The organism is Sphaerisporangium sp. NPDC004334 (assembly GCF_053602655.1).
This window is the reverse complement of the sequence record NZ_JBSGDZ010000001.1, coordinates 57,090-114,079: the sequence shown is the minus strand read 5'-3', so window position 1 is coordinate 114,079 and position 56,990 is coordinate 57,090. Positions and strand designations below refer to the sequence as shown.

The window sequence follows — 56,990 nt, the reverse complement described above, 5'->3', positions numbered from 1 at the left end:
ACCTCCTCGGCGGAGGTGGAGGCCTTGAAGGTCACCCCGTCACCGCCGGAGGCCATCACCTCGGCCCGGACGAGCGCGGAGAGCCCCTGCTCCCCCTGGGCGCGTACCGGCAGCTCCGGCGGATCGGCGCTGAAGTACTCGTGCGCGACCAGGGGGGGACGGTACGGCATTGCGGCGCTCCTGGCGGTCCGGGTGAAGACGACGCGAATTAGTTTGCCGACTATACGAACAAACGTCAACGCCGTGCGCGCCGGTGGACGTCCCGTTGACAGCGCGGCGGACCCGTCCTTAGTTTGAGCACCGTACGAATTAACGGCGGCCGCGGCCGTAACCCGAGGAGAGGCCATCGACCGTCCGAGGGGCGTGCCCGGGCTCTGCCACGGCGGCGACCACAACCCCGAGCAGTGGCCCGAGGAGGTCTGGCACCAGGACGTCGCCCTCATGCGCGAGGCCGGGGTCAACCTGGTCACCTACATCCACCCGGGCGCCTCGCCGGGCGGGTGCAAGCGGGCGGCAACAGGATCGCAAGCGAGCGGAGGGATGGTTCTCCCAGACACTCGGCCTCCATCGGAGGGAGAACGCGATGAGACGCGTCAGGATCGCCCGGCCCCGCCCCGGACACCGTCCCGAGACGATGATCCCTCTCGATCTGCGCTCGCCTTCCGGGCGTCCGCTGCCATACTAGAGATCTTTACAATAGTCTTACGCCGACCTCTGTAGACATCTCATGTAACGAGATCATCACGCCGGGGGGCTCGATGAGAAGGCTGGCCGTGGTGCCCGCGTACGTTCCGCGGCACAAGGTGCGCGACATCGGTTCGGCGCACCGTCGAAAGCCCGCGAACGAGAGCAAGGTCGTCCACCTGCAGGCCTACACCGGCCGCAACGTGATCCGCTTCCCCCGCCCCGGCGGCGGCACCCCCGCCGCCTGACCGGCGCGCCCTCATCGTCCCGCATCGCCCCGCCGCGGGTATTCGCACGGGGTATTCGCACGAGGACGGAACGTGTCTATGCCGCGTGCCTAGAGCACAGGGGGCCAGGGATTCGCGGGGGCCCGCCCACCGAGGCATGACGCGACGAGTCGCGAAGCACCAGGGAGGGCACCGTGATCGAGAACGACGAGTCACCGCCGGCCGCCTCCGCGGCGAACGCCCGCCGGGAGCTGCCGTTCACCGAGGGCTCGGTCTGGTCCATCCAGTTCGCCCAGACCAAGCCGGGCATGACCGCGGAATGCCTGCGCAACCTGGGCGCCGGTTGGACACCGCTGATGGACGAGGCCAAGCGCGAGGGCCTGATCCTCGACTACCGCGTGCTGGTCGCTCCGCATGTCAATCGCGACGACTGGGATGTGATGCTCATGGTCGAGGTGCCGAACATGGCCGCCACGGATACCAGGAGAAGTTGACTACTCCCCGCCCGGTGAAATAGGCACCGTCGGCCGAGACCGGAGGAGTTCGCGTCATGGACGGACCGCGACCGCGCCCGCGTCCTCGACAGGCTGCGCGCGCTGTGCCTGCGGCCCGACGTGCGCGAAGCGCTCATGGTCGCGTCCCCGTCGCTGGAGCGGCGGCTGGACGACTGGGCCGGCGCCCCGGACGGCGCGCCCCGCGCCGGGCACAGCAGCCGCCCACCGGCCCGCCGCCCTACGCGGCACGGTCTCGCGCGCCGGCCTCCGTGGCCGGCGACCTGGCGGCGTGCGCGGAGGCCGGCCGCCTCACCCGCCCGCTCACCGCGCTCGCCGGCGGCTTCCTCCACATGCACGCCAACCGGATGCTGCCCTCCGCCGCCCGAGCCCAGGAGCTGGTCCTGTACGACTTCCTCGGTCGCTGGTACCGGTCGCGAGCGGGGCGGCGGCTCAACGGGGCCGGCGCAGCAACAGCGCGTCCGGCCGCCGATGCTCCACGATGAATCCGGCGCCAGCGAACGGGCCGGCGTGGCGCGGGTTCAGGTAGACGACATGGAATTCCCGGGGGGGCGCGGTCGAGTGATTCGCGTATGCGGTCGACGACCGCGCTCATGGTGTCGGCGTCGAACGGGTTGAACAAGTACGCCACGGTGACCTCCGCGGGCACCTCGAAGGACGCGGCGTCGGCGCACGTCACCGACAACGCGCCCGGACGGCGGCGGCCGTATCTCGCGATGTTCGCGGTGGCGATCGCGCACAGTTCGGGTGATGATTCGACCCCGATCGCCGTGCCGAAGCCGTGTTCGGCGGCGAGCATGAGCGCCCGGCCCTTTCCCGCGCCGAAATCCACCAGGGCGCGGCCGTCCGCGGCGAACCCGGCATGCCGCAGAATCTCCGCGAAGAGCAGCGGATCGGTGCCCTCGTGCGCGGTGGCGCGGCCGGGCGGCTCCATCGAGGTGTCCGTCCCGTGCCGCAGGTCGAACAGCACCTCGTGCAGGGCCAGCCGGGCCGTGCGGGCGACGCCGCGTCCGCGGCGCGCGGCCGCGAACGAACGCGCGATCATCCACGCCTGACCCGCGAGCCGGCGGAACATTGTGCGCCTTCCCATCGCCGTCCTGAATATCATTTCACCGTGCATTTCCACAAATCATCTCAATCCACCCAGAACGGATTGGCATGATCGACGCCGAAAAGACCCTGGACGGAAACAAAAGACGTCTCTAGACTCTGGGAATCTGCACTCTCAGCGGGGGTGCGCATGCGCATCGCGCTTGTGACCTGTTTCAATGCCGACTGGCACCACGGCAAGGTGCCCTCACCCTATGTTCCCCTCAATCTGCTCACTTTGGCGGCGCACGTGCGCGCGGCCGGGCACGAGCCCATCGTCGTGGACCAGACGCTCGCGCTTTTCGACGGCACGGCGACCGACGGCCCCGGTTTCCACCGGGACGTCGCCGGCTTCATCGCGGGCTTGAACCCGGACGTCGTCGGATTCACCACGATGTGCAATTCCTATCCGCAGACGCTGGCATTGGCCGGAGAATGCCATGATCTCCTGCCGGAAGCGAAGATCGTCCTCGGCGGCCCCCAGGCGAGCGTCGTGGACGTGGCCACGCTGACGGAGTTCACCTCGATCGACGCCGTCGTGCGCAACGAAGCCGACGTCTCCCTCGGCGCCATGCTCGGCGAGCTGTCCGGCGACGGCGACCTGGGCCGCGTCCCGGGGGTGACGTGGCGGCGGCCCGACGGCACGGTCGTGCGCAACCCCGGCGCGCCGCTGCTCCAGGACCTGGACGAGCTGCCCTACCCCGCGTACGACCTCTACCCTTTCGACCAGGTCAGAGTGGGTCTGGCGCCGGTCGAGGCGGGGCGGGGCTGTCCCTACGGTTGCACGTTCTGTTCCACCAACGTCTATTTCAACCGGCGTCACCGCATCAAGTCGCCCGAGCGGCTGGTCGCGGAGATGCGGTTCCTGCACCAGGCCCACGGGTTCTCCCGGTTCGATCTCGTGCACGACATGCTCACCGTCGACCGCCGCTGGGTGCGGCGGTTCTGTGAGGTGCTCCGCGAGGGCGGCGAGGGGTACTCCTGGGGGTGCAGCGCGCGCACCGACAGGGTGGACGACGCGCTGCTGGCGGAGATGGCGGACGCGGGGTGCATGGGGGTCTTCTTCGGCGTCGAGACCGGCGCCCAGCCGTTGCAGCCCTCCATCAAGAAGCGCCTGGACGTCTCCCGGGTCCTTCCCGTCATCTCTTCCTGCGTCGACAACGGCATCTCCCCCACCGCGTCGTTCATCACAGGGTTCCCCGACGAGACGGTGACCGACGCGCTCGACTCCTTCGAGCTCGCGCTGGACGTTCTGGAGCTGTCGCACAAGACCTCGGCGCAGATGCACCTGCTGGCCCCGCTCACCGGCAGTCCCTTGCACGCCCAGCACCAGGACGACCTGCGGTTCGACGGGCACAGCTCGGACATCTCGCTCTTCCTGCTGAACGAGGCCGAGATCACGCTCGTCCGCCGCCACCCCGGCATCTTCTCCAACTTCTACTTCATCCCCACCCCCCACCTCGACCGGGAGCTGGCCAAGGCGGTCTCCGCCGCCACCTACACCTGCCCGCTGCTGTTCATCGCCTTGCGGCACGCCGGCGCCGACCCGCGCCGCGTCCTGACCGGATGGACCGCCTGGCAGCGCCGCACCCTTTCCGGCGAGCAACGCGCGCAGGACTATTTCCTGTACCGTTTCGTGCTCGACCTGTGCGCCTACGTCAGGGCCGAAGTGCTGCCCGAGCTGATCGACCGGGCCCCGTATCTCCCCGACCTCGTCGAGTACTTCGAGGTGCGTTACGCCCTCCAGCGCGGGCTCATCCCGCAGCCCACGGTCTTCCGCCGGTTCGACTGGGACGTGCAAGCGCTCAGCGAGTCGTTGCGCGGCGCCGGCGGCCCGCCCGACGCCAGGCCCGGCGCGCACGACCTGTTGTTCGTCGACCTGAAACTCGTGCGGCAGCGCGGTTACGTCTTCCTGGAAGCGAGCGTGCCACGGACGCCGAACCCGCTCGTGCGGGCCGGCGACGTCCTGGAGATCCGCGACATCGCACGGCAGCTCGTCAGCCGGCCCCAGCTCGTCATCCGCAACCTCTCGCAGCGAACGGGCTTCACCACCAGACACCACCTGGAGGAACGGCATCTCAGGGCGATGGGGCTCATCCCGGCGCGGGCCCCGAGCCCCGTGTAGCCAGGCGCCGATCACGCGAAGCCGGGCCGCAGCGGAACACCAGACCGGAGGAAACGCGATGGACACCCCCGAGACGACCACGCCCTTCGACGAACTGCCCTTCGAGAAGCTGCCGTTCGACGAGCTGCCGCTCGAAGAACTGCCGATAGAGGACCTCGGGCTCGTGGAGCTCGAGTCGCGCATGGAGGCGGAAGGGGAAGCGGGCGGCGTCGTCACCGTGGTCACGCAGATCGTCACGGCGCAGTGGTGACCGGTCGCCGGCCCGGGAACCCGGGCGCGGCGCCCGTCAAGCAGGAGACGCACGTCGGCTGGCAGGGTGACAACGTCCTGGTGCACGACGCGCGCCGCCCGATCACGCGCCGGCTTCGGCGAGCGCTGAGCGTGGACGGCCTGCCCGCCGCCGGCGCCCCGCCCTCGGAACGTCGCATCGCGGCCGGCGTCGACACGCGCGGCTTCTCCACCTACCCGCTGCTGTTCTACGGCGCCTTCCCGAACGTCTCGCTGGCGGGGCTGCGCGCGCTGTGCACCTGCGGATCCCTCCTTTTCGATCACGTGCTGTGCCTGGACCAGTTGTGCGACCGCCCATCGCCGGACGATTCCGGGACGCTGCTGCTGAGCACCGCGCTGTACCGGGAGGCGCTCGGCATGCTGCACGAGCTGTTCCCCGCCGGCAGCCGCTTCTGGACCTGCTTCGACCGCAACTACGAGCACTTCAGCCGGGCCATGCTCGCCGAGGGGGCACGACATCGCGACCTGGTCACCCCCTACCCGCCGGACGACCTGGAGATGATCTACTCGGGGAAGTCGGCGGTCGCCAAGAGCTGCCTGGCCGCGCTTTCCGCGCTCGACGGGAACCAGCAGGTCATCGAGACCCTGGAGGCGTCGCACGACCTGTTCTACATCGGTTTCCAACTGGCCGACGACCTGGACGACTGGCGCGCGGACTACGAACGCCGCATGTACACCTATCCGCTGACGCGCGCCTTCCTGTCCGCCGGCTGGCGGGGCCGCGTCGAGTCGGGCGCCAGGCCGAGCGCGGAGGAGGTCGGCGACCTGCTCGCGCGCTCGGGCGCGGCCGAGGAGACGCGGGCGCTCGCCCTCCGCTATCTGGCGCGGGCGCAGGCCGCCGCGTCCGGTCTGGAGGTGGACGGCTGGTCGGGGGCGATCAGGAACGCCCACCGGCGGATCAGCGAGATGCGCTTCGACGGGACACGGCCCGCCGAAGCGGACGGCGAGCCCGCGGTCGAACCGGCGCCCGGGGCCGGGATCCGGATGCGCTGGAGCGGCGGGCGCGCGGCCGACGCCCCGATCGCCCGCACCTGGTATCCCTGGCTCGCCCCCGCGAGGGAGCCCCGTGTCACCGACCAGGACATCCTGCGCGAGCAGGCGGGAATCCTGGCCGAGGGCCAGGGCGTCCACTCGCTGAGCGAGGCGCTTTACGACGTCGGCCGTGCCGTCCACGCCTCACTGCGCGCCTTCCCCGGACGCGGCCTCGAAGCGCACCTCGGCGTGTCGGCGGCGGAACTGGCCTGGCTCCGGCGCCACGACGCCTGGCTCGACGGATTGCTGGCCGACGGCCTCGATGAGCCGCCAGAGCTGTGGACGCCCGCCGAGCGGAGCTCGGGATGGGCGCCCCCCGCCGTGGGCCGGTATCTCGGCTACCGGCTGATCTCCGACTGCGCCGGGGAACCGGCGGCGGCCGCGCCTCCCTCCATGGACGCCGTCTTCCGGCACCACCGCACCCGGTCGATCGCCTGAGGGGCCCGGGATGACGTTGCTCATGGTCGAGACGCGGCGCGCCGACGAGAGGTTCGGCGCGCTCTGGTCGGCCTGGCAGCGCGAGCAGGGCCGGCCCGGCGCCTTCGGGCGCCACGGCGCCGAGGCGCTGTTCGACCACTTCCCCTTCCTGCTGTGGGAGCACTTCCCGGCGGTCACGCTGGAGGCCGCGCGCCGCATCGGCCTGGCCGCCCGGGCGCACGGCATGGCCTCCGCGCTGCGGGACGCGTGCGCGCGCGGCGAAGACGAGACGTCCGGCGCCGGGAGCGCCCGCGCCTGGCTGCACGAACTCGCGCGGAGGCGGCTCGAGCCGCTCATCCCGCCGGGCGACCCGTACTGGCGGCTGCTCGCGGACGGCCCCGAACCCGCGGTGCTCCCTGCCTGGAGCCGCCTGCCGCACGCGACGGCAGCGGCCTTCGCCGCCTGCGGCGGCGACCCGGAGATCCTGCCACCGGTCCAGGAGTCACAGACGCACCTCTACGCCGGCCTGGTGCTCTACCGCGACTGCGTGCGGTGGAAGCGGGACTTCCTCAGCGGCCACCGCTCGGAGGTCGTCGCCCGCGTGCTGGACGCGCTCGGCACGCCCGCGTTCGGCCCGCTCCCCGGCGTGCCCGTAACCGGAGCGCTCCCGGCCACGCCCCAAGCCGAAGCGCATCCGGCCACGCCCCAAGCCGAAGCGCTTGCGGCCGCGCCCGGAGCCGGGGAACGCGAGGCGCGACTGACCGCCGCCGCCCGCGCCTTCCACTACGGCGGCATCGCCGAGAGCGCCCTGGACGCCGCGACCGAGCACCTCGCCCGTTCGATGGCCGCCGTCACCGACCTGCCCCCGGTCTCGTGGGCCGCCATGCTCGCCCGCCTGCACGGCGAGGTGCTCGGCTCCGCTCCGACCTGGCCGAGACGCGCGCCCGTCACCTCGCCGCGGCACGCGGCCACACCACCGGCCCCCCGCGCCCCCGGACCGCCGCGCGTCCGGCCGACCTGAGCGAGAAGGCGGTCCGCGCCGCCGTCGCCCACATGAGCGGGGAGCAGTACGCGGACGGCCACTGGGGCGACTTCCTGGTGCTGACCCAGCAGAGCACGTCCTGGGCGACCGGCTACGTCGGCTGGAACCTGGCCCGGGCCGGCGTCGGTGGACCCGTCCTGGACGCGGCCGCGCGATGGCTGGTCGAGAACCGCTCGCCCGGCGGAGCCTGGGGGTACAACGGCCACTGGCCCTGCGACATCGACTCCACCGCGAACGCCCTGCTGTTCCTGGTCGACCGCCCCGGCGTCGACCGGGCGCTGCTGGAACCGGCGCTGGACCACCTGCTCGCCTCCCAGGCCCCCGATGGCGGCTTCACCACGGTCGACGACCTGGACGCCTGGCTCGTCCGGTTCCGCGCGCCCACCGACGACGCCCCGGGGTGGACGGCGGCGCATCCCTGTGTCACCGCGATGGTGGCGCTGCTGCTGAGCCGCGTCGACGGCGACCGCGCGAAGGCGGCGGCGGACGCGGCGCTGACCTTCCTGCAGCGCGGCCAGCGTCCCGCGGGGTACTGGGACGCCTACTGGTGGGTGGGCGGGCTGTACACGACATGCCGCGCGGTCCAGGCGCTGTGCGCCGCCGGACGAGAGCTGCCGGGCACCGGCAGGACGCTGACCCGCGCGGCCGGATGGCTGCTGCGGAGCCGGCGGGCCGACGGCGGATGGTCCGGAGGCCACCGGGAGGGCAGCGGCGCGTTCCAGACCGCGCTCGCCGTGCAGGCCCTGTGCGCGCTGCGGGACGACCACCACGACCGCGACGCCCTCGAACGCGCCGTGGCGGGCGGCGTCCGGTGGCTCGCCGAGCACCAGCTTCCGGACGGGAGCTGGCCGGCCGAGCCCATCCTGCGCGTTCCCCGGCCGGCCGTCGTCGAACCGTGGCGCGGCGTCACCTGGACCGAGTCGATCCTCGGCCTCGACATCGTCGTGCCCGACTGGCGCCGCCTGTTCACCGGCGCGGCGGCCGTGCACGCGCTGCGTCAAGCCGCCGGCCCGGAGAGCGGCCCGGAGAGCCGGCCCACGCGAAAGCACGCGTTGAAAGGAGAAAGGTGATGTCAGAGCAAGCGACGCCGAAGAATCTCCCGGTGCGCATCCGCGCGACGGGCCCGGAGGAGGTGCGGCGGCTGACCGCCATGATCCGCGAGGCGCTCCCCGACGCCACGTTCTCCGTCCAGGAGCGGGTGGAGGACGACAAGGGGTCGGTCGCGGTCGTGGTGACGGCCCGCGGCACGCACACCGGCCGGGTGGGGAACTACGCGCCGACCGGCGAGCCGGCGACGGTCGTCATCGTCTCCAGCCTCGCGACCCGCCCGAGAGCCGAGTAGCGCCCGGGGCGCGGGTCAGGGCGCGAGGGGGCGGGCGAGGGCGTCGGAGGTGAAGGGCTCGGGGTACGGCGAGCGGGCCAGCGCCTCGGCGCGGGTCAGCTCGCCCGCGGCGACGGCCCGGCACAGCCGGGCGACCTCGGCGAGCTCGTCCCGCTGCCGGGCGACGAACGCCGCGTCCACCGGGTCACCGTGCCCGGGGACCACCGTGCGCGGGGCGAGCTCCAGCAGCCGGTCGAGCGCGGAGGGCCAGGTCTGCGGGAAGGCGTCCTCGAAGGCCGGGGGCGCGCCCTGCTCGACCAGGTCGCCGGCGAACACCACGCCGCTGTCGGGCACGTGGACCACCAGGTCGTGACCGGTGTGCCCGGGGCCGGGACCCGCCAGCCGCACCACCCGGCCGCCCAGGTCGAGCTCGGTCGCCGTCCCGGCCGCGCGATCGGGAAGGACGATGCGCGCGGCGGCAAGACGTCCGGCCGCCTCGGGGTCGCCTTCCTTGCGGTAGTGCTCCACCCAGGCCGAGCGCTGCCTCTCGCCGGTCGCGACCAGCTCGGCGCGGCAACCGGGGTGCGCCCAGACCGCGCACTCTCCGAAGGCCGCCGTGCCGAAGCAGTGGTCGAAGTGGGCGTGGGTGAGCGCGACCGACCACGGCAGGCCGGTCAGCTCGCGCACGGCCGCCGCGAAGGCCGCTCCCTGCGCCTCGTCGGCGCCGGTGTCGACCACCAGGCAGGCGCGGTCGCCCGCCACCAGGCCGAGGGTGAGGTCGAGCTCGTCATGGCGCCGCGCCCAGGCCCGGTCACCGACCTCGACCCACCGCCCCATCCGCGCCCTCCGCCCTCGACGACCGGCCCAGTCTAACGAGCGGGACACGGGGTCGACGGCGGCGAGTCCACGGCCGGACGCGGGACCACGAGGGGGTCCCGCCCGCGGCACGACCCGCGCCCACGCGGCGGCGCAGGTTCGGGCGTCCTGGCATTCCACGTGCTCGCGGGCACGGCGTGGGTACGGCGGGCACGGTCCCCAGGCGTTCGGGGGTGCCCGGCCGCGGAACCGGCGGGGTCAGGGAAGGGGGGTGAGCATGCGGTGGGGGGTGCGCATCGCCACGGTGACGGGGTCTTCCCGGTCGTTCGGCAGGCCGGGGCCGGGGCGCACTTCGACCTGGTCGGGCTCGGTGTGCGCGTCGCACGCGGTGCACGCGGCGTACCGGTCGAGAGGCGCGTCACAGGGCAGGTGGAAGAACAGCCGCCACGGCTCGTTGGTGACGGCGTGCCGCTCGCCCCATCGTCCCAGCATGTAGACCGGCGGCCACAGCTCGCGGCCCGCGGCGGTGATCACGTACTCCTCGCGCGCGGGCGAGTCCTGGTAGCGCTGTTTGGTCAGCACCCCCGCCTCCACCAGCGTGTGCAGCCGCTGCGACAGCACGGCGCGGGGAATGTCGAGGTGGGCGAGGAAGTCGCCGTAGCGGCGCACGCCGTAGAGCGCGTCGCGCACGACCAGGAGGGTCCAGCGTTCGCCGAGCAGTTCCAGCGCCTTGGCCAGCGCGCAGTTCTGCCCGTCGTAGTTCTTGCCCAGTGCCATGCCACCATCTTAGTTCATTGAACGAACCGAGCCGTGTTATTGTCGGTTCATTCAATGAACTAATGGGAAGGCCCCCGCCGTGTCCCTCACTGCCGTCACCGTGCCTCCGCGGTCAGGCAAGACGCCGCGTACGACGCTCGCCGTGGCGTGCGCCGCTCCCCTGCTGGCGCTGCTGAACTACACCGTGCCGATGGTCACGCTGCCCGAGACCGCCCAGGCCCTCGGCGCCGGGCCCACCGGCCCGGCCTGGATCCTCAACGCCGTCTCCCTGGGCCTCGCCGCGCTGCTGCTCGTGGCCGGGGCCATCGCCGACGACCACGGACGCAGACGGACCTTCGTCGCCGGCACGGCCACGCTCGCCGCCGCGGGCGTCGCCGCCGCGCTCGCCCCCACCACGCTGGTCTTCGTCCTGGCCCGCCTGGTCCAGGGAGGCGCGAGCGCGGCCCTGCTCGCCGCCAGCCTCGGCATCATCGGGCACGCCTTCCCCGCCGGGCACGACCGCGTCCGTGCCACCGGCCTCTACGGGGCGATGCTCGGGCTCGGCGTCGCGCTCGGCCCACTGGTGTCCGGGGTGCTCGCCACCGCGGCGAGCTGGCGCGGCGTCTACTGGACGGTCGCGCTGTCCGCCGCCGTGCTGGCGGTGGTGGCCCACCGGTCGCTGCCGGAGTCGCGCGCCGCCGAGCCGCGGCGGGTCGACATCCCGGGTGTCGTCACGCTGAGCCTCGGCCTGGCCGCGCTGATCGCCGGGGTCGTCGAAGGACGGCTCGGCTGGGGCAGGCCCGTCGTGCTGTGGGCCTTCGCCGCGGCCGTCGTGCTGCTGGCCGCCTTCGCCGTCATCGAGACCCGCCGCCGCGAGCCGATGCTCGACATGGGCCTGTTCCGCCGGCCGCCGTTCCTGGTGGCCACCGGCGGCGCGCTCGTCACCGGTTTCGCGCTGATCGGGCTGATGAGCTACCTGCCCACCGTGCTCCAGGTCACCCGGGGCATGACGCCGCTCGGCAGCGCCGCGCTGTTCAGCATCTGGTCGGGCCTGTCCTTCGTCGCCGCCCTGCAGGCCCGCAGGTTCCTCCCGCACGCCAGGGCCAGGCTCGCGCTCGGCCTGGCTCTGTCGGGCGTGGGCACGCCGGTGCTGCTCGGACTGGTCACCGGCTGGTCCTGGTGGAAGGTCGTGCTCGGCCTGGCCGTGTCGGGCGTCGGCAGCGGCCTGGTCAACGCCGCTCTCACCCACCTGGCGATCGAGAGCGTGCCGCAGCACCGGGTGAGCATGGGCTCGGGCGCCAACAACACCGCCCGCTACGTCGGGTCGTCGCTGGGCGTGGCGATGATCGCGGCCATCGTCGGCGGCCACGGGCCGGCCGGGGGCATCGACATCGGCATCGCCGTCTGCTCCGCCCTGATGCTGCTCACCGCCCTCGCCGTGGCGCTGGTGCGCACCCACCGGGCGTGAGGTGCCCCGCCGGGGGGCTCAGTCGAGCGCCGTCGGGTCGGGAAGCCTGCTCAGGACCGTGTTGTGCAGGCGCTGGAAGACCATCGAGGTGCGAAAGCTCACGATCTCCTTGCGCTTGCTCAGCCGGTCGAGCAGGAACGCGTGCAAATGGTCCAGATCTTGGGCCGTGACGTGCAGCAGGAAGTCGTCGCCCCCGGAGAGCACGAAGACGCTGAGCACCTCGGGCAGCCTGCCGACCGACTCCTTGAACGCCGTGATGACCGTGCGGCTCAGCGGGCGCACCTGCACCGACACCATCGCCTGGACGCCCCGGTTGAGCGCCCCGAGCTCGATGTCGGCGTGGTAGCCGCGGATCACCCCGCGCCGGGTGAGCGAGCGCACCCGTTCGAGGCAGGTCGAGGGGGCGACGCCGAGCTGACGGGCCAGCTCACGGTTGGACTGCCGAGCGTCCGCCTGGAGCAGGCGGACTATCTCCGAATCAAGTTCGTCCACGAGCGGCATTCTGCCACCACTTCCGGCCGCACGTTCGATCGAGGGGATATCTGAACGGTCGTATGGCTAGCTTCGACGGTGTTCACCGACCGTCTGAAGGGATCCGCCATGCGACCTCCGACGAAGGCACCCCGTGGGACGTGTGACGGTCCCACCGCCTTTCGCCAGCCGGCCTGTGACCTCACCGGCCCTCCCCGGGTGGCTTCCGGCGATTCCGCCGGCTCCCGCCCTGGGACGCGCGAAAACCCCGCCGGCTCTCCCCCGGCTCCGGCCGTGCCGCCCCGTACCGCCGCGCCCCGTGCGGGCGGGCACCGGCTGGGCCTCGGGCAGGGCACCGCGCTGCTGGTGGGCGCCGTGCTCGGGCCCGGCGTCCTGGCGCTGCCGCGCCTCGCGGCCGACGCGGCCGGCCCCGCCTCGGTCATCGCGTGGGCCGGCCTGCTCGCGCTCAGCGTGCCCGTCGCCCTCACCTTCGCCGTGCTCGGCGCGCGCTTCCCCGGCGGCGGAGGCGTGGCGGCGTTCGCCGCGCGCGCGTTCGGCCCGTCGGCCTCCGTCGTCGTGGGCTGGTGGTTCTACTTCTCCATCCCGATCGGCGTGCTGGCCGGCGCCCTCATCGGCGCGCAGTACGTCGGGGAGGTGCTCAACCTCGGCTCCGGCGGCACGCCCGCGGTGGCGGTCATGCTGCTGACGGCCGCGTTCGCCGCCAACCACGCGGGGCTACGGGTGTCGGGACGGCTGCAACTGGTCCTCACCTGCCTGCTGGCGCTGCTACTGGTCGTCGCGGTGCTGGTGGCCGCGCCGCACATCCGCGCGAGCGGCTTCACGCCCTTCGCCCCGCACGGCTGGGCGGGGGTCGGCCACGCGGCGGGCGTGCTGTTCTTCGCCTTCGTGGGCTGGGAGGCGGCGAGCCACCTGTCCGGCGACTTCGCCGACCCGCGCCGCGACCTTCCCCGCGCCACGGCGCTCACGCTCCTCGTCGCGGGCGTGCTGTACCTGGCACTGGCCGTGACGACGGTGGGCGTGCTGGGCGCCGGAGCGGCCACGGCCGCCGTGCCGCTCGCGACGTTGCTCGGGCACGGCCTCGGCCCCGCCGCGGGCCCGGCCGCCGCGGCGGCGGCCGTCCTGCTGTCCTTCGGGGCCGTCAACACCTACATCGCCGGCGCGGCCCGGCTCGGCGTGACGCTGGCCCGGGAGGGCGCGCTGCCACGGCATCTGGCGACGGGCGCGGCGGCCGGCCGCGGCCTCGCGCTGCCCGCCGTCCTGACGGCGGGGTCGGTGGCGATCAGCGTGACCTTCTCGCTGGACCTGGACACGCTCATGCGCGTCACCTCCGCGTGCCTGGCGGCGGTGACCTTCGCGGGCTGCGCCGCCGCGACCCGCCTGCTGAGCGGCCGCGGGCGGTGGACGGCGGCGGTCGCGACGGTGTTCACCGTCGTCGTCCTGCTGTCCTGTGGCGCCTACCTCGCGGTGCCGGCCTGCCTGGCGGCCGTCGCGGCGCTGACCCGGCCAAGGGGGCGATGGACGAACGCTATACGCGTGTGTAGTCTCATGTACAAGCGAATAGGAACCTGCACCAAGAGATAGGAGAAGGCGTGACGGCGACCGGGCCGGACCATGAGGACCTGACCGCACGGGCCCGCATCCGAGAGGCGGCGCTGCGCCAGTTCGGGGAGCACGGGCTCGAACGGGCGACGATCCGGGGGATCGCCGCCGAGGCGGGCGTGTCCCCGGGGCTGGTGCGTCACCACTACGGCTCCAAACAGGGGCTGCGCGAGGCGTGTGACGACCACCTGGTCAAGATGGTCCGCCGGCTGAACGACCTGGCCAAGGGCGACGTCTCCCGCGGCCAGATGGGCAGCGTGGCCGCCTCCCGCGCCGCGCTGAAGCCCTACCAGCGCTACATGGCCCGCGCCCTGTCCGAAGGGGCCGCCGCGGCGCTGTTCGACGAGATGGTCCGCCTGTCGGAGGAATGGCTCGCCGAGATCGACGCCAGACGGCCCGACCCTCCCAAGGTCGACCGCAAGGTCCGGGCCACGCTCGGCACCGCGATGGCGCTGGCGATCCCCGTCCTCTACGAGCACGTCTCCCGGGGGATGGGCGTGGACATGTTCAGCCCGGAAGGCGACCGGCTGCTCTCCCTGGCCATGGTCGACATCTATTCGCACCCCCTGATCAGCCCGGAGGAGGCCGCCGTGCTCAACGACGCCCTCGACCGCACTCCCCTCCGGGCCACCCCAGCCGAGCGCGAAGGCGCGCCCGGCCGAGATGAGGAGCACCACGATGACTGACGCCATCTCGGCGTCCGGGCTCGTCAAGACCTTCGGGCCGACGCGGGCGCTGGACGGCCTGGACCTCACCGTCCGTACCGGTGAGGTGCACGGCTTCCTCGGGCCGAACGGCGCGGGGAAGAGCACCACGATCCGCGTCCTGCTCGGCATGATGCGCGCGGACGCGGGCACCGCGCGGCTGCTCGGCGGCGACCCGTGGGCCGAGGCGACCGAGCTGCACCGCAGGCTGGCCTACGTGCCGGGGGACGTCACGCTGTGGCCCCAGCTGTCCGGCGGCGAGGTCATCGACCTGCTCGGCCGCATGCGCGGCGGGCTGAACAAGCAGCGCCGGGCCGAGCTGCTGGAGCGCTTCGACCTCGACCCCCGCAAGAAGGGGCGCGCCTACTCCAAGGGCAACCGGCAGAAGGTCGCCCTGGTCGCCGCGCTGGCCTCCGACGTGGAGCTGCTGCTGCTCGACGAGCCGACCTCCGGGCTCGACCCGCTGATGGAGGAGGTGTTCCGGGACGCCATCCGCGAGGAGAAGCGCCGGGGCGACCGCACCGTGCTGCTGTCCAGCCACATCCTGGCCGAGGTCGAGGCGCTGTGCGACCGGCTCACCATCATCCGCGACGGCCGCGCCGTCGAGACCGGCACGCTGGACGACCTGCGCCACCTCACCCGCACCACCATCGACGCCGAGCTGACCGCCCCGGCCGACGGGCTGGCCGCCCTGCCCGGCGTGCACGACCTGCGCGCCGGCGAGGGCCGGGTTCGCTTCGACGTCGAGGCCGCCGCCCTCGAACCGGTCCTGCGCGAGCTGGCCGCCGCCGGGGTTCGGAGCCTCGTCAGCCGCCCCCCGACGCTGGAGGAGCTGTTCCTGCGGCACTACGACAGGTCCGGCGCGGCGGCGGCCGAGGAGAAGGTGTCGCGATGAGGGAGCTGACGGGCGTGGGCGGGCTGATCCGCCTCATCCTGCGCCGCGACCGGGTGCTCACCCCGCTGTGGGTGCTGTTCGTCGGCCTGGTGCCGGTCTCCTACGTGGCCGCCATCGACGGCCTGTTCCCGACGGAGGCCGGGCGGCGGGCGTACGCGGCGGCCAGCGGGCACAACGGCGGGTTCGTCGCCCTGTACGGCCCGCTGCACGGTTCGAGCCTCGGCGAGCTCGTCGCCTGGCGGGCGGGCTTCATTCCCATCGTGATCGGGCTGTTCAGCATCCTGACCGTGATCCGGCACACCCGCACCGAGGAGGAGGCCGGCCGCCGCGAGCTGCTCGGCTCGACCGTGATGGGCCGGCACGCGGGACTGGCCGCCGCGCTGGCCGTCACCATGGCCGCCGACCTGGTCCTCGGCGCGATCCTGGCGGGCGGCCTGGTCGGCCAGGGCCTGCCCGCCGCCGGGTCGTGGGCGCTCGGGCTGGGCTTCGCCGCCTGCGGGTGGGTCTACGCCGCGGTCGCGGCCGTGGCCGCCCAGCTGACCGGCGGCGCCGGCGGCGCGCGGGGCATCGCCATCGGCCTGCTCGGCGCCACCTTCGTCCTGCGTGTCACCGGCGACCTGAGCGCCCTGTCCAGCGACGGCACGCTCACGTGGGCCTCCTGGCTGTCGCCGATCGGCTGGGCGCACCGCGTGCGCCCGTACGCGGACGAGACCTGGTGGCCTCTGGCCCTGGCGGCCGGCGTCGCCGCGCTGCTGGTCGCCGTGGCCGTCGCGCTGTCGGCGCGGCGCGACATCGGCGCCGGCCTGCTGCCCCAGCGCCTCGGCCCCGCCTCGGCGGGTCCGGGCCTGCGCTCGCCGCTCGGCCTGGCCTGGCGCCTGCACCGCTCCCTGCTGGCCGGCTGGACCGCGGGGTTCCTCGCGCTCGGCGTCGTGCTCGGCTACCTGGCCGCGGGCATCGGCGACCTGGTGCGGGACGCCCCCGCGATGAGCGACATCATGATCCGCATCGGCGGGGTCCGCGGGCTGGTCGACAGCTACTTCTCCGGCCTGGTGGCACTGTTCGGGCTGCTCGCGGCGGGGTACGCCATCCAGGCCACGCTCAGGGCGCGCGAGGAGGAGTCCTCCGGGCGGGCAGAGCCGGTGCTGGGCACCGCCGTGGGCCGGGTGCGGTGGGCCGCCGGGCATCTGGCCTTCTCGCTGCTCGGCCCGGCCGTGGCGCTGGCCGCCGCCGGGCTGGCCATGGGGCTGACCCACGGGCTCAACACCGGCGACGTCGGCCGCGAGCTGCCCCGGGTGCTCGGGGCCGCCATGGTGCAGCTCCCGGCGGTGTGGGTCCTCGGCGCGGTCGCGGTGCTGCTGTTCGGCCTGCTGCCCCGCCTCGCGGCGGTCAGCTGGGGAGCGCTGGCGATCTGCCTGCTGATCGGGCTGGTCGGTCCGGCCCTGCGGGTGGACGAACGACTGCTGGAGGTCTCGCCGTTCACCCACCTGCCGCGGCTTCCCGGGGGCCCGATGAGCGTGACGCCGCTGCTGTGGCTCGCCGTCGTGGCAGCGGTGCTGGCCGGGGCCGGCCTCGCCGCCCTGCGCCGCCGCGACATCCCCGCCGCCTGAGCGCACAGAGAGGGCCGGCCCGCGACGGGACCGGCCCTCTCGCCGTCGGTCACGCCTGGGCGGCGTCCTGGTCGCCTCCGGCGCCGGCGCCGACCGGTTCACGGACGGCGGGGACGCGGACCGTGAGCGCGTCCGGCGCGATGGAGGCCTTCAGCTCGGTGACCTCCTCACGGTCGCCGCCGTCCAGCTCGTACATCAGCGGGGCGCCGAAGGTGGCGGTGACCTTCCTGGCCCGGGTGATGCGGACGAAGGGCGACTCGTCGGAGCGGCCGGCGGTCATCTGGCCGAGCACCCGCGCCCACTGGATCGGGCCCTTGGCGGTGGAGACGCCCACCTCCAGCCATCCGTCGTCGGGACGGGCGTCGTCGAACGCCTCGATGCCGCCGGTGATCGTGCCGACGTTGCCGAGCAGCAGGCAGCTCGCGTCGCCCTCGAACCACGTCGTGCCGTCGATCTTGATGGTCATCGGCACCAGCGGCCCGCCGACGTGCCGCACGGCGGCGCTGATGTAGGCCAGGCGGCCGAGCCGGCCCTTGGCGTCCCGGTCGGAGTCGGCCATGATCTTGGCCTCGAACCCGGCGCCCGCCATGACCGCGAAGTGCTCCCCATTGAGCACGCCGAGGTCCAGTTTCCGGTGCTCGCCGTGGAAGCCGATGCGCACGGCCTCCTCCAGGTCGATCGGGATGCCCATCTCTGTGGCGAACAGGTTGCCCGTCCCGGCGGGCAGGATCGCCATCGGCACCTCCGACCCGGCCATCACGTCGGCGCAGCGCTGCACCATGCCGTCGCCGCCCCACACGAACACCAGATCGGCCCCTTCCTTCAGGGCCTTGCGCACCTTCTTGGGCGCCTTCTTGCTCTTGGGCACCTCGTACCAGAGCAACTCGCCGACGTCCTGCTCGGTGATGAGCACGCGGAGCCGGTCCAGGCCCGCACCGAGCGTCTTCTTCCGATGAGCGATGACCGCGACCGTTGGAGACATGGTTTACGACTACCCACCAGGGGCGGCTTATGCCCGCCGGACACCCGGGAGGGGAGCCGGTACGGGCCGGGGTTCCCCTGGTGCACGCCGGTGGGCGGCTCTACGGCCGCCCACCGGCGTCACGACCCGGTCAGCTGCAACCGCTGGTGCTGCCGCAGCCCTCGCAGACGTAGCAGCTTCCGGCCGGGCGCATCTTGGTGCCGCAGGTCAGGCACAGCGGCGCGTCCGCCGTGCGGCCCTGGTGGCTCTCGAGCGCCGCCGTGCCGCCGGCCCGGCTCGCCGGAGCCGCGGGCGCCTGCGCCGCCTCGGCCACCGGCCCGGTGGCCTCCGGCCTGTCCTCGATCGGCGCCGACTGCGCGAGCGCGGCGGTGTCGATGATGACCTCCTGGACCGCGGCCGGGTCCTCGCCGCGCTGCTGCGCCGCGCGCTCGGCCGCCGAGAACACCCCGAGGGCCGCCCGCTCCTCGTAGGGCAGGTGGTCCAGCGCCAGGCGGCGGAAGATGTAGTCGACCACCGAGGCGGCCATGCGCACGTCCGGGTCGTCGGTCATGCCCGCCGGCTCGAAGCGCATGTTGATGAACTTGCTGACATAGGTGTCCAGCGGGACCCCGTACTGCAGGCCCACCGAGATCGCCACCGAGAAGGCGTCCATGACGCCCGCGAGGGTCGAGCCCTGCTTGGACATCTTCAGGAAGACCTCGCCGAGGCCGTCGTCGGGGTAGGACGAGGCGGTCATGTAGCCCTTGGCGCCGCCGACCGTGAAGCGGGTGGTGCTGCTCGGCCGCTGGTTGGGCAGGCGGCGGCGCTTGGGCTTGGGCACCTCGATGATCTGCACGACCGGCTCGGCGGCCTTCTCGGTGACCTTCTCATCGGCCTTCTTGGCGATCGACAGCGGCTGGCCGACCTTGCAGTTGTCCCGGTAGACCGCGAGCGCCTTCAGGCCGAGCCTCCAGCCCTCCAGGTAGACCTGCTCGATGTCCTCGACCGTGGCCGACTCGGGCAGGTTGACGGTCTTGGAGATCGCGCCCGACAGGAACGGCTGGGTGGCCGCCATCATGCGGACGTGCCCCATCGGGGCGATGGCCCGCTCGCCCATGGCGCAGTCGAACACCTCGTAGTGCTCGGGCTTGAGCCCGGGGGCGTCCATGACGTGGCCGTGCTCGCCGATGTACTCGACGATGGCCTCGGCCTGCTCGGGCTGGTAGCCGAGCTGCTTGAGCGCGCGCGGGATGGTCTGGTTGACGATCTGCATCGAGCCGCCGCCGACGAGCTTCTTGAACTTCACCAGCGCCAGATCCGGCTCGATGCCGGTGGTGTCGCAGTCCATCATCAGGCCGATGGTGCCGGTCGGGGCGAGCAGCGACGCCTGGGCGTTGCGGTAGCCGTTCTTCTCGCCCAGGCGCAGGCACTCCTGCCACTGCTTGGTCGCCTCGGCGAGGATCGGCCGGTCGAGGGCGTCCACGGCGCGAAGCGCGTCGCTCGCGGCGGCGTGCTTGCGCATGACCCGCTTGTGCGGCTCGGCGTTGCGCTGGTAGCCGTCGTAGGGGCCGACGATCGCGGCCAGCTCGGCGCTGCGGCGGTAGGACGCGCCGGTCATCAGGCTGGTGATGGCCCCGGCGACCGCCCGGCCGCCCTCGGAGTCGTAGGCGTGGCCGGTGGCCATCAGCAGCGCGCCGAGGTTGGCGTAGCCGATGCCGAGCTGGCGGTAGGCCCGCGTGGTCTCGGCGATCTTCTCGGTCGGGAAGTCGGCGAAGGTGATCGAGATGTCCATCGCCGTGATGATCAGCTCGGTCAGCTTGACGAACCGGTCGACGTCGAAGGTGTCGTCCTCGCGCAGGAACTTCAGCAGGTTGATGCTGGCCAGGTTGCACGAGGAGTTGTCCAGGTGGACGTACTCCGAGCAGGGGTTGGAGGCGGTGATGCGGCCGGTCTCGGGACAGGTGTGCCAGTCGTTGATGGTGTCGTCGTACTGCACGCCCGGGTCGGCGCACTCCCAGGCGGCCTGGGCCATCTTACGGAACAGCCCCTTGGCGTCGATCTCCTCGAGGACCTCGCCGCTCAGCCGGGCCCGCAGCCCGAACCGGCCGCCCGCCTCGACGGAGCGCATGAACTCGTCGGAGACCCGGACGGAGTTGTTGGCGTTCTGGTACTGGACCGAGACGATGTCCTTGCCGCCGAGGTCCATGTCGAAGCCGGCGTCGCGCAGCGCGCGGATCTTGTCCTCCTCGCGCGCCTTGGTCTCGATGAACTCCTCGATGTCGGGGTGGTCGACGTCCAGCACGACCATCTTGGCCGCGCGGCGGGTCGCGCCGCCGGACTTGATGGTGCCCGCGGAGGCGTCGGCGCCGCGCATGAACGACACCGGGCCGCTGGCCGTGCCGCCGCTGGACAGCAGCTCCTTGCTGGAGCGGATGCGGGAGAGGTTGACCCCCGAGCCGGACCCGCCCTTGAAGATCACCCCCTCCTCCTTGTACCACTCCAGGATCGACTCCATCTGGTCGTCGACCGACAGGATGAAACAAGCGGACACCTGCTGCGGAGAGGCGGTGCCGACGTTGAACCAGACGGGGGAGTTGAAGCTGAACACCTGGTGGATCAGGGCGTGCTTGAGCTCGTGGTCGAAGATCTCGGCGTCCTCGTCGGAGGCGAAGTAGCCGTTTTCGCGGCCGGTGCGGGTGTAGACCCCGACGACGCGGTCGACGAGCTGCCGCAGGCTCGTCTCGCGCTGCGGGGTGCCGACGGCGCCGCGGAAGTACTTGGTGGTGACGATGTTGGCCGCGTTGACCGACCAGGAGTCGGGGAACTCGACGCCGCGCTGCTCGAAGTTGATCGAGCCGTCCCGCCAGTTGGTCATGACAACGTCGCGGCGCTCCCAGCGCACCTGGTCGTACGGATGCACGCCGGGAGTGGTGTAGACGCGCTTGATCTTCAGGCCCTTGTGGGGCCGCTTGCCCCCGCGCCCCACTGAGCCGCTCACCGTCTCCGTCATGCTCTCCCCCTTCCGGGGCTCCGAGGAGCCCTCGTCTTGGAAACACATCGTCACGCCGCTGGCATCCCCCGGCGCCGGGGCAACATCTGGTCGTCGGGCCCCGCCGGGCCCGCGGTGGGCGATCAGCCTTCTCTGGCGGCTCGCGCCGACCTGAGCTGCTGGATCTCCTCTTCGAAGTCGGCGAGCGTCTCGAAGCCCCGGTAGACCGAGGCGAAACGCAGGTAGGCCACCTCGTCCAGCTCGCGCAGCGGCCCGAGGATCGCCAGCCCGACCTGGTGGGCGGGGATCTCGGCGGAGCCGGTGGCCCGGATGCTCTCTTCGACGCGCTGGCCGAGTTGCGCCAGCGAGTCCTCGCTGACGGGCCGCCCCTGGCAGGCCCGGCGGACGCCGGCGATCACCTTGTCCCGCGAGAAGGGCTCGGTCACGCCGCTGCGTTTGCCCACCATCAGCAACACCGTCTCCTGCGTGGTGAACCGGCGCCCGCACTCAGGGCAGGTGCGCCGCCGGCGGATCGCCGCGCCGTCCTCGGTGGAACGGCTGTCGATGACCCTGGTGTCCGGATGACGACAGAATGGACAATGCATGTGTCGCCTCCTTTTCTCGGCTCCCACCGGTCACAGGAGCACCGCCCCCGAATACGCGGGAGCCCGGGACGCGCGTCCCGGTAAAAGCCGCCCTATGTTTGCGCATTCGCGGGACGCGCGAGAGGCCTTCGCGCGCGCATGCGAATAAGCTCGCGCACGCACTGCGGCCTGCCTTCAGCGCGCCGACGGAAACACAACCTATGGTGAACCACATCGGTGTAACTACTAGATGTTGTGGTCCAACCGTAGGAGTGACGCACCATGAACGCAAGTCGGAACCGCCGGTGCGCCGCGATCGGGCCCGCCATCAGGGCGAACGGCGGTGGAACCGGCGTGTCGCGGGGCGCGCCCCCTCGTCCGCAACGAGGGCATCAGCGGTCACCCTGGCACCGCCGCCACGGTTGATCGACTTCGGCGCCCCTCCGGCATAAGATCGCGCAAGTCGAACACGATATCGATCGAACTCCCGTACGATGTCGTTCACCGGACGGTTCACCGAATGGGCGACTCTCGAACAACTGTTTGATGACGATCTTGAACAGGGTTATTGTCGCTGTGTGCGACACGAGCAATACGGATGGGGAGCCGGCCGGGCGGTTTGGCGTCAGAGGGCGTCCTTGGGGCGTCCGGCGAGGAGGACATTGTGAGCGAGCAGCAAGAGATCGGCACGGTCGTCAGCGATCTGGCGGTGCGCAGGCGTGACTCCCTTGGTCTCACCCCGCGGCAACGCAAGATCCTCGAGGTGATCCGTGACTCGGTCCAGCAGCGCGGGTATCCGCCGTCCATGCGCGAGATCGGCGAGGCCGTCCAGCTCACCAGCACCTCCAGCGTGTCCCACCAGTTGACCGCACTGCAGCGCAAGGGCTATCTCCGCCGTGACCCGCACCGTCCCCGCGCACTGGAGGTCCGCCTGCCCGGCGAGCCGGCGCTGTGGGTCGACCCCGTCGCGCCCGGCGAGGACGAACAGCTCGTGACCCGCCCGACGGCCGCGTTCGTCCCCCTGGTCGGCCGCATCGCCGCCGGTGGCCCCATCCTGGCCGAAGAGCGGGTCGAGGACGTCTTCGCCCTGCCCAAGCAGCTCGTCGGCGAGGGCACGCTGTTCCTGCTCCAGGTCGCCGGAGACTCGATGATCGACGTCGCCATCGCCGACGGCGACTGGGTGGTCGTGCGCCAGCAGCCGGTGGCCGACAACGGCGACATCGTCGCCGCCATGATCGACGGCGAGGCCACGGTGAAGACCTTCAAGCGCAAGGACGGCCACGTCTGGCTGGTGCCGCACAACGCCAACTACGACCCCATCCCCGGTGACGAGGCGACCGTCCTGGGCAAGGTCGTCGCGGTCCTGCGCAAGCTCTGACCGCCGCCCCCGACCCCCGCGATTCCCCGTCCGCGCCTGAGCGCTCACCCTTCCGGTGAGCGCTCAGGCGTTTCGCATGCCGCCCCGGCCGGTGCGCGGCCGGCGGGTCAGGGAACGATGTTGACGAGCTTGGGCGCCCGCACGATCACCTTGCGCGGCGCGCCGTCGAGGTAGGCCCGCACCTTCTCCGAGGCGAGCGCCAGCTCCTGCAGATCGGCCTCGGAGATCGTCGGCGCGACCTCCAGGCGGTCTCTGACCTTGCCCGCCACCTGCACGACGCAGGTGACCGACTCGCGCACCAGCAGGGCCGGGTCGGCGACCGGCCAGCCGCCGCGGACGATCGTCGGGCCGTGGCCCAGCCGCTCCCAGCCCTCCTCGGCCACGTACGGCGTGACCAGCGACAGCATGACGGCCAGCGCCTCGGCGGCCTCCCGCACGGCGGGGTCGGCCGCGCCGGGGCCCGCGTCGATGGCCCGGCGCGCGGCGGTGGTCAGTTCCATCATGCGGGCGATGGCCACGTTGAAGTGGTAGGACTCGATCAGCCGGGTGACCTCGTCGATGGCGCGGTGGGTGACCTTGCGCAGCTCCAGGTCGCCGGCGGCGGGGTCCACGCCCGGCGCGGAGGCCGCGCCGGCCTCGGCCATGACGCGGAACGCCCGGGCCAGGAACTTCTGCGAGGCGCCCGGCGAGACGGCCGCCCAGTCGATGTCGTCCTCCGGGGGACCGGCGAACAGCATCGTCAGGCGGACCGCGTCCACGCCGAAGTTGTCGATCTGCTCGCCCAGGTCGACGCCGTTGCCCAGGGACTTGGACATGCCCTTGCCCTGGTTGATGACCTCGCCCTGGTTCAGCAGGCGCACGAACGGCTCGGTGAAGTCGACCATGCCCATGTCGTGCAGGACCTTGGTGAAGAACCGGGAGTACAGCAGGTGCAGCACGGCGTGCTCGGAGCCGCCGACGTACTGGTCGATCGGCCCCCAGCGGCGCACCTGCTCGACGTCGAACGGCCCGTCCTCGTAGTGCGGCGAGCAGTAGCGCAGGTAGTACCAGGAGGAGTCGACGAAGGTGTCCATCGTGTCGGTGTCGCGCTGGGCGGGGCCGCCGCACTTGGGGCACTCGACGTTGACCCACTCGGTGGCGCTCGCCAGCGGCGAGACCCCCTTGGGGGCCAGCGCCTCGCCGCGCAGGTCGGGCAGCGTGACCGGCAGCTGCTCGTCCGGGACGGGCACCTCGCCGCAGTCGGGGCAGTGGATGATCGGGATCGGCGTGCCCCAGAAGCGCTGGCGCGACAGCAGCCAGTCGCGCAGGCGGTAGTTCACCGCCGCGCGCCCGGCGTCGTGCTCGTCAAGCACCTCGATGATGCGGGCGATGGCCTCGGTCTTGGACAGGCCGTCCAGCGGCCCGGAGTTGACCAGCGTGCCCTCGCCGGGGGTGGCCACGCCGGTCTCGCCGGGGTCGGCCAGGCCGGTGTGCACGACGACCCGCACGGGCAGGTCGAACTTCAGCGCGAAGTCCAGGTCGCGCTGGTCGTGGGCGGGCACCGCCATGATCGCGCCGTGGCCGTAGCCGGACAGCACGTAGTCGGCGGCCCACACCGGCAGGCGCTCGCCGTTGACCGGGTTGACGGCGTAGCGGCCAAGGAAGACGCCGGTCTTCTCCTTGTCGGTGGCCAGCCGCTCGATGTCGGTCAGCTTGGCGACCTGGGAGCGGTAGGCCGTGAGCTCCGGCAGCCGCTCGGGGTCGCACAGTTCCTCGGCCAGCGGCGCGTCGGCGGCGACCACGAAGAACGTCGCGCCGTACAGGGTGTCGGGGCGGGTGGTGTAGACGGTGACCGGCTCGTCGCGGCCCTCGATGGCGAAGCGGACGTCGGCGCCCTCGGAGCGGCCGATCCAGTTGCGCTGCATGGTCAGGATGCGCTCGGGCCAGCCGCCCAGCTGGTCCATGTCCTGCAGCAGCCGGTCGGCGTACTCGGTGATCTTGAAGTACCACTGGGTCAGCTCGCGGCGCACGACGTCGGCTCCGCAGCGCTCACAGCGGCCGGCGACGACCTGCTCGTTCGCCAGCACCGTCTGGTCCTTGGGACACCAGTTGACCAGGCCGCCCTTGCGGTAGGCCAGGCCGCGCTCGAAGAAGCGGTTGAACAGCCACTGGTTCCAGCGGTAGTACTCGGGGTCGCTGGTGTGCAGGCGCCGGGACCAGTCGAAGGAGATGCCGTACCTCTTGAAGGAGGTGGCCTGGGTCTCGATGTTGGCGTAGGTCCACTCGGCGGGGTGGGCGTTGCGCTTGATCGCGGCGTTCTCGGCCGGCAGCCCGAAGGAGTCCCATCCGATGGGGTGCAGCACGTTGTCGCCGCGCTGGAGCCAGTAGCGCGCGACGACGTCGGCGATGGCGAAGACCTCGCCGTGCCCCATGTGGAGGTCGCCGGAGGGGTAGGGGAACATGTCGAGCAGGTACTTGCGCGGACGCGCGTCATCGGCGTCCTCGTTCGCGCGGAAGGCGTCCAGTTCCTCCCACCGGGCCTGCCACTTCTCCTGCAGCGCCTGCGGATCGTACTGCTCGTCACTCACGGCCATGTCCCTCGGATCGACTCAGCGCGGATGGCTGGACCAATAAAGAAACCCCTCGTGGGCACGAGGGGCAGCCGCGTCGACCGGTGTCTCAGCTCGGTCGGCGCGGCCCGCTAAGAAGCAGGGTCCTGCCACGCATAGCTCAAGGGTAGCGCAGCGGGCAATCGGTCTTCATGGCCTTCCGGCGGCACCCCTGATAACCCAGGGAAAACGGGCAGGCGGCGGACCAAAGGTGATAGATCCGTTGTGACCTCATATGTCCCTTTAGTTTACCCTTTTCGCGTGGCGAACTCGTATGAACCGGCACGTGGCCCCAATGTCGCGGAAGAGAGCCTGCCGATGCAGGACCCTCCGACCGACCCGACAGGCCTGCAGTTCAGGGGAGCTTTCTCGGATTCTCCTGCGGAGACCCCCGCTCCGCATGAGATCATGCCGAGCACCCCCAATCCGGGCATGATGTCGGGAGGTTCGCCAGCAATGGCTCCTGAGCAGTCCAGCCGGTCCACGCGACCCCCAGCGTGGCCGGAGATGCCGCCTCCTCCCCCGCCCCCATCGCCCTCGGTGTTCGACCCGGCGCCCTACGGCGGCCGCGCCGCCGATCCCCTCTCGCCCGGAGAGGGGCAGCAGTACGGCGCCCACGCCCCTCGCGACACCGCCACGCAGACGGCCTTCCCGCCTCCGCCGCCGCTCTCCGACCCGCCGTTCTCCCCGCAGCCCACCGGGCCCCAGCAGTACACCCCCCAGCCCACCGGACCGCAGTACACCTCCCAGCCCACGGGGCCGCAGCAGTACACCCCCCCGCAGCCCAACGCGCCGCAGCAGTACACCTCCCAGCCGACCGGGCCGCAGTACACCTCCCAGCCCTCCGGGCCGCAGTACACCCCGCAGCCGACCGGGCCCCTGCCGCACGGCCCCTCGACCGGCCCGCAGCAGCCGCACACCCCGCACCCCGGCTCAGCTTCCGGGCCTCAGCGGCAGGCGGCCACCGGCCCGCAGGCCTACGCCCCCGCCGGCGACCAGCGGTACACGCCTTCGCCCACCGGCCCGCAGGGGTACGCCCCCTCGCCGTCCGGTCCCCAGCAGGTGCCCGGCCGTCAGGCCCCGTCCGCGACCGGCCCGCTCCAGGCGCCGACGGGCGCGTACGTCCCGGCCGGCACCGAGACCACCATGCGGGTGCCCGGCCCGGCCGCGCCCGAGGCCCCGCCGGGACGTCGTCACGCCGCCCCGGACGACCCCGCCGACCCCTACAAGCCGTTCGTCACCGCCGGGCAGATCAGCGGGCCCAAGACCCCTCCCCCGGAGCGCCAGCAGGAGCTGTGGAACACCGTCTTCGGCGAGAACTACGACGCGATGGGCGAGGAGGGCGACGACGAGGCCGGCAACGGCAGGCGCGTATGGCTGCCGGCGCTGGTCGCCTCGGTCCTGGTCGCCCTGGTGGCGGCCCTGCTGTGGGCGTTCCTGGTGGGCCCGCTGAGCGGCTCGGGCGGGCACGGCTCCGCCGCCTCCGGTGATCCCTCCCCCAAGAGCACCGCCAAGGCCTCCACCTCCGGCAAGGGGGGCACCGGCACCACCAAGCCGCAGTCGATCGGCCGGCTGCCCAGGTACCGCGGCCAGGCCTCGCCCCGCGCCGGCATCCTCACCGACAAGGCCGCCGGCCTCAGCGTCGTGCGCCTCGGCGGGCCGTGGCGGCTGGACCTTCGCTCCCAGCACGTCCAGGAGACCTACGGCTACACCACGCGCCAGTACGTCGCCGCGGGCACGGACCCGGCGGGCAAGCCGCAGTTCGCGCAGGTCATGACGGGGCGGCTTCCCGCGGCCCTGGCCTCGAAGTACGACGCGGCCAAGCCGGACGACCTGGCCCCGGTGATCAGCTCGGTGGCCTTCTCCGCACGCAACAAGTTCTTCCCGGCGGGCAACAAGATCGTCAAGACCGCCGAGCAGAAGGTCGCCGCCGGCGGGCACCCCGCGCGCCTCGCCGCCTACCAGGTCATGGCGGGCGACGCCAAGACGACGCTGGTCGTCGCCGCGGTGAGCACGGGGGCCGATCTGCCGGTGATCGTCTACATGGCGGTGCCGGACGGCAAGAAGGAACTGCTGCCCGATGTCAACACCGTGTTCTCCTCGATCAGGCCGGCCGGCCCCGCCTCCTGATCCCGGCGGGCCGCCTCCGGCCGGTCCGCCCCGGCCGGGCGGCGGCCCGGCGGCCCGCTAGAAGTCGCAGGGCAGGTGCTTGACGCCGTTGATGAAGCTGGAGAACAGCCGCTGCGGCCGGCCCGCCTCGATGCGCGGCACGCGGTGGAGCAGCTCGCGGAACATCAGGGTGATCTCGCGGCGGGCCAGGTGGGCGCCCAGGCAGAAGTGCGGGCCGGGGCCGCCGAAGCCGACGTGCGGGTTCGGGTCGCGGGTGATGTCGAACCGGTAGGGGTCGGCGAACACGTCGGCGTCCCGGTTGGCCGACCAGTAGTACAGCACCGTCTTCTCGCCCTTGTGGTAGGTCGTGCCGTTCAGCTCGATGTCACGGGTCACCTTGCGCCGCATGTAGTTCACCGGCGAGGCCAGCCGGACGATCTCCTCCACCGCCTTGGGCGCGTGGCCCTCGACATCGCTCAGCCAGCGCGCCTTCTCGGCGGGGTTGCGGGTGAGCAGCAGCAGGCCCTGCGAGATGGCGTTCCTGGTGGTCTCGTTGCCGGCCACGACGAGCAGGATGAAGAACGACCCGAGCTCCTGCATGGTGAGCCGCTCGCCGTCGACGTTGGCGTTGACCAGCGAGGAGGTGAGATCGCCCGTGGGGTTCTCGGCGCGGAAGGCGGCGAGGTCCTGCACGAGCTGCTGGAGCTCCATCCCCGCGGTGAGCAGGGCGCTGACGATCTCGTCCTGGTCGCCGGAGGGCACGTACTCGGGGTCGGAGGCGCCGAGGATGACGTTGGACCGGTCGAAGACGTACCCGTAGTCCTTCTCGGGGATGCCCATCATGTCGCAGATGATCTTCAGCGGCAGGCGGGCGGCCACCTCGGTGACGAAGTCGCAGCCGGGCCCCTTCTCCAGCAGCTCGTCCACGATGCGGGCGGCCGCGGCCTGCACGTCCTCCTCGAACTTCTGGATCATCTTCGGCGTGAAGGCCCGCGAGACGATGCGCCGCAGCCGGGCGTGCCGCGGGTCGTCCATGTTGATCATCGAGCCGAAGTACTCGGCGAACTCGGCGGGCATGTCGGCGATGTTGGTGGCGCCGCCCTCGCCCGAGCTGAACACCTCCGGGTTGCGGCTGATCGCCAGGACGTCGGCGTGCCGGACGATCGCGTGGTACCCCTCGCCCCGGGGCGCGAACGACAGCTCCGGCTCGGCGAAGAAGACCGGGGTCTCACGGCCGCGCAGCAACTCGAAGGCGTGCTCGCGCTCGGCCATCGGCCGTGCCCAGAAGTCCCAGTCGGACAGGTCGATCTGGTCGTAGGAGGTGATCGGTCGGCGGCCGGGGGGTGTTTCCACGCTCATGCTTCCATGATTGAGAGAAGTGCTCACTTACGTCAAACCGCGCGCGATCTTCCAGCGGCCGCGGGCGGCTCAGCGGGTCCGGTAGGACATGTGCTTGATGCCGTTGATGAAGTTGGACAGCAGGTAGTCCGGCTCGCCGGTGGCCCGGATGCCGGGCAGGCGGGTGAACAGCTCGCGGAACATCACCGTGATCTCCCGCCGGGCCAGGTGCGCGCCCAGGCAGTAGTGCGGGCCGGGGCCGCCGAAGCCGACGTGCGGGTTGGGGTCGCGGGTGATGTCGAAGACGTCGGGGTCGTCGAACACCGTCTCATCCCGGTTGGCCGAGTTGTAGAACAGCAGCACCTTGTCGCCCTTGGTGTAGCGCTGTCCGTTCATCTCGTGGTCGCGGGTCAGCGTGCGGCGGAACTGGACCACCGGGGTGGCGTGCCGCACGACCTCCTCGACCGCGCCCGCGATGCGGGCGTCGAAGTCGCCCAGCAGCAGCTCTCGCTGGCCGGGATTGTCGGTGAACAGCTTCAGGCCGTGGGAGATGGCGTTGCGCGTGGTCTCGCTGCCGGCCACGACCAGCAGGATGAAGAACGACCCGAGTTCCTGGGAGGTCAGGTGCTCCTCGCCGTTGACCAGCATGCCGGTGAGGTCCTCGACGGGCACGCCCCGGCGCTCGCGTCCGAGCCGGCGGGCCAGCGCGCTGAGCTCGTGCCCGGCGCGCAGCAGCTTGGCCAGGCCCCGGGCGACGTTCCACCGGTTGATGTCGGGACGGATGCCGCTGTACTCGGCGTCGGCGTTGCCCAGGATGATGTTCGTGTTCCGGAACACCATTTCTTGATATTTCGCGGGAATGCCCATCATGTCGCAGATCACCTGCACGGGCAGGCGCGCCGCGATCTGCAGCACGAAGTCGCCCGGCCCCTCGGCGACGGCCCGGTCGACGATCTCGCGGGCCGCCCGGGCGAGGTCCACCTCCATCTTCCGCAGGATCTTCGGAGTGAAGGCCCGGGAGACGATGCGCCGCAGCCGCGCGTGCGCCGGATCGTCCATATTGATCATGGAGCCGAAGTAGACGGCCAGCCACCTCGGCATGTCCGGGATGCTGTTGGCCGTGGGCTCGCTGCTGAACACCCCCGCCGCGCGGCTGGCCTCGGTGACGTCCGCGTGCCGCACCAGCGCGTAGTAGCCGGGCCCGTGCCCGATGAACGGGATCTTGTTCTCCCGGACGAACACCGGCCGCTCCAGCTCCCGCAGCCGCCGGAACGCCTCCTCCCGACGGCGCGGCGGCAACCCCCAGAACGGGATCTCCGACAGGTCGACGCCGGTCAGGTCCGCGGTCATCTCACGCCCCGCGGATCAGGTCGGCCGCCCGCTCGGCGATCATGATGGTCGGGGCGTGGGTGTGGCCGCGGTTCAGCATCGGCATGACCGAGGCGTCCACCACGCGCAGCCCCGGCACGCCGATGACGCGCAGCGAGGGGTCCACCACCGCGTCGTCCTCGATGCCCATCTTGCAGGTGCCCGCCGGGTGGTACAGCGTCTCGGAGCGCTCGCGGACGTACCGGGCGAGCTCCTCGTCGGTCCGCGCGCCCTCGTAGGGCTTCATCGGCGCGCCCGCGTACGGCGCGAGCGCCGTCGTGGCGAACGCCTCCTGCGCCCTTCTCAGCCCGGCCACCATCCGGCGCACGTCGGCCTGCGCGGTCAAGTAGCGCGGGTCGATCACCACGTCCCGGCCGTCCAAGGTGATCCGCCCGCGGCTCTCGGGCTGGAGCAGGATGACGCCGATGGTGATCCCGTGCCCGGGCGGCGGGGTGAGCCCGTGATCGACGAACGGCGCCGGGGCGAACAGCAGCTCGATGTCCGGGGCGGGCTCCTCGGGGGAGGTCCGGACGAAGGCCACCGCCTCTCCGACGTTGGAGGTCAGCAGGCCGTCGCGGCGCAGCAGGTAGCGGGCGAGGTTGCCGAGCGACTCGGCGCCGGCCAGGGTGACCGGCCGGGGGCACTCCAGCATGATCGCCGAGGCGAGGTGGTCCATCAGGTTGCGCCCGACTCCGGGCAGCTCGTGCCGCGGCTCGACCCCGGCGGCCCGCAGCGCGTCGGGGTCGCCGATGCCCGAGAGCATGAGCAGGTGCGGCGAGCCGATCGCCCCGGCCGACACGATGACCTCCTTGCCCGCACTCACCCGGCGGCCCCCGCCGTACTCCACGCCCGTCGCCCGGCCGTCCTCGTCCAGCAGGAGGCGCTCGGCCTGCGCGGCGGTGAGCACGGTCAGGTTCGGGCGGCCCATCGCGGGCCGCAGGTAGGCGTCGGCGGCGCTCCAGCGGCGTCCCCGGTCCTGGGTGACCGGCGTCGGGGAGAAGCCCTCGTTGGAGGGGCCGTTGAGCTCCTCCAGGCGGGTGAGCCCCATCTCCTCGCAGGCGCGCAGGAACGCCTGGGTGGTCACGTTGGGGGCGCGCAGCTCGGAGATGTAGGTCGGGCCGTCGGTCCCGTACACCGCGCCGTGATTGGAGCCGATCCGCCGCTCCGAGCGCCGGAAGTACGGCAGGACCTCCTCGTAGGACCAGCCGGGCAGGTTCCAGCCGTCGTAGTCGGCCCGGTGACCGCGCACCCACATCTGGGCGTTCATCGACGAAGAGCCGCCCAAGGTCCTGCCGCGGGGCCAGTACAGTCTGCGCCCGCCCATCTCCTTCTGCTCGGCGGTGGTGAAGTCCCAGTCGTAGGGGGTCTTGAACAGCTTGGAGAAGGCGGCGGGCACGCGGATCTCGAACTTGCGGTCGGCCCCGCCGGCCTCCAGCAGCGCCACCCGCACCGAGGGGTCCGCCGAGAGCCGGTTGGCCAGGACGCAGCCGGCCGAGCCCGCTCCGACGATGACGTAGTCGTACTGCATGGGGGCCTCCGGGGGGACGTGATCGGCTCCCACCGTACTTACGCCCGCGCGCCGCCCCGCGTCCACGCTCGTTACCGGATAGTAGCTATCGGCTGGCAAGATGACGCCGACCCCCTGCGAGCGCCACCGCGCCGTACGCGCCGGGGCGCCGGCAGCACGAGGAGATCGCCATGCTCAACCTTTCCGTCATCCTGGAGGACAGCGCACGGGAGCGTCCCGACCGCACGGCCGTGGTGTTCGGAGACCTGCGCATGTCCTATGCCCTGGTGAACTCCCTGGCAGACCAGGTGGCGGGCCTGCTCGCCTCGCGGGGCATCGGCAGGGGCGACAAGGTCGCGCTCGCCTGCCCGAACCTGCCCTACTTCCCGATCGTCTACTTCGGCATCCTCAAGGCCGGCGCGACCGTCGTCCCGCTCAACGTGCTGCTCCAGGCCCGCGAGATCGCCTACCACCTGCGCGACTCGCGGGCCAAGGCGCTGTTCTGCTTCGAGGGCACCCCCGAGCTGCCGCTCGGCCGGCGCGGCCACGAGGGGTTTCGCGAGGCGGTCGCCGAGGGCGGGCCCGACGCGGACGGGTTCTTCATCCTGCCCGCCACCCCGCTCGGCACCGAATCGGGCATCGAGGGCGTCCCGACCCTCTGGACGGCGCTGAGCGGGCTCCCCGACCGGTTCGAGACCGTGGCCACCGCTCCGGAGGACACCGCCGTGATCCTCTACACCAGCGGCACCACAGGGCAGCCCAAGGGCGCCGAGCTCAGCCACCAGAACATGCTGCTGAACGCCGTGGTCTCCGACGAGATGTTCGAGCTGACCGGCGACGACGTCTTCCTGGCCGCCCTGCCGCTGTTCCACTCCTTCGGCCAGACCGTCATCATGAACGCCGGCTTCCGCCGCCGGGCCGCCCTGGTGATGGTGCCGCGCTTCGAGCCGGCCGCGGCGCTGGCGCTGATGCGCGAGGAGCGCGTGACCATGTTCGCGGGTGTGCCCACCATGTACTGGGCGATGCTCACCTCGGTGCACGCGGACGGCGCCGAAGTGCCCTCCACCCTGCGTACGGCGGCCTCGGGCGGCGCGTCGCTCCCCGTGGAGGTGCTCAAGGACTTCGAGAAGACCTTCGGCCTGCCGGTGATGGAAGGCTACGGGCTGTCGGAGACCTCTCCGGTGGCGAGCTTCAACCAGCGCGGCCGGCCCGCCAAGCCCGGGTCGATCGGCACCCCGGTCTGGGGTGTGGAGATGAAGCTGATCGACCCGGCGTGGAACACCGTCGCAGGCGAGGGACCGGGCGAGATCGCGATCCGCGGGCACAATGTCATGAAGGGCTATCTCGGGCGACCGGAGGCCACCGCCGAGGTGACGAAGGACGGCTGGTTCCGCACCGGGGACATCGCCACCCGCGACGCCGACGGCTACTACTTCATCATCGACCGCGTCAAGGACATGATCATCCGCGGTGGGTTCAACGTCTATCCGCGCGAGCTGGAAGAGGTGCTGATGACCCACGAGGCGGTCTCCCTGGCCGCCGTCGTCGGCGTCCCGCACGGCTCCCACGGCGAGGAGATCAAGGCGTACGTGATCCGCAGACCCGGCGCGACCGTCACCGAGGACGAACTGCTCGCCTGGTGCAAGGAGAACATGGCGGCCTACAAGTACCCGCGGCTGCTGGAGTTCCGCGATTCGTTCCCGATGACGGCCAGCGGCAAGATCCTCAAGCGCGAGCTGCGCTGACGGCTCCCGACCCGCCGGCGTCATGGGCATCTGCGTCACGGGCATCCGCGTCACGGGCATCCGCGTCACGAGCATCCGCGTCACGGGCATCCGCGTCACGAGCGTCGGCGTCACGGGCATCTGCGTCACGGATCCCGGCCGCCGCAGAGCAGGGACTCCAGGCACGCGACCTCCCCAAATCGGGCAAAACAACAAGGAGGCGGGTCGAAGGATCTCCCCTGAACTGGAGGCGATGCCATGGACGTCCGCGATCACATGCGGCGGGTCCCCGAACTGGACAGGTTTCCCAGCGTGGACGAGATGGGCGCCGAGCTGGACGAACTGGCCGCCCGCTACCCAGGCCTGGTACAGGTGCGCCGCATCGGCGCCTCACGCCTGGGCGAGCCTCTGCGGGCGCTCACCGTCGGCGACGGGGACCGCGACGCGCTCATCATCGGCGGCCCGCACCCCAACGAGCCGATCGGCTCGCTCACCGTCAGCCACCTGACCCGTCTGCTCTGCCAGGACGCCGCCCTGCGCGAGGGGCTCGGCTACCGCTGGCACCTGATCCCGTGCGTCGACCCCGACGGCGCCCGCCTCAACGAAGGCTGGTACGCCCGCCCCGGCGACCGGCGCCACTACGCCCGGCAATTCTACCGGCCCGCCTGGCGCGACCAGGTGGAGTGGACCTTCCCGATCTCCGGCGAGGGCTACGCGTTCGACCGCACCCTCCCCGAGACGGAGGCGCTGATGCGGCTCATGGACCAGGTGCGGCCGGCCTTCGTCTACTCCCTGCACAACGGCGAGTACAGCGGCGCCTTCTTCTACCTCAACCACCACGACCCGGCCCTCGCCGCCCGGCTCACCGAACTACCCGCCCTGGAGGGCATCCCGCTGCACCACGGCCAGCCCGAGCTGCCCGGCTCGGTCGCCATCGCCCCGGCCGTCTACCCCACCCCTGGCGGGCCCGGCCAGGCCAGGATCTTCGGCTCCGGCGGCGGCAGCGCCGACTACGCCGCGAGGTTCGGCGCGCTGCACCTGATCACCGAGCTGCCGTACTGGGCCGACGAGCGCGTCTGCGACCCCAGCCCCACGGCCACCTCCTACGGCGAGGTCATCAAAACCGGGCTCGCCGCGCAACGCGAGGCCATCGACGTCCTCAGCGCGATCATGGCGGCGGTGCGGGCCGACCTCACCGTCCACTCGCCCTTCCGCCGCTCCGTCGAGGACATGCTCGACACCTACCGCAGGTTCGCCGACGTGTGGGAGGGCCTGCCCGGCGTCGAGCGCCCCGCGACCGTCGCCGAGCAGTTCGGCAACCGGCAGACCCTGCACATGCGCCGATTACGCTCCTGCGGGACCTTCCGCCGCATGCTGCACGCCGAGGTCGCCGCCGGCAACCTCACCCCCGCCATCCGGGCGCAGCGGGAGCGGCTGGGCGAGCTGTTCGACGCCTGGTACGCCGAGGCCGACGCCGAGTCGGGCGGACGGCCGATCGCCATCCGCAAGCTGGTCGCGGTCCAGCTCGCCGCCGGCCTCGTCGCCGCCGAACACCACGCCCGGCGCTGAGCGGTCACGCACCCCTCTGAGCCGTCCGGTCACGTGCGGGGCCGTGGCACGTACGCCGCCGTGGCATACACGAGGCCGTGGCACGTACGGCCGGGCACGTGCCGGGAGAAGGCGGCGGCCCGCCCGGGCTCCTCAGGGGAGGCCGGACGGGCCGTCGTCACGTGATCGCGTGGGGCGCCGATCAGGGCCAGTCGAGCGCGGGCCGCAGCGGGACGCCCGACTCGCCCCGGTCGCCGAGCTTCACGCCGAGCACCTGGTGGAGCTGCACCTTGTTGCGCTCGAAGCCGACGATGCAGCCGGCCATGTAGAGCCGCCACACCCGCGCCGTGCCGGGGCCGACCTCCTCGACCGCTTCGTCCCAGTGGGCGTCGAGGTTGGCGCACCACTTCTCGAGGGTCTTGGCGTAGTGCTCGCGGAGGTTCTCCTCGTGCCGGATCTCGAAGCCGGTGTCCTCCATCTCGCGGACGAGATGACCCACCGACTCAAGCTCCCCGTCGGGGAAGACGTAGCGGTTGATGAAACCGCCCTTGTTGATCGTCCTCTCCTTGCCGGTCGGCCGGGTGATGCAGTGGTTGAGCAGCCGGCCGCCGGGCTTGAGCTTGCCGTACAGGAAGCCGAAGTAGCCGGGAAGCTGGTCCTTGCCGATGTGCTCGGTCAGGCCGATGGAGCTGACCGCGTCGAAGCCGGTCTCGGCGACGTCGCGGTAGTCCAGGTGGCGCACCTCGGCCAGCTCCGACAACCCCGCCTCGGCGATGGCCTTCTGCGCCCACTCGGCCTGCTGGCGCGACAGCGTGACCCCGAGGCCCTTGACCCCGTAGTGCTTGGCCGCGTGCATCACCATGCCGCCCCAGCCGCAGCCGACGTCCAGCAGACGCATGCCCGGCTTGAGGGCGAGCTTCTTGGCGACCAGGTCGAACTTGGCGAACTGCGCCTCCTCCAGCGAGGAGCCCTCCTCGGGGAAGGTCGCGCAGGTGTAGGCCATGGAGGGGCCGAGCACCCACTCGTAGAACCGGTTGGAGACGTCGTAGTGGTGGTGGATCGCCTCGGCGTCCCGCTGCTTGGCGTGGCGGCTGCCGAGCCTCGCCATGGCGCTGCGGCGGACCTCCTGCGGGGGCGGCGGCACCCGCATGAGCAGCGGCTTGACGCCCAGCGACCGCGCGACGGAGATCTTCTCCTTCACCGGCATGTCGTTGAGCGTGATCTGCGCCATCTCCGACAGCAGGGTGTACATGTCGCCGTGCACGTCGATGTGACCGGCGATGTAGGCCCTGGCGAGCCCCATCTCCCCTGGCGACTGCGCCAGGTAGGCCACCGCTATGGGCGACTTGACCTCGATGCGGACGGAAGCGCCCGACGGCCCCGCCTTGCTGCCGTCGTACGCCGCGAACTCGATGTTCGCGTCTGGCCCGACGATCTTCTCGAAGATCTGGGCGAGTGTCATGCGACCAACCTCCTCAACGCCCCCGTACGCATTTCTCATAGAGGTCGAGCAGCCGGGCGCCCGGATCGTAGGCACGTTTGACCGGCCAGTAGGCGTCGCCGTTGTAGAGACGCCAGAACTCCTCACGGGGGTAGAACGATGTCGAGTACAGGGACTTGTGGCCGCCCAGGTCGTGCACGGAGTTCTCGATCAGCCGGTTGTGGTAACCGTCGAACTGTCCGCGCGGGAGGGCGACCATGCCCCAGAACCCGAAGTTCACATAGAGCTTTCCCGGCTCCAGCGGGTACAGCGGCCACTCGCCGGTGGCCTTCAGCGGGCACATCCACACGGGCGTCATGCCCACCTTGCCGTGGAAGAACTCCAGGAAATCGGCGCCTCGCTCGACCGGGACCTCCACGTCCTGGATGACCGACTCCTGTACCGGGTTGCCGCGCCACCGGTCTACGCGGGCCGTCACGCCGTACCTCTGGTCGAGCCCGACCAGCTTGCGGTAGACGTCCGAGCGCAGGTAGCGCCGCGGCATCAGCGAGCGCACCAGCGGCTGCTGCACGCCGAAGGCCCGCGAGCACCAGAACCAGTCGGTGTCCCAGCGCCACAGGTAGTCGCGGACGGTCAGCCAGTCGCGAGTGCGGGTGCGGATCGACTGGTAGTAGATGCGCATGCCGGTGTAGTCCGAGGCGTACGGCGCGCGGTCGGCGAACTGGCCGACGGTGATGTACATCTCGCCCGGCTCGAAGAACGTGCCGTCGACGAAGTCGACCTTCTCCCCCTCATAGTGGCCGCTGTCGCAGATCTCCTGCATGGCCAGCATGCATTTGGCGGCGTCGGAGAAGGGGATGTGCGTGAGCCGCACGTACGGCTTGACCGGGAGCAGCTTGATGCGCAGCCGCAGCGCGTAGCCCAGGGTGCCGTAGGAGTTGGGGAAGGCGTGGAACAGATCGCTGTGCTCGTTGTCGTCCCTGGCCACCAGGACGCGGCCGTCACCGGTGAGGATCTCCATCTCCTCGACCGACTCGTGCGGCAGCCCGTGGCGGAAGCTGGAGGACTCGATGCCGAGCCCGGTGACCGCGCCGCCCAGGGTGATCGTCTTGAGCTGCGGGACGACGTACGGCATGAGGCCGGCCGGGAGCGTGGCGTCCACCAGGCGCTCGTAGGTCGTCATGCCCTGGACCTCGGCGGTCCTGCTCTCCGGGTCCACCTGGATCACCTTGTCCAGGTCGCGCGCGGTGAGCTTGGCCGTCTTGCCCGGCTCACGGAACCGGAACAGGTTCGTCGTCGGCTTCGCCAGCCTCGGAGAGGCTCCGTCCGGGAGGGCGGTGTAGGACTCCCTGATCTGCTCCACAGCCGCTCGATGGGCTGTCATCTGGGCGGTCGTCCTCACCGTGCGATCTGGCATGCCACCACCCCCTATAACTAAGTGCGTGGAGATCGACGCTACGACGCTATCTCCTGTCTTGACCATCGACCAGAGTAGACACGTTAAACCCGCGCAAACTCCCGACCCCCCTTCAAAGCGTTGTGGCACAAGGGTTAGCGTCATGTTCGCAGGTGAGAGGCGGGGCGGTGGGAACCGTTTTCACCAAGCGTTTGCTTGCTACCGCGATGGGGACTATCGTCGGCATCGCACCCGAGGAGAACAGCGATGAGCACGAACGGCGCCCCGGACCCCCATAACGCCCCGGCACCGCACAACACCCCCCAAACGCCCCCTCTTCCTGCCTCCACCACCTCGGCCAGGGCCGCCGACGACTCCCCTCCCCCTGCTGCAGCCTCCGGCCCGGCCGCCGGCCCCGGGAGCGGCTCTCAGGGCGGACCGCTCGCCGGGGTGCGCGTGCTGGAACTCGCAGGGCTCGCGCCCGGGCCCTTCGCGGGCATGATGCTGGCCGACCACGGCGCCGAGGTGCTCAGGGTCGACCGCGTCTCCACCGTCGCCAGGAGCGGCGACCGCCCCCGCCCCGACGTCATGGACCGCGGCAAGCGCACCATCGGCCTGGACCTGAAGTCCCCCGACGGCGTCGCCGCGTTCAAGCGGATGGCCGCGACCGCCGACGTCGTCATCGACGTCTTCCGCCCCGGCGTGGCCGAGCGCCTCGGCATCGGCCCCGCCGACCTGCACGCCGTCAACGAGCGGCTCGTGTACGGCCGCATGACCGGCTGGGGCCAGGGCGGCCCGCTCGCGCCGACCGCCGGGCACGACATCGGCTACATCGCCATCGCCGGCGCCCTGTCGATGCTCGGCCGCGAGGGCGACAAGCCCACTCCCCCGATCAACATCCTCGGCGACTTCGCCGGCGGAGGCCTCATGCTCGCCTACGGGGTGGTGCTCGCCCTGTTCGAGCGCGAGCGCACAGGCCGCGGCAAGGTCATCGACGCCGCGATGGTCGACGGGGCCGCCTCCCTGTTCGCGATGTTCTACCACACCGCCCAGAGCGGCCTGTGGGGCCCGCGCGGCACCAACCTGCTCGACACCGGCGCCCCGATGTACGACACCTACGAGACCGCCGACGGCCGGTACCTCGCGGTCGGCGCGCTGGAGCCCGCCTTCTGGAACGAGATGGTCACCCGCATGGGCCTGACCGACCTGCCCGACCGGGACGACCGCGCCAACTGGCCGCGGATCCGCGAACGGCTCGCCACCGCCTTCAGGTCCAGGACACGCGCCGAGTGGGAGGCCGTCTTCGAGGGCTCGGACGCGTGCGTCACGCCCGTCCTGGACATGGGCGAGGCGGCCCGGCACCCGCACAACCTCGCCCGCGGCTCGTTCGTCGAGGTCGGCGGCGTCACCCAGCCGGCGCCCGCGCCCCGCCTGCTCGGCAGCGGCCGCGGCGACCTGGCGCAGGCCACCCGGCTGCACGACCTCACCTCCTGGGGCCTGTCCGACGAGCACGCCAAAGCCCTCCGCGCGGCCGGCGTCCTCGCCTGACCCCTCACCGGCAGCGTCCTCGCCAACCCTCGCCCCGGCTGAACCCGAACCGGCAGCGCCCCCGCCTGAACCCGAACCGGCAGCGTCCTCGCCGACCCCTCGCCCCGGCGTCCTGACTGAACCGTTCCGCCTGCGTCCTCGCCGAACCGCTACCGCCCGCGTTCTAGTTGAACCGCTACCGCCGGGTCCTCGCCGAACCGCTACCGCGCGTTCTGGTTCAACCGTTACCGCCGGGGTCCTTGCCTGTACCTGCGCCGGCGGTGTCCTCGTCCGCTTCGGTGACCACCGGCCCCTCGCGGGCTCGGCTCACGCCTGGGCGCGGGCCTGGTCCATGCCGGCGGGGACGGGAGTGTGGCCTGGCAGAACCGCCAGATACAGATCGACCCCGGCCCGGTGGTGGACCTCCAGGTCGGTGGTGAAGGCCCGCGCCGGCACCCCGCCCGACTCGGTGTGCCGCCACACCTGCTGCCACGCCTCGATGAGCGACTGCGGCATCGGGCCGTGCGCCTCGACCTTGAGCGCCTGGACGCCGGGCACACGCACCGCCACCATGCCCTCGGGCAACCCGGCCGCCGTGCGCACCGCCACCCCGACGACCTGGGTGTAGGCACCCTGATGATCGCTCTCGTAGTCGATCATCACCGCGTAGAGATTCTCGTCGATGCGCCCTGGAACGTGGGCGAACGCGCCCGGAGCACCGGCCCGTCCCCACAGGACCGGCAACTGCGCCCGCGAAGGATCGGCCTCCGCCGCGTTGCTGGTGCGCACGGCGTACCCGACGACGAGCACCTCCGGTCTGTCAACGATGATCATAACGCCTCCCCACTCGAGGGCCCCCCGCCTGCCCATCGCATCGCGCGGTCAATGCGGCCGGACCGGCCGACAGCCGACACGATCATCGCGCACAGAGGAGTCGGCAGGGGTACCCGGTCAGATCATCTCGCACGGAGCACCCAGCTGACCTGGGAAGTCCCATTGTTTACCATGAATCGCCTAGGCTGGACCAACGTGCGATTCCTCAACGATCAGGCGCCGATCTACGACCTGACCTACAGCGACGTCTTCATGGTCCCGTCACGCTCGGCCGTCGGCTCGCGCCTCGCGGTGGACCTCTCGACCCACGACGGCACGGGCACCACGATCCCCATCGTGGTGGCGAACATGACAGCGGTGGCCGGCCGGCGCATGGCCGAGACCATCGCCCGGCGCGGGGGCATCACCGTCATCCCGCAGGACATCCCCATCGACGTCGTCGCCGACGTGATCGACTTCGTGAAGAAGCGCGACCTGGTGCACGACACCCCCATCACCCTCACCGCGCACGAAACCGTCGGCGAAGCCCTCAACCTGCTGCCCAAGCGGGCGCACGGCGCGGTCGTCGTCGTCGACTGGGACAACCGGCCCATCGGCGTCGTCACCGAGGCCGACTGCCACGGGGTGGACATGTTCACCCAGCTCTCCCAGGTGATGTCGGGCTCACCGCTCACCATCCCGGCCGGCACCGACCCGCGGGCGGCGTTCGAACTGCTGCACAACGGACGCCACCGCCTCGCCCCCGTCGTCGACGGGGAGGGCCGGCTGGTCGGCGTCCTCACCCGCACCGGCGCGCTGCGTGCCACGCTGTACGAGCCCGCGGTGGACTCCCAGGGCCGCCTGCGCGTCGCCGCCGCCGTCGGCATCAACGGCGACGTCGCCGCCAAGGCCAAGGAGCTGGTGGACGCGGGCGTCGACTGCCTGGTCGTCGACACCGCCCACGGCCACCAGGAGAAGATGCTCTCGGCCCTGGCCGCAGTGCGCGCCCTCGACCCCGGCGTCCCCGTCGCCGCCGGCAACGTCGTCACAGCGGCGGGCGTGCGCGACCTGGTCGAGGCCGGCGCCGACATCGTCAAGGTGGGCGTCGGGCCGGGCGCCATGTGCACCACCCGAATGATGACCGGTGTGGGACGGCCGCAGTTCTCCGCCGTCCTCGAATGCGCGGCCGAGGCCCGCGGGCTGGGCAAGCACGTGTGGGCCGACGGCGGCGTGCGCCACCCGCGCGACGTGGCCCTCGCCCTGGCCGCCGGCGCGTCCAACGTCATGATCGGCTCGTGGTTCGCGGGCACGTACGAGTCGCCGGGCGACGCGCGCACCGACGCCGACGGGCGGCGGTACAAGGAGAACTTCGGCATGGCCTCGGCCCGGGCCGTACGGCTGCGCACCGCCGAGGACACCCCCTTCGACCGCGCCCGCAAAGCCGTCTTCGAGGAGGGCATCTCCACCTCCCGGATGTACCTGGACCCGGTGCGGCCGAGCGTCGAGGACCAGATCGACGCCATCGTCGCCGGTCTGCGCTCGTCGCTCACCTACGCCGGCGCCACCTCCCTGGAGGAGTTCCACGACCGCGCCGTCATCGGCATCCAGAGCTCCTCCGGCTACTCCGAAGGCATGCCCCTCCACCAAAGCTGGTAGCCCCACCTCAACTCGCGCTCACGCCCTCGGCCTCGCACACCCGCACGGTGCCACGGCCACGCGCACAAGGACGCACAAGGACACGACCACGCGCACGGGGACACGGAAGCCCAGAACCCGGCGAGAGGCCCGCCGGCCTCTCGCCCTCCCCGGACGTCCAAACCCTCCGCCGTCCACCGGGCACCGTCCACCGGGCACCGTCCACCGGGCACGGGCACCGGGCACCGGGCACCGGGCACCCATCCCGCCACCCATTGCCCGGGCGTCGGACAGCGCACCCAACCCCCGCGCCCCGGTAACTCGACGCCGGCCAACGCGCCGAGCTCCCGTCACCTGTGGGCTGCAGGCCTGAGGGCGCCGAAGCGGCGGGTCCTGCGTACGGCGAATCCGGCGCCCCCCTACGGCGGCCAAGCGGTCAGGGTGACGTTGGGACACTGCCTGGTGTACCGCCGTAACTCGGCGCCGATTAAGGGGTACAGGGCGATGAGTGAGGGTTGGGGGTGATGGCGGTGGGGGGGTGACGCGGTGGGTGATCGGTCGGTGATCGGTGGACGGCGCGTGATGCCGCGGGAGGAGTCGTCATTGTCGGTGGTGACGGCAGAGTGATAAGTCGCCTTCGCCGGGTAGTCCGGGTCGGCAGGTACCCCCTAGCCGCGGAGGCGAGATCTCATGATCGGTTCGTCACCCGAGCTGGCCGCGCCGTCCGCCATCGACCGGCGACTCCTGGTCAGCTACGACAACTATCCCGCCGCGCAGCGCGCGGTGGACACCCTTTCCGACGCCGGATACCCCGTGCAGAATGTGGCCATCGTCGGCAACGACCTGCGCCTGGAAGAGCTGGTCACGGGACGGCTCACCAATCCCCGCGCGGCCCTCTCCGGAGCCATCAGCGGAGCCGTCTTCGGGCTCGTCGTGGGCCTGTTCCTCGGGCTGTTCACCACGACGACCGCCTCGTTCTTCGCCCTTGTGGTGTGGGCGATCCTGTGGGGCGCCGTGATGGGCGCCGCCTTCGGGTTCGCCGGCCACGCGTTCAAGGGCGGCACCCGCGACTTCACCTCGCGCAGCGCCATCGTGGCCGGAAGGTACGACGTCCTGGTGCCCGCCGCCGCGATGGAGGAGGCCCTGGCGGTGCTGGAGGGCGGGAACAAGCCCGCGGACACCGTGGTCGTCGCCCGGCCGCCGTCCAGCGGCACTCTGCGCACCCCCGGCGCCTCCGGACCTGAGACCACCGCCCCCTCACGCCCCGAGACCACCGGCACCTCACGCCCCGAGACCACCGGCACCTCACGCCCTGAGAGGACGGGCACCTCCAGCCCCGAGACGACGCCTGGGGCCCCAGGCACGGCCCCTCCCACCTCCGACCCCTTCATCCCGACCACCGGGACGATCCTCCCCATCCCCGAGACGGTCTCGCCGGCCTCGCCGACGGCCCCCCCGGCTTCCGAGGCGGTCCCTACGGCCTCCGAGACCTCCATTCCGAGCACCGGGACGATCCTCCCCACCTCTGAGACGGTCCCTCCGGCGTCATCGGAAGTGAACATCCCCGCCGCCGATGACCCTGTGACCGGTAACCCTGTGACCGGAGAGCCCGCCGTCGAGTTCCCCGCCCAGCGTCCGGCGCCGGCCCCTGGGCCCGTTCTCCAGGTTGAGGACGAGGCCGGCCACGCCGGGTCCCCCGACCCCGCGCACGCCGACCCCTCCCAGGCGGACCCGACCTCCGCAGACGTCATCTCCTCGGACACCACCTCTTCCGGGACGGCGGAGTCGGCCATCGTGCCGCCCGCCACCAGCCGCGCGGAGGCGATGGAGGAGGCCACCATCGCCATCCCGCTCTCCGCCGTGCCGCGCACGTCCGCCTCCGGACCTTCCACACCGGCCTCCGAGCCGTCCTCGCCCAAGGAGACCGACACCACTCCCACGGCCTCGGAGAACGCCGGCCTCGATGCCGAACCGGCCGACCAGGCCCCCGCGAGGAAGGCCGAGGAGAAGCCGAGCGACGTCCGCGCCCGGTAGCCCTCTCTCCGGCGAACCCACCAACAGCCCACGGGCACGACCTCACCAGCCGGCCAGACGAGTCAGCTCACGGGCACGGCGTCCACGGAAGCCAACACACGCGGCGCCCCGCCCGCCAAGAGACGGCCCACGGACACCGCGTCCACGGACGGCGCACAAGAGACGGCCCACGGGCCCCGGGCCCCGGACGACCAGACTGACGGGACATTGCTGTACGGCCCCGCCAGGGACGTCCTACAGGCGCGGTGACTCCGGAGGTCCCCCGAGGGGGAGAGACGGCCCCCGCCATGGCCGTCGGCCCCTGGACCGCCTATGGCCGGCCGGTCGCAGACCCTTGGCCGAGGGTCCGCGGCCGGTCGGCCGTGGGCGGGTTCCGTACGGAAGCCCCCAAGGGATACGCCCTCGTCGTTCGCCGGCTCCCGGAACCCCGTAGAGTCGTGCGGTCGGCCCGGCAAGGGCCGGCGATCGGTCCAGGCGCCCGTTCGGACAGGCGGGGCGCAACCTAACCAAGGAGAACACGTGGCACTCGAGAAGCCCGAGATCGACTTTCCGGAGGGCGACGCGCCGGCGGATCTCGAGATCGTAGACATCACCGTGGGCGACGGTGAGGAGGCCAAGCCGGGCCACATGGTGACGGTTCACTATGTCGGCGTGGCGTTCTCCACCGGCGAGGAGTTCGACGCGTCGTGGAACCGCGGCGACTCCTTCAACTTCCCGCTCGGCGCCGGCCGCGTCATCGCCGGATGGGACCAGGGTGTCGCCGGCATGCGCGTCGGCGGCCGTCGCAAGCTGGTCATCCCGCCGCACCTCGGCTACGGCAACCGCGGCGCCGGCAACGCCATCAAGCCGGGCGAGACGCTGATCTTCGTCGTCGACCTGCTCGGCGTCAGCTGACCCGACCCTCACGCCCGATGCCGATCGCCCCGAGTCGCGCCCGGCATCTTCACGGGGTGTCCACGAACGTTCACCACGCCGCCCGCCATACGACGGCACCCGCACCGCCGTACCCGCCTACCGCCGCGGCGCCATCGGCGCACGTGTCCCGCATGGGTGGAATGGCCGGTGCTCCGCTGTGTGCGCGGGCGGGGCGGATGTGGCCATGAGCCACCACCGATGACTTACCGTATACACGGGTGCCCGCACCGCCACCCCGACCCATCGGCGCACACGTCTCGGATGTGAAGGCGGGTGGTCGCCGCGCTAACTGCTCGGCCAGGGTGCCGGCACCTCGCGGTGTGGCAGGCGATACGTAGTCGTTTATCGGGAAATTGAGCGTTTTGTCGGCCATGGGGGACGGCTGCCACCTGGGCGCGCGGGGGGCGGCGTGAACTGGCACGATGAGACGTGTGTTGCTCATCGACCTCGCGCGCACTTCTGCCTCCGTAGCAGCGGACTCGGCCCGCCTCGCCAAGATCGGACATATCGCCGAACTATTGAGCAGAGTGCGGCCGGAAGAGGCTGAGATCGCCATCGCCTATCTGTCCGGTGAGCTACCTCAGCGGCAGATCGGCGTGGGATGGCGCACCCTCCAGGACCTGCCCGAACCACGCCAGATCGCCAGCGCGAGCCTGACCCGCATCGACGACCTGCTCAGCCGCATCAAGGCGCAGAGCGGCCCGGGATCCCAGGCCGCGCGCAAGGAGCTGGTCGGGGAGCTGTTCCGTTCGGTGACCCGCCAGGAGCAGTCGTTCCTGCTGCGCCTGCTGGCGGGCGAGCTGCGTCAGGGAGCCTTGAACGGGGTGATGGTCGAGGCGGTCGCCAAGGCGTCGGGCACGCCCGCGGCGGAGGTCCGGCGCGCCCTCACGCTGCGAGGATGGCTGCCCGCCGTGGGCGCCGCCGCGCTCACCGGCGGCGTGGAGGCACTGCGCGCGTTCCACCTCGAGGTGGGCCGTCCCGTGTCGCCGATGCTGGCGCAGAGCGCCCCGAACATCCCCGCCGCCCTGGAGAAGCTCGGCGGGCTGGCGGCACTCGAATGGAAGCTCGACGGTATACGGGTGCAGGCCCACCGCTCCGGCTCGGACGTCAAGGTGTTCACCCGCACTCTGGACGAGATCACCGCGCAGGTCCCCGAGCTGATGGAGGCCGTGCTCGCGTTGCCCGTCGACGACATCGTGCTGGACGGCGAGGTCATCGCGCTGCGACCCGACGGCCGGCCCGAGCCGTTCCAGGTGACCGCCTCCCGGGTCACCAGCAAGATCGACACCGCCCGTCTGCGCGAGACCACGCCGCTGAGCGTGTTCTTCTTCGACGCACTCCGCGTGGGCGGCGTCGACCTGCTCGACCTGCCCGACAGCGAGCGGCACGCGGCGCTCGCGCGGTCGGTGCCTGCCGAACTGATCACTCCGCGCCTGGTCACGTCCGATCCCGACGAGGGCATCGCCTTCTTCGCGGAGGTCGTCCGACGGGGACATGAGGGCGTCGTGGCCAAGTCCCCGAACACGCCGTACGCCGCCGGGCGACGCGGGGCCGGCTGGGTGAAGGTCAAGCCCCGCCACACCCTCGACCTGGTCGTGCTGGCCGCCGAATGGGGCCACGGCCGGCGCCAGGGCAAGCTCTCCAACCTCCATCTCGGCGCCAGGGACCCTCAGTCGGGCGACTTCGTAATGCTCGGCAAGACCTTCAAGGGCCTGACCGACGAGTTGCTCGCCTGGCAGACCGAGCGCTTCCTGGCTCTGGCTGACGGACCGAGCGACGAGTGGGTGGTCAAGGTGCGTCCCGAGATGGTGGTCGAAGTCGCCTTCGACGGCGTGCAGCGGTCGCCGAGGTACCCCGGCGGCATGGCGCTGCGCTTCGCCCGCGTGCTCCGCTACCGCCCGGACAAGCGCCCCGAAGACGCCGACACAGTGGACTCGGTCCGCGAACTCCTGTTCTAACCCCCGCACCTCCGCACCCTGTTCTAACCCCCGCACCTCCGCACCCTGTTCTAACCCCCGCACCTCCGCACCCTGTTCTGACCTCCCGAATCCCCGCATCCTGGTCTGAACCACCTCGCCGCCCGCTCATCACGCTGGCGCTCATCACGCTGGCGACCACGCGTCCGCAGCCACTCCGGTCACCACCCTGCTGCCGCCGACCACCAGCCCCCTCATGGCTTCCGAACCGGCCAGGCGTATGGGTGGCATGAGTTGGCCGGCCTTGAGCTGTTCCGCTCACGTATGGGGTTCGGGCAGGTCAGCGGTGATCACGCTATGAGCATGGATGATCACTCTCCGAGTGACTTACGTCACTTTGCAAGCGCTTTATCTCCCTTTACTCCCCGTTTGTCCCATATGGTGCTGCGAATTACGTAGTGAGCGGATCCCGCTCGCCGCGTACCGGGACGACGGCATGTCCCCCCATGCCGCGTGCGCTCCCCCGCGCCATGTCCCGTGTCCTGTCCCCTATCTAGGACCGTGGTTCCCCTTGGGCCTGCACGCCTCCCCCTCCCGCTGGTACGAGAAGAGCCTCTCCCGGTCACGCAAGGGCGCCGAGCGGCGCCGGACCTCGCTGGCCGTCCCCCTCACCACCACCATCGCCGTGACCGTCGTGATGACCGCCGCCTTGGTGAGCGGCTGGGTCTGGTTGAACGGCGGCGACCCCACGTCCACGACCATGAGCGCAGGCCTGCGTCCGGCAGCACCGGCCACCACCGCCGTGCCCGCCACGGGTGAACCGGACGGCTCGGCCTCCCCTTCCAGCTTCTCAGCGCCACCGGACCCCTTGAGCGAGCTCACCTCGGCCGGCTCCGCACCGAACCCGCTCGCCCCTCCGGTGTCCGACGCCGGATCGCCGTCCCGGTCGGCCGAGGCCGAGAGCTCGGACGGCGCCGCCCCCACCAGCGCGGAGGGGGATGAGCACCCCGCCGCAACCGACACCACGACCAAAGCGGCGGCGACGGCCGATGACACCGCGAGCACCCCGAAGAAGCCCGCCGCGCCTGCCGAACCCGCCAAGAAGCGGACCACCGCGAAGAAGCCCAAGGTGATCGCGTCGGGTCGGTGCGGGGCCTCGTACTACGACGAGGGACAGATGACGGCCAGCGGCGAGCGGTTCAACCCCCACGCGATGACGGCGGCCCACAAGACCCTCCCCATGGGCAGCCGCGTGCGCGTCACCAATCCGAACAACGGCAAGACCGTGACGGTGCGCATCAACGACCGCGGGCCGTATGTCGGCGGCCGCTGCCTGGATCTCTCGCGCGCGGCTTTCGACGCCATCGGCAACCTCGACACCGGTGCCATGAGCGTCGAGTACGCCGTCCTGGCCCACTGACCACCCGGTCGCCACCTTCCCTCCTCCCAGTCAACCGATGGCGGGAAGGCGGAGACCGTGAAGGTGGGCTACTTGATGAGGCGAAGGGTCAGCGGGTAGCGGAACCCGTTGTCGTTGAGGGCCGCTGCCGCGCCGACGATGCCCAAGACGAAGGCCGCGATCCAGATGATCGGGACCAGGACGATCCCGATGATGGTGAACGGCAGCAGGATGGTGGCGCCGAGCACGGTGAGGTGGAAGTTCAGCGACTCGACCGCGTGCTGCCGGATGTAGGGCGAGTGGCGCCCACCGGTCAGCATCATGATCAGCGGGCCGATCACCGTCAGCCCGGCGAGCGGGAGCAGATGCCCGGCCGCGGCCCCCAGACGGTCGCTCCCCGTCAGCGGCATCGGATGGTGTGCCGGTGCGTGCGACCGTGGTTGCGGGGTGCGGGGCATGGTCCACGAGGGATACAGGTCGCGCATGATCGGAGCGAGGTCGGCATGGGTGCGCGCGGTCATCGCCCGGTGCAGCCTGTCGTCGAACTCCTCCTTGTCGAGCCTGCCCTCCGCGTAGGCGGCGGTGACGTGCTCGACCACCTGATCGCGATCGTCGTTGGTGACCCGGAGCTGAGGGTGAGGAGGCGCCCCCCACCCTCCGGTGGACGGTGTCGCCGAAGGTCTCACTACCCCTGCCATTAGTGGCCGTGCCTTTCCCATAGAACGCGTTGTCTTTCCCATTCTTCGTCGCCGGCCGAAGCCGGTCTATCCGGAACAACCCCGACACGACCCCGATGTGGCCCGGAGGCACCCATTTGTGACCCGGGCCAGGTATACAAGGGATATGGGATGGCGAGATCGCTATGGGATTCGTCGGCTGCGCGGCACGAGGGTCGCCAAGTTCGACCGCGAGGCCAACGATGGCGACATCGAGACGTTGATCGCCTTCGCGAAGTCCCGCCGGGGCGTGGAGTTCTACGTCGAGCCCGAGACCTTCGCCACCGACACCACAGCCGTCGCCGTCGCCCATGACGGCGAGTGGACGCGCCGCAGGGTCGGCTCTCCCGCGGTCATCATCAAGGTGGCCAGAAACCTCGCGCTTCCTGTGTACGACGTCCAGCTGACCGGATACCCGAACCGGATGCGGGCCTACAACGAGCGCCGCCGGACCGACCCCGTGCAGGACTGACAGCGAGCCCGCGAGCTTCCCCCTCAGGCACCGCCTCAAGCACCGCCCGATACCCACCCGCCATCGTCGGACATCCGCCACCTTGCTCAAGGTTCCGCGTAGACGGCCGAGCCGAGGCCGGCGGTGGATGAGCCCGCCCGGCATGCAAGTGAGCGGTCCAGATGTGGCCGCCCACCCCGTTCGAGTGGGTGGTCCGGATGCGGCTGCGCGGCGGTCATGGTGTGCGGAGGGTGTGGTCGTCGAGGAGTTCGAGCATGGGATGGAGCCAGTCCATGCGCGGCGGCCCCATGCTCGCGTCGAGTTCCTCGGGGGTGGGCATGCGCTGCCGGAGGACCGCCGGGCTCACGAGTTGCTGCAGGCCCTGCGCGAGAAGGTTCGCCATCGAGTAGGACGGGTCCACGGCGAGCGCCCGCTCGACGGCTATGCCCGCGAGCGCCGAGTCGCCGCGGCGCCAGGCGGCGGCGCCCAGCAAGGAGGCGGCCGGCGGGACGAACGGAGCCTCCAGCCGGCGCGTGAGGTCGCCCCACAACGCGACATGGGTGTCCTGGGTGTCGTCGTCCATGAGCGTCCACGCCTCGTCGCGGACGCGGACCACGGACAGGTCGATGCCGAGCCGGGCGGCCTCGTGATCGGGAAGCGGCCCGAGCCGGTGGAAGGCGTCGATGGACCGGCGGACCCGCTCCAGCCCTTCGGCGACGAACGCGGCGGGAGCCTCGCGCGGCTCCGCCACGGTGACGATCTTCGCCCGCACGTCCGCGGCCACGGAACGGGTGGCCTCACGCATGGTGACCCGGGCGGCTCCCGTGACCGGGACGATCGAGCGTCGCAGGCTCTCGCGGTCGGGCAGCGCCATGAGGCCGGCGAAGGTGGCCTGGGCGGCCACCTCCCCCGCGAGCGGGTCGTACGGCCGCCCCTCGGGCGGACAGCACTCGGCGCGGGTGCAGACGTAGGACCAGTAGCGTCCGTCGTCGGCGCGCAGCGCCTCGATGACGTTGACGCCTGCGACGGAGAGCAGCCGGCGGACCTCGTCCATGGCCGGTGTCACAAGGACGCCGTCACCGAACCCGGCGAGGATGGTGTGCGTGACCCCCTCCCGCTGGAAGAGGGGGACGAGCCGGTCGAGGGCTCCGGGTGCGATCGGGAGATCCCAGCGCGTGGTGACGCGCAGCCGGCCGCGCGCTCCCCTCCCCGCGAACGCGATGACCACGAGACTGTCCGCCGGGTGGAAGCCCAGGATGTAGGGCACGGCCCCGAGGATGTCGTCGGGGGAGGTGAGGAGGATCGGTGATGGCGTCATGCACGCGAGAATCGCCGACCCGCGACGTGGCCATTCGCGGGAATCCCGTCTCTGTGGACGAGCAACGGAACGCCGTTCGCGAGCATCGGGGATGGCGAATAGCCAAGGTACGGCTATATCGGCCGCTTATCTCACGCCATAGGTGGTTTTATCTGGCTGGGACGAACGTCGCCTGCCACCGTATTTGGGGTGCATCGGGCTGCGGAGAAGCGCACGGCCTTGTCCACAGCCATCCCCGCGCGTCGAGAACCCCGCGGATCACGTGAGCGGGGATGACGGAAGGGGCCCGCGCCGCGTCGTACGACCGGGGGACAGTGAGGGCTCTGCATGGCCCCCCGCTGGCGTCCGGTCGAGGGATGGACGCCCGTGGCCCGCGCACGCGGGTCAGGCTGTGCGGGGCGGCGGGGTGGGTGAGAGGCGGGTGCGGACCAGGATGGTGGCGCCGGCGACCGCGGCGGGCATGGCGACGACCGCGCCCAGAGGGATCAGGAAGATCAGGAAGACCACCACGCCGAACCCGAGGGTGGCGGCCCGGTCGGCGCGCAGCAGCGCGAACCGCTGCTTGCGGCCGAACCCCCTGCGCTCCATGGCCAGCGCGGTCAGCTCCACCGAGAGGAAGAACCCCGACACCGCCGCGCCCAGCACCGGGACCACCGTCTGCCCGACCACCGGCACGAACCCCAGGACGAAGAGCGGGATGGTGAACATCAGCACGTACGCCAGCGTGATCAGGCTGTCGCGCACGGACCGGATGACGGACCTCCAGAGCGGGATGTCGGCGGTCTTGTCGACGCCCCCCATGTCGTGCTCGACCCGTTCGGACAGCTTCTCGTAGAACGGCTCCCCTAGGGCCAGCGTGGCGGCGGTGAAGGTGATGACCGACAGCACCAGGCCGAGGGCGAAGACCACGATGCCGAGCAGTGTGCGCACGGTGCCGCGGAGGGCCGGCTCCCAGTCGTCGGCGAACGGCGTGGCCCAGGCGGCGAGGTCTCCGGCGTAGGTGCCCAGGAGCACGAGCGCGACGACGTAGAGCACCAGCGCGATCAGCGCCGGGATGAGCCCGAAGATCCACTGCCCGGGGTGCCGCGCCACCCATCCGAGGCCCTGGAAGAAGTACTTGACGCCGTCGGCGAAGCCGCCGATCCCGCGGCGGGTGGGCTGCCCCATGCTGTTCATGCCCGGCAGGCTAACGCCTCCGGCCCACCCGATCGCAAGATCAGCCGAAAGATCCCTGTTTCCAGAGAGAAGTCACTTCAACACCCAGTTGCCGGAAGAGGCGGCGGAGCAGGGGCAGCGAGATGCCGAGCACGTTGCCGTGGTCGCCCTCGATGCCCTCCACGAACCAGCCGCCGAGGCCGTCCAGCGTGAAGGCGCCCGCCACCCGCAACGGCTCACCGCTGCCGGCGTAGGCCGCGATCTCGTCGTCGCCCGGCGTGCCGAAGCGCACCACCGTCGAGCCGACCTCGGCCGCCTCGGCGCCCGTGGCGGCGTCGATCACGCAGTGCCCGGTGAGAAGCCTGCCGGTGCGCCCGCGCATCGAGCGCCACCGCGCGATGGCGTCTTCGGCCGACGCCGGCTTGCCGTACGCGCGCCCGTCGAGTTCGAGCACGGAGTCGCAGCCGATCACCAGGCCCGTGGCCAGGTCCTTCGCGACCACCGACGCCTTGGCGCGGGCCAGGGTGAGGCTGAGTTCGGCGGGCGAGGCGGCGGTGACGGCCTCCTCGTCCACACCGCTCACGATCACCTTGGGGTCGAGCCCGGCGCTGCGCAGCAACGCGAGCCGGGCCGGTGAGGAGGACGCGAGGACCAGCTCCGCCTTGTCTTCCGCGCCTGCGATCTGCGTCATCTCATCCGATCTTCCGCACCTGAGCTCTCCGTTACGCCTCCCGAGCCTAATGCGCCCCGCGAGCCGGGAGATCCGCCGCCTCAGCGCTCGACCGGCCCCGGTGGCGCCCGGCCACAGGACCACAGGACGCGGACCGCGGTCAGAGCGGACGGATGCTGCTGATCAACGTGTTGATGTCGGCCCAGCGCTTCTTCTGCGCGTCGGGGATCGTGATGAAGACCATGGCCGGCTTCGCCGACGGAACGTCGACCAGGGCGACGGCCGCGGTGGCGACGTGCTTCTTCCCGCCGGCCTTGTAGGTGACCCTGTAGCCGAGCAGCCAGCCCTCCCGCTTGCCCGCCTTGAAGCGCTGCGAGGCGGTCCACGTGATGGTGGAACCGTCGGGGTGGTAGTTCAGGGTCCAGCGGGCCGCCAGAAACGCGGTGTCCTTGAGCTCGCCCTGCACCGCGATCGGGACGGGGCAGGTCGCCAGCAGCCCGCGGTGCCCGGCTCCCTTCACGGCGGGGAGCACTCTGCGCGTGGCGAACGGCGAGGACTTGGTGAGCTTCCACTGCTTGACGAAGCGCGTGAAGGAGATGCCCGACCTGTTGTCCTTCACCCGTCCCTTGGCCGGCGCGCCGTGCCCGGGGTAGTTCGCGAGCCGGCGGTTCGCCGGAAGCGCGGGGACGCGCGGGTCGGCTTCGGCGTCGGCGAGGGCGCTCTTGCCGGGCTGCGGGGTGGCGACCGGCGTCGACCCGGCTCCGGCGGGCTCCGTCGTGACGCCCGGAGACGCGGATGTCCCGGCGGTCGCGGCGCCCCCCGGCGACGCGGAGGCCCCCGGGGCGGCGGAGACGCCCGGATCCACGGCGGATCCGGAGGCCGGCGCCGCCGCGGAGGCGGACGCCCCCGCGAGGGGCGCTTGTGAGGTGGCGGGGGCGCCGGACGGTGGTGCGGCGCCCGTGCCCTGGGCAGGCAGCGTGGACGGCGGCCCCGCCGGGGCCGGACCGGCGGCCGTCGGGGCGCCCTTGCCGAGGTCGGTGACGGAGAACGCCACGACGGCCGCCACGACGGCCACGGCCGCGACGACGCCGGCCAGCCCGCGGTAGATGACGCGCATCGGCAGGTCACCCAACCGGGCGATCGGCGATCGGCGCTTGGCGGGTGGCGGCGGAGGAGGCTCCTCGACGGTGATCTTCGGCAGCGGCGCGGTCGGCGCGTCGGCCGTTACGTACGTTGGGACGGCTTTTGTCCCGTAGTTCCCACCCACCCCATTTGGCACGTTGGGGAGCGTACGGCAATTCGCCGGACCATGCCCGAGTTCCCGATCACACTTCGGGAACGAGTCCCTACCGCATCGAGGTTTCCGTACGCCCTGACCTCCCCTTTCGCCTTCCGGTCAACGGCGCGGGAGAGCCGGTGACGCCACCGCGGCACGCCCCCTACCAGCCGGTATGATCATGGAGCGACGGCTACCGCGACGGCTACCGCGACGGCTACCGCGACGGCTACCGCGACGGCTACCGCGACGGCTACCGCGACGGCTACCGCGACGGGTCGCGCAGCGGTCCCCAGCCGGCCGGGCGCAGGCCGCCGGCCCTCAGCCACGGCGCGTCCGCGACGACCGTTCGCGAGCCGGGCTCGATCTCGGTGAACCCGGCGTCGCGCACGACGGGAAGCCCGCTGTCCACCAGGGCGGCCCACCGCCACGGCTCGGCCGTGCGCACGGTGACCGCCAGGCCGCCGGCGTGCCACGCGGCGCGGGCTCCCTCGTCGGTGCCCCACCAGGCGAGCTGGGCCGCGTGACCGGCCTGGGCCATGGCCTTGCCCGCCGACATGTCCAAAGACGGGTTGAACCACAGCACGACGCCGCCGGGCGGGGGCTGCGAGGGCGGCGCGGAGTCCACCAGGTCGGTGCCGGAGACCTGCAGGCGCGACAGCTCTTTGGGCCAGGCGTCGAGCGGGATCGGCGGGTGCACCCGCACCTCGGCCGAGCGCAGCGTCACCGTGGCGCCGGGAAGCTCCTCGACCCGCCGCCACTCGGCGCCCCTGGCCCGGCGCACGACCTTCCTGATGCCGATGGTCTCCCACGCCTGGACGGACTCGGCCCACTCACCGCTCACCGCGCGCTCGTCGGTCAGCAGGGTGAGCACGGCCATCGCCGCCGCCTCGAGGGCGTCGGTGCGCTCGGGCGGCGTGGCACGCTCGATGCGGACGACTAGGGGGAGCACTCTCTGGTCTGGCGCGTTCACGCCCCCAAGGATCTCACCGCCCACCGACAGGCGAGCGCCGAGGCGCGAGACGGGCCGGGGGTCAGGTGGCGGCGGTGACCGGTTCGGGGGTGGGGGCCGCGCCGGAGGCGGGGCGGCTCCTGCCGATGCGCAGCGACATGATCGCGGCCACGGCGCACAGCAGTCCCGCGCCGTACCAGGCCGCGTCGTAGTGGCCGAGGTGGTCGCGGGTGAGGCCCGCGGCGACCGCGGCGATGGCCGCGCCGACCTGATGAGAGGCGAAGACCCAGCCGAACACCACGCTGCCGTCCTTGCCGAAGAGCTTGCGGCACAGCGCCACGGTCGGCGGGACGGTGGCCACCCAGTCGAGGCCGTAGAAGATGATGAACACGAGCATGCTCGGCTCGGCCGTCGCGGCGAACAGGGGCGGCAGCACCAGCAGTGACGCGCCGCGCAGCGCGTAGTACGCCCCGAGCAGCACCCGCGAGTCGACCCGGTCGCTGAGCCAGCCGGAGAAGATCGTGCCCGCGATGTCGAAGACGCCGATGAGGGCGAGCAGGCCGGCGGCGGTGGTCTCGGCCATGCCGTGGTCGTGCGCGGCGGGGATGAAGTGCGTTCCGACCAGGCCGTTGGTGCTCGCGCCGCAGATGGCGAAGCCACCGGCGAGGTACCAGAACGAGCGGGTACGCGCGGCCGACCGCAGCACGCTGATCGCCCGCACCGCCGCGCCTCCCGGCCGCCCGGCCGTACGCGCGCCGCCGCCGCGGACGGCCGTGTCACCCGCGGCCGGACCAGCGGCAGCGGAACCGGCCGGACCACCGGCGCCGGAACCGGCCGCAGGGGCCGCGGGGACGACCGCGGGTTCGGCGCCCAGAGCGGTCAGGCCGATGTCCTCGGGGCGGTCGCGCAGGAGGAGCCAGACCACCGGGACGACGGCGAGCGCCGCCACGGCCACCACCACGGCGGCCGTCCGCCAGCCCGGCCCCTCGGCCAGCCAGGCGAGCACGGGCAGGAAGATGAGCTGCCCCGTGGCGCCTCCGGCGGTCAGCACGCCGGTGACGATGCCGCGGTGCCGCACGAACCACCGGTCGGTGACCGTGGCGACGAAGGCCAGCGCCATCGAGCCGGTGCCGAGCCCGACCAGCACCCCCCAGCACAGGATGAGCTGCCAACTGGAGGTCATGAAGACCGTGAGCCCACTGCCGAGGGCCACCAGCAGCAGCGCGGAGGCGACCACGCGGCGCATGCCGAGCCGGTCCATCAGAGCGGCGGCGAACGGCGCGGTCAGGCCGAACAGCATCAGGTTCACCGACACGGCCGCGGAGATGGTCCCCCGGGACCAGCCGAACTCGGTCTCGAGCGGGGTGATCAGCACTCCCGGTGTGGCGCGGAAGCCGGCGGCTCCGATGATGGCGACGAAGGCCACCGCCGCCACCGCCCAGGCCCGATGCGGCCACCGTCTGCGCCTCACGTCTTGCGTCAGCATCATGCCGACCATAGTGAAGTGTCCGATTAACCGGCCACGAGTGGCTTGACAGCCAACATGTGAAAGAATCCGGCCATGGTTCACCGCATCGCCGTCGTCGCCCTGGACGACTTCGCAACTCTGGACCTCGGCGTCCCCGGCCAGGTGTTCCGGGTCGCCGAGGACGCCGATGGCCGGCGGCTCTACGAGATCGTCACCTGCACCCCCGGCGGGCGCACCGTGCGCGGGCCCGCCGGGTTCAGCGTGATCCCCGACCACGACCTGTCGGTCCTGGCCACGGCGGACACCGTCATCGTCCCGGGCGTCCACAGCGGCTCCGCGTTCAGCGACGGCACGATCGACGACGAACTGCGCCACGCGTTGCGCGGGGCCGCGCTCCGGTCGCGGCTGATGTCGATCTGCACGGGAGCGTTCGTGCTGGCCGCCGCCGGGTTGCTGGACGGCCGGCCCGCCACGACGCACTGGAGGAGCGCCGAACTGTTCCGCTCGCTGTATCCGCGGGTGCTGCTCGACCCCGACGTGCTGTTCATCGACGACGGCGACCTGCTGACCTCCGCCGGCGTCGCGGCGGGCATCGACCTGTGCCTGCACGTGATCCGCCGCGACCACGGCAGCGAGATCGCCAACCGGGTGGCACGGCGCTGCGTCACCCCGCCGTGGCGCGAGGGCGGTCAGGCGCAGTACATCGAACGCCCGCTGCCGGCCGCCGGGGACGCCACCAC

General features: G+C 71.8%; 48 protein-coding genes and 1 pseudogene (2 of these 49 cut by a window edge). 28 read left to right on the top strand and 21 right to left on the bottom strand.

The window, feature by feature from the left end; translation table 11 throughout:
- Nucleotides 1-170: the 5' end (the start) of a TIM-barrel domain-containing protein gene (locus ACWEN6_RS00500; protein WP_452568252.1), read on the bottom strand. It extends 2,116 nt beyond the left edge of the window; 170 of the gene's 2,286 nt are visible here — the first part of the coding sequence; its start codon is at nt 168-170; its stop codon lies beyond the left edge, outside the window.
- A gap of 175 nt (nt 171-345) precedes the next feature.
- Between ACWEN6_RS00500 and ACWEN6_RS00495 the strand changes: the two are divergent.
- The 11 genes and pseudogenes from ACWEN6_RS00495 to ACWEN6_RS00445 form a co-directional block, all read left to right on the top strand.
- Nucleotides 346-471, top strand: a pseudogene (locus ACWEN6_RS00495) (beta-galactosidase); the annotation flags it as partial.
- Between the two features lie 287 nt (nt 472-758).
- Entirely contained in the window at nt 759-932 is a 174-nt protein-coding gene (locus ACWEN6_RS00490) for a hypothetical protein (protein WP_354849880.1), read from the top strand.
- Nucleotides 933-1,105: 173 nt separating this feature from the next.
- The gene (locus tag ACWEN6_RS00485) at nt 1,106-1,405 is read left to right on the top strand and encodes a hypothetical protein (protein ID WP_452568251.1); all 300 of its coding nucleotides are present in this window, start codon (nt 1,106-1,108) and stop codon (nt 1,403-1,405) included.
- Between the two features lie 56 nt (nt 1,406-1,461).
- Nucleotides 1,462-1,908, top strand: a complete 447-nt coding sequence (locus ACWEN6_RS00480; RefSeq protein WP_452568250.1) for a lantibiotic dehydratase C-terminal domain-containing protein — start codon at nt 1,462-1,464, stop codon at nt 1,906-1,908.
- Nucleotides 1,909-1,995: 87 nt separating this feature from the next.
- Nucleotides 1,996-2,478 carry a hypothetical protein gene (locus ACWEN6_RS00475; RefSeq protein ID WP_452568249.1) on the top strand — a complete coding sequence of 161 codons (483 nt, stop codon included), beginning with the start codon at nt 1,996-1,998 and terminating at the stop codon, nt 2,476-2,478.
- A 185-nt stretch (nt 2,479-2,663) separates the two neighbouring features.
- Nucleotides 2,664-4,637 (top strand): B12-binding domain-containing radical SAM protein, encoded by a 1,974-nt coding sequence (locus ACWEN6_RS00470; protein WP_452568248.1) that lies wholly within the window; start codon nt 2,664-2,666, stop codon nt 4,635-4,637.
- A gap of 58 nt (nt 4,638-4,695) precedes the next feature.
- Entirely contained in the window at nt 4,696-4,887 is a 192-nt protein-coding gene (locus tag ACWEN6_RS00465) for a hypothetical protein (protein ID WP_354917548.1), read from the top strand.
- Nucleotides 4,884-6,395, top strand: coding sequence for a hypothetical protein (locus ACWEN6_RS00460; protein WP_452568247.1), 1,512 nt, complete (start codon nt 4,884-4,886; stop codon nt 6,393-6,395). Before ACWEN6_RS00465 ends, ACWEN6_RS00460 begins: the two co-directional genes overlap by 4 nt.
- 10 nt (nt 6,396-6,405) lie before the next feature.
- A complete protein-coding gene (locus ACWEN6_RS00455) occupies nt 6,406-7,395 on the top strand; it encodes a hypothetical protein (RefSeq protein WP_452568246.1) in 990 nt (329 codons plus the stop codon).
- Between the two features lie 32 nt (nt 7,396-7,427).
- Nucleotides 7,428-8,486: a prenyltransferase/squalene oxidase repeat-containing protein gene (locus tag ACWEN6_RS00450; protein ID WP_452568245.1), complete on the top strand. Its 1,059-nt coding sequence runs from the start codon at nt 7,428-7,430 to the stop codon at nt 8,484-8,486.
- A complete protein-coding gene (locus ACWEN6_RS00445) occupies nt 8,486-8,758 on the top strand; it encodes an ester cyclase (protein ID WP_354917539.1) in 273 nt (90 codons plus the stop codon). The genes ACWEN6_RS00450 and ACWEN6_RS00445 overlap by 1 nt, the downstream gene beginning before the upstream one ends.
- A 15-nt stretch (nt 8,759-8,773) precedes the next feature.
- On the opposite strand, the gene ACWEN6_RS00440 is transcribed toward ACWEN6_RS00445, so the two are convergent.
- Nucleotides 8,774-9,574 carry an MBL fold metallo-hydrolase gene (locus tag ACWEN6_RS00440; RefSeq protein ID WP_452568244.1) on the bottom strand — a complete coding sequence of 267 codons (801 nt, stop codon included), beginning with the start codon at nt 9,572-9,574 and terminating at the stop codon, nt 8,774-8,776.
- Between the two features lie 237 nt (nt 9,575-9,811).
- A complete protein-coding gene (locus ACWEN6_RS00435; protein WP_452568243.1) occupies nt 9,812-10,330 on the bottom strand; it encodes a winged helix-turn-helix transcriptional regulator in 519 nt (172 codons plus the stop codon).
- A gap of 79 nt (nt 10,331-10,409) precedes the next feature.
- Between ACWEN6_RS00435 and ACWEN6_RS00430 the strand changes: the two genes are divergently transcribed.
- Nucleotides 10,410-11,777, top strand: coding sequence for an MFS transporter (locus ACWEN6_RS00430; protein ID WP_452568242.1), 1,368 nt, complete (start codon nt 10,410-10,412; stop codon nt 11,775-11,777).
- Nucleotides 11,778-11,795: 18 nt separating this feature from the next.
- On the opposite strand, the gene ACWEN6_RS00425 is transcribed toward ACWEN6_RS00430, so the two are convergent.
- Entirely contained in the window at nt 11,796-12,278 is a 483-nt protein-coding gene (locus tag ACWEN6_RS00425; protein WP_452568241.1) for an Lrp/AsnC family transcriptional regulator, read from the bottom strand.
- A gap of 264 nt (nt 12,279-12,542) precedes the next feature.
- Between ACWEN6_RS00425 and ACWEN6_RS00420 the strand changes: the two genes are divergently transcribed.
- Genes ACWEN6_RS00420 through ACWEN6_RS00405 form a run of 4 tightly spaced genes read left to right on the top strand, consistent with a single transcriptional unit; the run spans nt 12,543 to nt 17,074 of the window.
- A complete protein-coding gene (locus ACWEN6_RS00420) occupies nt 12,543-13,850 on the top strand; it encodes an amino acid permease (RefSeq protein WP_452568240.1) in 1,308 nt (435 codons plus the stop codon).
- A gap of 8 nt (nt 13,851-13,858) precedes the next feature.
- Nucleotides 13,859-14,554: a TetR/AcrR family transcriptional regulator gene (locus tag ACWEN6_RS00415; RefSeq protein WP_452568239.1), complete on the top strand. Its 696-nt coding sequence runs from the start codon at nt 13,859-13,861 to the stop codon at nt 14,552-14,554.
- Nucleotides 14,547-15,467: an ABC transporter ATP-binding protein gene (locus ACWEN6_RS00410; protein WP_354849834.1), complete on the top strand. Its 921-nt coding sequence runs from the start codon at nt 14,547-14,549 to the stop codon at nt 15,465-15,467. Before ACWEN6_RS00415 ends, ACWEN6_RS00410 begins: the two co-directional genes overlap by 8 nt.
- Nucleotides 15,464-17,074 carry an ABC transporter permease gene (locus ACWEN6_RS00405; protein WP_452568238.1) on the top strand — a complete coding sequence of 537 codons (1,611 nt, stop codon included), beginning with the start codon at nt 15,464-15,466 and terminating at the stop codon, nt 17,072-17,074. The genes ACWEN6_RS00410 and ACWEN6_RS00405 overlap by 4 nt, the downstream gene beginning before the upstream one ends.
- 49 nt (nt 17,075-17,123) lie before the next feature.
- On the opposite strand, the gene ACWEN6_RS00400 is transcribed toward ACWEN6_RS00405, so the two are convergent.
- The 3 genes from ACWEN6_RS00400 to nrdR form a co-directional block, all read right to left on the bottom strand.
- Nucleotides 17,124-18,056: a diacylglycerol/lipid kinase family protein gene (locus ACWEN6_RS00400; protein ID WP_354917512.1), complete on the bottom strand. Its 933-nt coding sequence runs from the start codon at nt 18,054-18,056 to the stop codon at nt 17,124-17,126.
- Nucleotides 18,057-18,186: 130 nt separating this feature from the next.
- A complete protein-coding gene (locus ACWEN6_RS00395) occupies nt 18,187-21,045 on the bottom strand; it encodes a vitamin B12-dependent ribonucleotide reductase (RefSeq protein WP_452568237.1) in 2,859 nt (952 codons plus the stop codon).
- 122 nt (nt 21,046-21,167) lie between these two features.
- A complete protein-coding gene (nrdR, locus tag ACWEN6_RS00390; protein ID WP_354849823.1) occupies nt 21,168-21,629 on the bottom strand; it encodes a transcriptional regulator NrdR in 462 nt (153 codons plus the stop codon).
- Between the two features lie 577 nt (nt 21,630-22,206).
- Here nrdR and lexA point away from each other — a divergent pair.
- Nucleotides 22,207-22,986 carry a transcriptional repressor LexA gene (lexA, locus tag ACWEN6_RS00385; RefSeq protein ID WP_380829646.1) on the top strand — a complete coding sequence of 260 codons (780 nt, stop codon included), beginning with the start codon at nt 22,207-22,209 and terminating at the stop codon, nt 22,984-22,986.
- A 107-nt stretch (nt 22,987-23,093) separates the two neighbouring features.
- On the opposite strand, the gene leuS is transcribed toward lexA, so the two are convergent.
- Nucleotides 23,094-25,559 carry a leucine--tRNA ligase gene (leuS, locus tag ACWEN6_RS00380; RefSeq protein ID WP_452568236.1) on the bottom strand — a complete coding sequence of 822 codons (2,466 nt, stop codon included), beginning with the start codon at nt 25,557-25,559 and terminating at the stop codon, nt 23,094-23,096.
- A 522-nt stretch (nt 25,560-26,081) separates the two neighbouring features.
- Between leuS and ACWEN6_RS00375 the strand changes: the two genes are divergently transcribed.
- The gene (locus tag ACWEN6_RS00375; protein ID WP_452568235.1) at nt 26,082-27,704 is read left to right on the top strand and encodes a hypothetical protein; all 1,623 of its coding nucleotides are present in this window, start codon (nt 26,082-26,084) and stop codon (nt 27,702-27,704) included.
- A 57-nt stretch (nt 27,705-27,761) separates the two neighbouring features.
- Here the strand turns inward: ACWEN6_RS00375 and ACWEN6_RS00370 are convergent, their stop codons facing one another.
- The 3 genes from ACWEN6_RS00370 to ACWEN6_RS00360 form a co-directional block, all read right to left on the bottom strand.
- Complete coding sequence (locus ACWEN6_RS00370; RefSeq protein WP_452568234.1) at nt 27,762-29,042, bottom strand: cytochrome P450; 1,281 nt, start codon at nt 29,040-29,042, stop codon at nt 27,762-27,764.
- Between the two features lie 69 nt (nt 29,043-29,111).
- A complete protein-coding gene (locus ACWEN6_RS00365) occupies nt 29,112-30,371 on the bottom strand; it encodes a cytochrome P450 (RefSeq protein ID WP_452568233.1) in 1,260 nt (419 codons plus the stop codon).
- Between the two features lies 1 nt (nt 30,372).
- On the bottom strand, nt 30,373-31,917 hold the full coding sequence (locus ACWEN6_RS00360) for a GMC family oxidoreductase (RefSeq protein WP_452568232.1): 1,545 nt from the start codon (nt 31,915-31,917) through the stop codon (nt 30,373-30,375).
- A gap of 170 nt (nt 31,918-32,087) precedes the next feature.
- Here ACWEN6_RS00360 and ACWEN6_RS00355 point away from each other — a divergent pair, with 170 nt between their 5' ends.
- Together ACWEN6_RS00355 and ACWEN6_RS00350 are read left to right on the top strand one after the other, a co-directional pair.
- Nucleotides 32,088-33,641, top strand: a complete 1,554-nt coding sequence (locus ACWEN6_RS00355) for a long-chain-fatty-acid--CoA ligase (RefSeq protein ID WP_452568231.1) — start codon at nt 32,088-32,090, stop codon at nt 33,639-33,641.
- A 237-nt stretch (nt 33,642-33,878) separates the two neighbouring features.
- Nucleotides 33,879-35,189, top strand: coding sequence for a M14 family zinc carboxypeptidase (locus ACWEN6_RS00350; protein WP_452568230.1), 1,311 nt, complete (start codon nt 33,879-33,881; stop codon nt 35,187-35,189).
- A 181-nt stretch (nt 35,190-35,370) separates the two neighbouring features.
- Here ACWEN6_RS00350 and ACWEN6_RS00345 read toward each other — a convergent pair whose 3' ends face one another.
- Both ACWEN6_RS00345 and ACWEN6_RS00340 read right to left on the bottom strand, forming a co-directional pair.
- Nucleotides 35,371-36,630 (bottom strand): class I SAM-dependent methyltransferase, encoded by a 1,260-nt coding sequence (locus ACWEN6_RS00345; RefSeq protein WP_380829638.1) that lies wholly within the window; start codon nt 36,628-36,630, stop codon nt 35,371-35,373.
- 13 nt (nt 36,631-36,643) lie between these two features.
- A complete protein-coding gene (locus tag ACWEN6_RS00340) occupies nt 36,644-37,993 on the bottom strand; it encodes an FAD-binding oxidoreductase (protein WP_452568229.1) in 1,350 nt (449 codons plus the stop codon).
- Nucleotides 37,994-38,272: 279 nt separating this feature from the next.
- Between ACWEN6_RS00340 and ACWEN6_RS00335 the strand changes: the two genes are divergently transcribed.
- Complete coding sequence (locus tag ACWEN6_RS00335; protein WP_452568228.1) at nt 38,273-39,553, top strand: CaiB/BaiF CoA transferase family protein; 1,281 nt, start codon at nt 38,273-38,275, stop codon at nt 39,551-39,553.
- 306 nt (nt 39,554-39,859) lie between these two features.
- On the opposite strand, the gene ACWEN6_RS00330 is transcribed toward ACWEN6_RS00335, so the two are convergent.
- Entirely contained in the window at nt 39,860-40,366 is a 507-nt protein-coding gene (locus tag ACWEN6_RS00330) for a GyrI-like domain-containing protein (protein ID WP_354849790.1), read from the bottom strand.
- Nucleotides 40,367-40,561: 195 nt separating this feature from the next.
- Here ACWEN6_RS00330 and ACWEN6_RS00325 point away from each other — a divergent pair, with 195 nt between their 5' ends.
- From ACWEN6_RS00325 to ACWEN6_RS00305, 5 genes are all read left to right on the top strand, one after another.
- Nucleotides 40,562-42,001, top strand: coding sequence for a GuaB1 family IMP dehydrogenase-related protein (locus ACWEN6_RS00325; protein ID WP_452568227.1), 1,440 nt, complete (start codon nt 40,562-40,564; stop codon nt 41,999-42,001).
- Between the two features lie 669 nt (nt 42,002-42,670).
- A complete protein-coding gene (locus ACWEN6_RS00320) occupies nt 42,671-44,014 on the top strand; it encodes a general stress protein (protein ID WP_452568226.1) in 1,344 nt (447 codons plus the stop codon).
- Between the two features lie 519 nt (nt 44,015-44,533).
- Nucleotides 44,534-44,908 carry an FKBP-type peptidyl-prolyl cis-trans isomerase gene (locus ACWEN6_RS00315; protein ID WP_354849782.1) on the top strand — a complete coding sequence of 125 codons (375 nt, stop codon included), beginning with the start codon at nt 44,534-44,536 and terminating at the stop codon, nt 44,906-44,908.
- 443 nt (nt 44,909-45,351) lie between these two features.
- Nucleotides 45,352-46,887 carry an ATP-dependent DNA ligase gene (locus tag ACWEN6_RS00310; protein WP_452568225.1) on the top strand — a complete coding sequence of 512 codons (1,536 nt, stop codon included), beginning with the start codon at nt 45,352-45,354 and terminating at the stop codon, nt 46,885-46,887.
- Nucleotides 46,888-47,416: 529 nt separating this feature from the next.
- Nucleotides 47,417-48,265 carry a septal ring lytic transglycosylase RlpA family protein gene (locus ACWEN6_RS00305; protein WP_452568224.1) on the top strand — a complete coding sequence of 283 codons (849 nt, stop codon included), beginning with the start codon at nt 47,417-47,419 and terminating at the stop codon, nt 48,263-48,265.
- 68 nt (nt 48,266-48,333) lie between these two features.
- On the opposite strand, the gene ACWEN6_RS00300 is transcribed toward ACWEN6_RS00305, so the two are convergent.
- Entirely contained in the window at nt 48,334-48,942 is a 609-nt protein-coding gene (locus ACWEN6_RS00300; RefSeq protein ID WP_452568223.1) for a DUF4870 domain-containing protein, read from the bottom strand.
- Nucleotides 48,943-49,087: 145 nt separating this feature from the next.
- On the opposite strand from ACWEN6_RS00300, the gene ACWEN6_RS00295 reads away from it, so the two are divergent.
- Nucleotides 49,088-49,432, top strand: coding sequence for a hypothetical protein (locus ACWEN6_RS00295; RefSeq protein WP_452568222.1), 345 nt, complete (start codon nt 49,088-49,090; stop codon nt 49,430-49,432).
- Between the two features lie 214 nt (nt 49,433-49,646).
- Here the strand turns inward: ACWEN6_RS00295 and ACWEN6_RS00290 are convergent, their stop codons facing one another.
- The 6 genes from ACWEN6_RS00290 to ACWEN6_RS00265 form a co-directional block, all read right to left on the bottom strand.
- On the bottom strand, nt 49,647-50,729 hold the full coding sequence (locus ACWEN6_RS00290) for a DUF4192 domain-containing protein (RefSeq protein ID WP_452568221.1): 1,083 nt from the start codon (nt 50,727-50,729) through the stop codon (nt 49,647-49,649).
- 384 nt (nt 50,730-51,113) lie between these two features.
- A complete protein-coding gene (locus tag ACWEN6_RS00285; protein WP_452568220.1) occupies nt 51,114-51,905 on the bottom strand; it encodes an EI24 domain-containing protein in 792 nt (263 codons plus the stop codon).
- Nucleotides 51,906-51,945: 40 nt separating this feature from the next.
- Nucleotides 51,946-52,575, bottom strand: a complete 630-nt coding sequence (locus tag ACWEN6_RS00280; RefSeq protein WP_452568219.1) for a Maf family protein — start codon at nt 52,573-52,575, stop codon at nt 51,946-51,948.
- Nucleotides 52,576-52,714: 139 nt separating this feature from the next.
- Nucleotides 52,715-53,671: a hypothetical protein gene (locus ACWEN6_RS00275; RefSeq protein WP_452568218.1), complete on the bottom strand. Its 957-nt coding sequence runs from the start codon at nt 53,669-53,671 to the stop codon at nt 52,715-52,717.
- A gap of 424 nt (nt 53,672-54,095) precedes the next feature.
- Nucleotides 54,096-54,803, bottom strand: coding sequence for a peptidyl-tRNA hydrolase (locus ACWEN6_RS00270; RefSeq protein ID WP_452568217.1), 708 nt, complete (start codon nt 54,801-54,803; stop codon nt 54,096-54,098).
- A 61-nt stretch (nt 54,804-54,864) separates the two neighbouring features.
- Nucleotides 54,865-56,280 (bottom strand): MFS transporter, encoded by a 1,416-nt coding sequence (locus tag ACWEN6_RS00265; protein ID WP_452568216.1) that lies wholly within the window; start codon nt 56,278-56,280, stop codon nt 54,865-54,867.
- 63 nt (nt 56,281-56,343) lie between these two features.
- On the opposite strand from ACWEN6_RS00265, the gene ACWEN6_RS00260 reads away from it, so the two are divergent.
- Nucleotides 56,344-56,990, top strand: partial view of a GlxA family transcriptional regulator gene (locus tag ACWEN6_RS00260; RefSeq protein ID WP_452568215.1) — the 5' portion only. It continues 337 nt past the right edge of the window; only the first 647 of its 984 coding nucleotides appear in the window; the start codon lies at nt 56,344-56,346; the stop codon falls past the right edge of the window.

Bases quoted from the DNA above. Each gene is read 5' to 3' on its own strand.
- ACWEN6_RS00490 (WP_354849880.1), top strand. From the start codon at position 759: ATGAGAAGGCTGGCCGTGGTGCCCGCGTACGTTCCGCGGCACAAGGTG.
- ACWEN6_RS00480 (WP_452568250.1), top strand. From the start codon at position 1,462: ATGGACGGACCGCGACCGCGCCCGCGTCCTCGACAGGCTGCGCGCGCT.
- ACWEN6_RS00475 (WP_452568249.1), top strand. From the start codon at position 1,996: ATGCGGTCGACGACCGCGCTCATGGTGTCGGCGTCGAACGGGTTGAAC.
- ACWEN6_RS00470 (WP_452568248.1), top strand. From the start codon at position 2,664: ATGCGCATCGCGCTTGTGACCTGTTTCAATGCCGACTGGCACCACGGC.
- ACWEN6_RS00465 (WP_354917548.1), top strand. From the start codon at position 4,696: ATGGACACCCCCGAGACGACCACGCCCTTCGACGAACTGCCCTTCGAG.
- ACWEN6_RS00455 (WP_452568246.1), top strand. From the start codon at position 6,406: ATGACGTTGCTCATGGTCGAGACGCGGCGCGCCGACGAGAGGTTCGGC.
- ACWEN6_RS00450 (WP_452568245.1), top strand. From the start codon at position 7,428: ATGAGCGGGGAGCAGTACGCGGACGGCCACTGGGGCGACTTCCTGGTG.
- ACWEN6_RS00445 (WP_354917539.1), top strand. From the start codon at position 8,486: ATGTCAGAGCAAGCGACGCCGAAGAATCTCCCGGTGCGCATCCGCGCG.
- ACWEN6_RS00440 (WP_452568244.1), bottom strand. From the start codon at position 9,574: ATGGGGCGGTGGGTCGAGGTCGGTGACCGGGCCTGGGCGCGGCGCCAT.
- ACWEN6_RS00435 (WP_452568243.1), bottom strand. From the start codon at position 10,330: ATGGCACTGGGCAAGAACTACGACGGGCAGAACTGCGCGCTGGCCAAG.
- ACWEN6_RS00425 (WP_452568241.1), bottom strand. From the start codon at position 12,278: ATGCCGCTCGTGGACGAACTTGATTCGGAGATAGTCCGCCTGCTCCAG.
- ACWEN6_RS00410 (WP_354849834.1), top strand. From the start codon at position 14,547: ATGACTGACGCCATCTCGGCGTCCGGGCTCGTCAAGACCTTCGGGCCG.
- ACWEN6_RS00405 (WP_452568238.1), top strand. From the start codon at position 15,464: ATGAGGGAGCTGACGGGCGTGGGCGGGCTGATCCGCCTCATCCTGCGC.
- ACWEN6_RS00400 (WP_354917512.1), bottom strand. From the start codon at position 18,056: ATGTCTCCAACGGTCGCGGTCATCGCTCATCGGAAGAAGACGCTCGGT.
- ACWEN6_RS00395 (WP_452568237.1), bottom strand. From the start codon at position 21,045: ATGACGGAGACGGTGAGCGGCTCAGTGGGGCGCGGGGGCAAGCGGCCC.
- nrdR (WP_354849823.1), bottom strand. From the start codon at position 21,629: ATGCATTGTCCATTCTGTCGTCATCCGGACACCAGGGTCATCGACAGC.
- lexA (WP_380829646.1), top strand. From the start codon at position 22,207: ATGGGGAGCCGGCCGGGCGGTTTGGCGTCAGAGGGCGTCCTTGGGGCG.
- leuS (WP_452568236.1), bottom strand. From the start codon at position 25,559: ATGGCCGTGAGTGACGAGCAGTACGATCCGCAGGCGCTGCAGGAGAAG.
- ACWEN6_RS00375 (WP_452568235.1), top strand. From the start codon at position 26,082: ATGCCGCCTCCTCCCCCGCCCCCATCGCCCTCGGTGTTCGACCCGGCG.
- ACWEN6_RS00370 (WP_452568234.1), bottom strand. From the start codon at position 29,042: ATGAGCGTGGAAACACCCCCCGGCCGCCGACCGATCACCTCCTACGAC.
- ACWEN6_RS00365 (WP_452568233.1), bottom strand. From the start codon at position 30,371: ATGACCGCGGACCTGACCGGCGTCGACCTGTCGGAGATCCCGTTCTGG.
- ACWEN6_RS00360 (WP_452568232.1), bottom strand. From the start codon at position 31,917: ATGCAGTACGACTACGTCATCGTCGGAGCGGGCTCGGCCGGCTGCGTC.
- ACWEN6_RS00355 (WP_452568231.1), top strand. From the start codon at position 32,088: ATGCTCAACCTTTCCGTCATCCTGGAGGACAGCGCACGGGAGCGTCCC.
- ACWEN6_RS00350 (WP_452568230.1), top strand. From the start codon at position 33,879: ATGGACGTCCGCGATCACATGCGGCGGGTCCCCGAACTGGACAGGTTT.
- ACWEN6_RS00345 (WP_380829638.1), bottom strand. From the start codon at position 36,630: ATGACACTCGCCCAGATCTTCGAGAAGATCGTCGGGCCAGACGCGAAC.
- ACWEN6_RS00340 (WP_452568229.1), bottom strand. From the start codon at position 37,993: ATGACAGCCCATCGAGCGGCTGTGGAGCAGATCAGGGAGTCCTACACC.
- ACWEN6_RS00335 (WP_452568228.1), top strand. From the start codon at position 38,273: ATGAGCACGAACGGCGCCCCGGACCCCCATAACGCCCCGGCACCGCAC.
- ACWEN6_RS00330 (WP_354849790.1), bottom strand. From the start codon at position 40,366: ATGATCATCGTTGACAGACCGGAGGTGCTCGTCGTCGGGTACGCCGTG.
- ACWEN6_RS00320 (WP_452568226.1), top strand. From the start codon at position 42,671: ATGATCGGTTCGTCACCCGAGCTGGCCGCGCCGTCCGCCATCGACCGG.
- ACWEN6_RS00310 (WP_452568225.1), top strand. From the start codon at position 45,352: ATGAGACGTGTGTTGCTCATCGACCTCGCGCGCACTTCTGCCTCCGTA.
- ACWEN6_RS00300 (WP_452568223.1), bottom strand. From the start codon at position 48,942: ATGGCAGGGGTAGTGAGACCTTCGGCGACACCGTCCACCGGAGGGTGG.
- ACWEN6_RS00295 (WP_452568222.1), top strand. From the start codon at position 49,088: ATGGGATGGCGAGATCGCTATGGGATTCGTCGGCTGCGCGGCACGAGG.
- ACWEN6_RS00290 (WP_452568221.1), bottom strand. From the start codon at position 50,729: ATGACGCCATCACCGATCCTCCTCACCTCCCCCGACGACATCCTCGGG.
- ACWEN6_RS00285 (WP_452568220.1), bottom strand. From the start codon at position 51,905: ATGAACAGCATGGGGCAGCCCACCCGCCGCGGGATCGGCGGCTTCGCC.
- ACWEN6_RS00280 (WP_452568219.1), bottom strand. From the start codon at position 52,575: ATGACGCAGATCGCAGGCGCGGAAGACAAGGCGGAGCTGGTCCTCGCG.
- ACWEN6_RS00275 (WP_452568218.1), bottom strand. From the start codon at position 53,671: ATGCGCGTCATCTACCGCGGGCTGGCCGGCGTCGTCGCGGCCGTGGCC.
- ACWEN6_RS00265 (WP_452568216.1), bottom strand. From the start codon at position 56,280: ATGGTCGGCATGATGCTGACGCAAGACGTGAGGCGCAGACGGTGGCCG.